The 57671-nt window shown below is 54.8% G+C and carries 49 protein-coding genes and 4 tRNA genes (1 of these 53 running past the window's edge); 46 read left to right on the top strand and 7 right to left on the bottom strand.

Translation table 11 applies throughout. The features are described from left to right. The 14 genes from epsE to epsL all read left to right on the top strand — a co-directional run. Positions 1 to 178: the end of a polysaccharide export protein EpsE gene (epsE, locus tag HNQ59_RS14065; protein ID WP_246491005.1), read on the top strand. 617 nt of this gene lie to the left of the window's left edge; only the last 178 of its 795 coding nucleotides appear in the window; its start codon lies beyond the left edge, outside the window; the stop codon is at positions 176 to 178. 36 nt (positions 179 to 214) lie between these two features. Then, positions 215 to 1654, top strand: a complete 1440-nt coding sequence (gene epsF, locus HNQ59_RS14060) for a chain length determinant protein EpsF (protein WP_184040681.1) — start codon at positions 215 to 217, stop codon at positions 1652 to 1654. Between the two features lie 10 nt (positions 1655 to 1664). Beyond that, positions 1665 to 2558, top strand: a complete 894-nt coding sequence (locus tag HNQ59_RS14055; RefSeq protein ID WP_184040678.1) for a polysaccharide biosynthesis tyrosine autokinase — start codon at positions 1665 to 1667, stop codon at positions 2556 to 2558. A 16-nt stretch (positions 2559 to 2574) separates the two neighbouring features. Then, positions 2575 to 3435, top strand: coding sequence for an exosortase B (gene xrtB, locus HNQ59_RS14050; RefSeq protein ID WP_184040675.1), 861 nt, complete (start codon positions 2575 to 2577; stop codon positions 3433 to 3435). Continuing rightward, the gene (epsI, locus tag HNQ59_RS14045; RefSeq protein ID WP_184040672.1) at positions 3432 to 4097 is read left to right on the top strand and encodes an exosortase-associated protein EpsI, B-type; all 666 of its coding nucleotides are present in this window, start codon (positions 3432 to 3434) and stop codon (positions 4095 to 4097) included. Before xrtB ends, epsI begins: the two co-directional genes overlap by 4 nt. 36 nt (positions 4098 to 4133) lie before the next feature. Next, positions 4134 to 5321, top strand: coding sequence for a glycosyltransferase (locus HNQ59_RS14040; protein ID WP_184040669.1), 1188 nt, complete (start codon positions 4134 to 4136; stop codon positions 5319 to 5321). A gap of 105 nt (positions 5322 to 5426) precedes the next feature. Then, positions 5427 to 6908: a lipopolysaccharide biosynthesis protein gene (locus HNQ59_RS14035; protein ID WP_184040665.1), complete on the top strand. Its 1482-nt coding sequence runs from the start codon at positions 5427 to 5429 to the stop codon at positions 6906 to 6908. A gap of 90 nt (positions 6909 to 6998) precedes the next feature. Then, positions 6999 to 8489 carry a hypothetical protein gene (locus HNQ59_RS14030; protein WP_221320251.1) on the top strand — a complete coding sequence of 497 codons (1491 nt, stop codon included), beginning with the start codon at positions 6999 to 7001 and terminating at the stop codon, positions 8487 to 8489. Positions 8490 to 8631: 142 nt separating this feature from the next. After that, a complete protein-coding gene (locus HNQ59_RS14025) occupies positions 8632 to 9678 on the top strand; it encodes a glycosyltransferase family 4 protein (RefSeq protein WP_184040660.1) in 1047 nt (348 codons plus the stop codon). Positions 9679 to 9686: 8 nt separating this feature from the next. Beyond that, positions 9687 to 12008: a DUF4962 domain-containing protein gene (locus tag HNQ59_RS14020; protein WP_184040657.1), complete on the top strand. Its 2322-nt coding sequence runs from the start codon at positions 9687 to 9689 to the stop codon at positions 12006 to 12008. A 26-nt stretch (positions 12009 to 12034) separates the two neighbouring features. Then, positions 12035 to 12784 carry a WecB/TagA/CpsF family glycosyltransferase gene (locus HNQ59_RS14015; protein WP_221320250.1) on the top strand — a complete coding sequence of 250 codons (750 nt, stop codon included), beginning with the start codon at positions 12035 to 12037 and terminating at the stop codon, positions 12782 to 12784. Positions 12785 to 12807: 23 nt separating this feature from the next. Next, entirely contained in the window at positions 12808 to 14190 is a 1383-nt protein-coding gene (locus HNQ59_RS14010; RefSeq protein WP_184040827.1) for an undecaprenyl-phosphate glucose phosphotransferase, read from the top strand. Between the two features lie 18 nt (positions 14191 to 14208). Further along, complete coding sequence (locus tag HNQ59_RS14005) at positions 14209 to 14904, top strand: CAAX prenyl protease-related protein (RefSeq protein WP_184040824.1); 696 nt, start codon at positions 14209 to 14211, stop codon at positions 14902 to 14904. Positions 14905 to 14908: 4 nt separating this feature from the next. Next, positions 14909 to 16105 carry an XrtB/PEP-CTERM-associated polysaccharide biosynthesis outer membrane protein EpsL gene (epsL, locus tag HNQ59_RS14000; RefSeq protein ID WP_184040655.1) on the top strand — a complete coding sequence of 399 codons (1197 nt, stop codon included), beginning with the start codon at positions 14909 to 14911 and terminating at the stop codon, positions 16103 to 16105. A 71-nt stretch (positions 16106 to 16176) separates the two neighbouring features. On the opposite strand, the gene HNQ59_RS13995 is transcribed toward epsL, so the two are convergent. Continuing rightward, positions 16177 to 18753 (bottom strand): [protein-PII] uridylyltransferase, encoded by a 2577-nt coding sequence (locus HNQ59_RS13995; protein ID WP_221320249.1) that lies wholly within the window; start codon positions 18751 to 18753, stop codon positions 16177 to 16179. 16 nt (positions 18754 to 18769) lie between these two features. After that, a complete protein-coding gene (gene map, locus HNQ59_RS13990; protein ID WP_184040652.1) occupies positions 18770 to 19561 on the bottom strand; it encodes a type I methionyl aminopeptidase in 792 nt (263 codons plus the stop codon). A gap of 261 nt (positions 19562 to 19822) precedes the next feature. On the opposite strand from map, the gene rpsB reads away from it, so the two are divergent. The 24 genes from rpsB to pstS (HNQ59_RS13870) all read left to right on the top strand — a co-directional run bounded on the left by rpsB (position 19823) and on the right by pstS (HNQ59_RS13870) (position 44925). Beyond that, positions 19823 to 20572 (top strand): 30S ribosomal protein S2, encoded by a 750-nt coding sequence (rpsB, locus tag HNQ59_RS13985; protein ID WP_184040649.1) that lies wholly within the window; start codon positions 19823 to 19825, stop codon positions 20570 to 20572. 87 nt (positions 20573 to 20659) lie between these two features. Further along, positions 20660 to 21538, top strand: coding sequence for a translation elongation factor Ts (gene tsf, locus HNQ59_RS13980; RefSeq protein ID WP_184040646.1), 879 nt, complete (start codon positions 20660 to 20662; stop codon positions 21536 to 21538). A 3-nt stretch (positions 21539 to 21541) separates the two neighbouring features. Continuing rightward, positions 21542 to 22261 (top strand): UMP kinase, encoded by a 720-nt coding sequence (gene pyrH / locus HNQ59_RS13975; RefSeq protein ID WP_184040643.1) that lies wholly within the window; start codon positions 21542 to 21544, stop codon positions 22259 to 22261. 36 nt (positions 22262 to 22297) lie between these two features. Then, the gene (frr, locus tag HNQ59_RS13970; protein WP_184040639.1) at positions 22298 to 22855 is read left to right on the top strand and encodes a ribosome recycling factor; all 558 of its coding nucleotides are present in this window, start codon (positions 22298 to 22300) and stop codon (positions 22853 to 22855) included. A 5-nt stretch (positions 22856 to 22860) separates the two neighbouring features. Next, the gene (uppS, locus tag HNQ59_RS13965; RefSeq protein WP_184040635.1) at positions 22861 to 23610 is read left to right on the top strand and encodes an undecaprenyl pyrophosphate synthase; all 750 of its coding nucleotides are present in this window, start codon (positions 22861 to 22863) and stop codon (positions 23608 to 23610) included. Beyond that, positions 23603 to 24415 carry a phosphatidate cytidylyltransferase gene (locus tag HNQ59_RS13960; RefSeq protein WP_184040632.1) on the top strand — a complete coding sequence of 271 codons (813 nt, stop codon included), beginning with the start codon at positions 23603 to 23605 and terminating at the stop codon, positions 24413 to 24415. Before uppS ends, HNQ59_RS13960 begins: the two co-directional genes overlap by 8 nt. Before the next feature lie 21 nt (positions 24416 to 24436). Beyond that, positions 24437 to 25615, top strand: a complete 1179-nt coding sequence (gene ispC, locus HNQ59_RS13955) for a 1-deoxy-D-xylulose-5-phosphate reductoisomerase (RefSeq protein WP_184040817.1) — start codon at positions 24437 to 24439, stop codon at positions 25613 to 25615. A 65-nt stretch (positions 25616 to 25680) separates the two neighbouring features. After that, positions 25681 to 27039, top strand: coding sequence for an RIP metalloprotease RseP (rseP, locus tag HNQ59_RS13950; RefSeq protein ID WP_184040629.1), 1359 nt, complete (start codon positions 25681 to 25683; stop codon positions 27037 to 27039). 4 nt (positions 27040 to 27043) lie between these two features. After that, positions 27044 to 29350, top strand: coding sequence for an outer membrane protein assembly factor BamA (gene bamA, locus HNQ59_RS13945; protein WP_184040626.1), 2307 nt, complete (start codon positions 27044 to 27046; stop codon positions 29348 to 29350). 20 nt (positions 29351 to 29370) lie between these two features. After that, positions 29371 to 29871 carry an OmpH/Skp family outer membrane protein gene (locus HNQ59_RS13940; protein WP_184040623.1) on the top strand — a complete coding sequence of 167 codons (501 nt, stop codon included), beginning with the start codon at positions 29371 to 29373 and terminating at the stop codon, positions 29869 to 29871. Between the two features lie 119 nt (positions 29872 to 29990). Continuing rightward, a complete protein-coding gene (gene lpxD / locus HNQ59_RS13935) occupies positions 29991 to 31025 on the top strand; it encodes a UDP-3-O-(3-hydroxymyristoyl)glucosamine N-acyltransferase (RefSeq protein ID WP_184040620.1) in 1035 nt (344 codons plus the stop codon). A 5-nt stretch (positions 31026 to 31030) separates the two neighbouring features. After that, complete coding sequence (gene fabZ, locus HNQ59_RS13930) at positions 31031 to 31477, top strand: 3-hydroxyacyl-ACP dehydratase FabZ (protein ID WP_184040617.1); 447 nt, start codon at positions 31031 to 31033, stop codon at positions 31475 to 31477. Further along, on the top strand, positions 31478 to 32257 hold the full coding sequence (gene lpxA, locus HNQ59_RS13925) for an acyl-ACP--UDP-N-acetylglucosamine O-acyltransferase (RefSeq protein WP_184040613.1): 780 nt from the start codon (positions 31478 to 31480) through the stop codon (positions 32255 to 32257). Further along, a complete protein-coding gene (gene lpxB, locus HNQ59_RS13920; RefSeq protein WP_184040610.1) occupies positions 32258 to 33433 on the top strand; it encodes a lipid-A-disaccharide synthase in 1176 nt (391 codons plus the stop codon). Positions 33434 to 33442: 9 nt separating this feature from the next. Beyond that, a complete protein-coding gene (rnhB, locus tag HNQ59_RS13915) occupies positions 33443 to 34030 on the top strand; it encodes a ribonuclease HII (RefSeq protein ID WP_184040607.1) in 588 nt (195 codons plus the stop codon). A gap of 237 nt (positions 34031 to 34267) precedes the next feature. Then, positions 34268 to 35128, top strand: a complete 861-nt coding sequence (gene motA, locus HNQ59_RS13910; protein ID WP_184040604.1) for a flagellar motor stator protein MotA — start codon at positions 34268 to 34270, stop codon at positions 35126 to 35128. 30 nt (positions 35129 to 35158) lie between these two features. Then, positions 35159 to 36127: a flagellar motor protein MotB gene (motB, locus tag HNQ59_RS13905; RefSeq protein WP_184040601.1), complete on the top strand. Its 969-nt coding sequence runs from the start codon at positions 35159 to 35161 to the stop codon at positions 36125 to 36127. Positions 36128 to 36134: 7 nt separating this feature from the next. Continuing rightward, positions 36135 to 36920 (top strand): class I SAM-dependent methyltransferase, encoded by a 786-nt coding sequence (locus HNQ59_RS13900; RefSeq protein ID WP_184040598.1) that lies wholly within the window; start codon positions 36135 to 36137, stop codon positions 36918 to 36920. 3 nt (positions 36921 to 36923) lie between these two features. Continuing rightward, positions 36924 to 38423, top strand: coding sequence for an HDOD domain-containing protein (locus tag HNQ59_RS13895; RefSeq protein WP_184040595.1), 1500 nt, complete (start codon positions 36924 to 36926; stop codon positions 38421 to 38423). A 349-nt stretch (positions 38424 to 38772) separates the two neighbouring features. Next, complete coding sequence (locus HNQ59_RS13890) at positions 38773 to 40476, top strand: CocE/NonD family hydrolase (RefSeq protein ID WP_184040592.1); 1704 nt, start codon at positions 38773 to 38775, stop codon at positions 40474 to 40476. 229 nt (positions 40477 to 40705) lie between these two features. Continuing rightward, positions 40706 to 41479: a TrmH family RNA methyltransferase gene (locus tag HNQ59_RS13885; protein ID WP_184040589.1), complete on the top strand. Its 774-nt coding sequence runs from the start codon at positions 40706 to 40708 to the stop codon at positions 41477 to 41479. Between the two features lie 55 nt (positions 41480 to 41534). Beyond that, on the top strand, positions 41535 to 41948 hold the full coding sequence (locus HNQ59_RS13880; RefSeq protein WP_184040586.1) for a hypothetical protein: 414 nt from the start codon (positions 41535 to 41537) through the stop codon (positions 41946 to 41948). Between the two features lie 572 nt (positions 41949 to 42520). Continuing rightward, positions 42521 to 43522, top strand: a complete 1002-nt coding sequence (pstS, locus tag HNQ59_RS13875; protein ID WP_184040583.1) for a phosphate ABC transporter substrate-binding protein PstS — start codon at positions 42521 to 42523, stop codon at positions 43520 to 43522. 359 nt (positions 43523 to 43881) lie between these two features. Continuing rightward, positions 43882 to 44925 (top strand): phosphate ABC transporter substrate-binding protein PstS, encoded by a 1044-nt coding sequence (gene pstS / locus HNQ59_RS13870; protein ID WP_184040580.1) that lies wholly within the window; start codon positions 43882 to 43884, stop codon positions 44923 to 44925. Between the two features lie 203 nt (positions 44926 to 45128). Here the strand turns inward: pstS (HNQ59_RS13870) and HNQ59_RS13865 are convergent, their stop codons facing one another. After that, positions 45129 to 45686, bottom strand: a complete 558-nt coding sequence (locus HNQ59_RS13865) for an arylesterase (RefSeq protein ID WP_184040814.1) — start codon at positions 45684 to 45686, stop codon at positions 45129 to 45131. A gap of 172 nt (positions 45687 to 45858) precedes the next feature. Here HNQ59_RS13865 and HNQ59_RS13860 point away from each other — a divergent pair, with 172 nt between their 5' ends. The 4 genes from HNQ59_RS13860 (at position 45859) to HNQ59_RS13845 (ending at position 51584) form a co-directional block, all read left to right on the top strand. After that, the gene (locus HNQ59_RS13860) at positions 45859 to 46575 is read left to right on the top strand and encodes an ABC transporter ATP-binding protein (protein ID WP_246491001.1); all 717 of its coding nucleotides are present in this window, start codon (positions 45859 to 45861) and stop codon (positions 46573 to 46575) included. Further along, complete coding sequence (locus HNQ59_RS13855) at positions 46572 to 49061, top strand: ABC transporter permease (RefSeq protein WP_184040577.1); 2490 nt, start codon at positions 46572 to 46574, stop codon at positions 49059 to 49061. Before HNQ59_RS13860 ends, HNQ59_RS13855 begins: the two co-directional genes overlap by 4 nt. A gap of 12 nt (positions 49062 to 49073) precedes the next feature. Beyond that, positions 49074 to 49652, top strand: coding sequence for a DUF2946 family protein (locus HNQ59_RS13850; protein WP_184040574.1), 579 nt, complete (start codon positions 49074 to 49076; stop codon positions 49650 to 49652). Between the two features lie 111 nt (positions 49653 to 49763). After that, positions 49764 to 51584: an alkaline phosphatase D family protein gene (locus tag HNQ59_RS13845; RefSeq protein WP_184040572.1), complete on the top strand. Its 1821-nt coding sequence runs from the start codon at positions 49764 to 49766 to the stop codon at positions 51582 to 51584. Between the two features lie 197 nt (positions 51585 to 51781). Here the strand turns inward: HNQ59_RS13845 and HNQ59_RS13840 are convergent. The 4 genes from HNQ59_RS13840 to HNQ59_RS13825 all read right to left on the bottom strand — a co-directional run bounded on the left by HNQ59_RS13840 (position 51782) and on the right by HNQ59_RS13825 (position 52186). Next, positions 51782 to 51858 (bottom strand) — tRNA-Asp (locus tag HNQ59_RS13840). 25 nt (positions 51859 to 51883) lie between these two features. Beyond that, positions 51884 to 51959 (bottom strand) — tRNA-Val (locus HNQ59_RS13835). Positions 51960 to 52010: 51 nt separating this feature from the next. Then, positions 52011 to 52087, bottom strand: a tRNA-Asp gene (locus tag HNQ59_RS13830). Positions 52088 to 52110: 23 nt separating this feature from the next. Next, positions 52111 to 52186: transfer RNA gene (locus tag HNQ59_RS13825), tRNA-Val, on the bottom strand. A 197-nt stretch (positions 52187 to 52383) separates the two neighbouring features. Here HNQ59_RS13825 and HNQ59_RS13820 point away from each other — a divergent pair. The 4 genes from HNQ59_RS13820 to gspE are packed head-to-tail and all read left to right on the top strand — an operon-like array spanning position 52384 to position 57222. Further along, on the top strand, positions 52384 to 52707 hold the full coding sequence (locus HNQ59_RS13820; RefSeq protein WP_184040570.1) for a hypothetical protein: 324 nt from the start codon (positions 52384 to 52386) through the stop codon (positions 52705 to 52707). A gap of 55 nt (positions 52708 to 52762) precedes the next feature. Continuing rightward, positions 52763 to 53629, top strand: coding sequence for a type II secretion system protein N (locus HNQ59_RS13815; protein WP_184040568.1), 867 nt, complete (start codon positions 52763 to 52765; stop codon positions 53627 to 53629). An 8-nt stretch (positions 53630 to 53637) separates the two neighbouring features. Continuing rightward, the gene (gspD, locus tag HNQ59_RS13810; RefSeq protein WP_184040567.1) at positions 53638 to 55761 is read left to right on the top strand and encodes a type II secretion system secretin GspD; all 2124 of its coding nucleotides are present in this window, start codon (positions 53638 to 53640) and stop codon (positions 55759 to 55761) included. Between the two features lie 3 nt (positions 55762 to 55764). Further along, positions 55765 to 57222, top strand: coding sequence for a type II secretion system ATPase GspE (gene gspE / locus HNQ59_RS13805; RefSeq protein ID WP_184040566.1), 1458 nt, complete (start codon positions 55765 to 55767; stop codon positions 57220 to 57222). Positions 57223 to 57671 lie beyond the last annotated feature (449 nt).

Here is a 57671-nt window from a genome sequence, read left to right as displayed (position 1 = left end):
CAAGATGAGCGTGGCGCAAGCCTTGTCACTTGGCGGTGGGATCACGCCACGTGGTACGGAGGGACGAATTGTGGTCAAGCGTCGCGATGGCAAAGGTGTGCTGCAGACCACGTCAATCAGCGTGGATGATGCGATCCAGGCTGATGACGTGCTGCAGATCAAAGAGCGTGTTTTCTAACGTCAGCGCCGCGTTTCAAATTCTCAGGAAAACACCATGACATTTGGACAGTTTGTCACTGCTTTGCGTGCGCGATACTGGGTGATTGCACTTTGCTTGGCGGTCACGGTCGGGGTGGTCACCGTGATCAGCTTGATCATGCCCAAGACCTATACATCCACCGCCACGGTGTTGGTGGACACCAAAGCGGCTGATCCGCTGACTGGCATGACTACGCCCGCGCTCATCATGCCCGGCTATATGTCCACCCAGCTGGATGTGCTCACCAGCCGCACGGTGGCGGTGAAAGTGGTGGATAAACTGCATCTCGCTGACAGTCCCGAGGTGCGTATCCAGTTTCAGGATGACACGCGTGGTCGGGGCGAGATCCGTTATTGGTTGGCTGATCTTTTGCTCAAGAAATTGGATGCGCGCCCCTCACGTGATAGTAATGTCATGGAAGTCTCGTTTTCCAATGAAAACCCTCAATTTGCCACTTTGCTGGCCAATGCTTTTGCTGAGGCCTTCATTGAGACCAGCCTGGATCTGAAAGTGGCTCCTGCCAGACAGACAGCGGCATGGTTCGATCAGCAGCTCAAAGGCTTGCGAAACAACCTGGAGAAAGCACAGCGACAGCTCTCCGCCTACCAGCAGGAAAAAGGCATTGTTGCCATTGATGAACGGCTGGATGTCGAAAATGCCAAGTTGATTGAGTTGAGCAGCCTGGTCACCAGCGCACAAGGGCAGCGCGTGGAAGGGCAATCGCGTCAGCGTCAACTGGGTGAAGTGTCCGGGGCGGGGCGAGAGGGATTGCCTGAGATCATGTCCAGCCCGATGGTACAGAATTTGAAAGCCGAGCTTGCCCGGGCTGAGACTAAATTGGCGGAAGCCAATGAGCGTCTTGGTAGAAATCACCCGCAGTTCAAACAAGCGCAATCTGAAGTCGATAGCATACGTCGGAAGCTGGATCAGGAAATCCGCACAGCAAGCAGTGGCATTGTCAATACCGCCCAAATGCAGCAAAAGCGTGAAACCGAATTGCGTGCGGCTTTAGCCACCCAGAAATCGAGGGTGTTGGAGCTCAAGAAACTACGTGATGAGATGGGTGTGCTGACGCGCGAAGTCGAGAATGCGCAACGTGCCTATGATGCGGCATTGCAGCGTGCCAGCCAGACCCGCATGGAAAGCGAAGCCAATCAATCCAATGTGGTATTGCTTGCCCGTGCAGTGGAGCCCATCAATCCTTCCAAACCTCGTGTATTGCTCAACATTGCCTTATCGGTCTTTTTGGGTGGGGTGTTGGGTTTGTTGTGCGCGTTTTTGATGGAATTGTTTGACCGACGGGTGCGTAGCGTGGATGAGCTGGCAGAAGCATTGGATGTTCGCACGCTCGCTGCATTACCCAAGTACGATCAGAAAAATCCAACGCGCCGTTGGCGTTGGCGTCGTCGAAAGTCAGCATCTCACCCCATTGTGACCACAACAGTGCAGTACTGAGGATGCATGTATGGATTTAGCGACTGCCCGAAATATCGAGATTCCTAAAAAGACGGTGTCAGCCGAGCCAAGGCCACCTCGCGTGGCCATTGGGAAGCTGCTGGTTGAGGCCGGATGTATCCGCAAAGAAGACGTTGAGCGTATCGACAGTGTTCGACGGGAGAAGTGCATCCGCTTTGGTGAAGCCGCTGTCTTGATGGGCTTGGCCAAGGAGGAGGACGTACTACGTGCACTGTCTCGCCAATTTGCGTTTGATTGGGTTTCACCTACCGAAAGCAGGCTGAGCAAAGAGCTCAGCGTGCTATTTGATCCATTTTGTCGTGAAGCGGAGGCACTGCGTACCATCCGTGGGCAGCTGCTGTTGAGATGGTTCGATAGTGGCCGAAAGCAGTTGGCAGTGTGCTCTCCGCATCGTAGATCCGGCTGTTCTCATGTCTCGGCCAATCTGGCAGTGCTGTTTGCTCAATTAGGTATGCGTACCTTGTTGATTGATGCCAACTTCCGTCAACCACGTCTGGATGAGCTTTTTGCATTGGCCCATCGCAGCGGGTTGGCTGATGTGCTCGCTGGACGGGCAAAGGTTGATGTGTTTCAACGTGTCAGTCAGGTGGCCAATCTCTGGGTGGTTCCCGCTGGACCGATTCCGCCCAATCCGCAGGAGCTGCTTGCCCGTCAATTGTTTTTCAAGGTGCTCCAATATTACCAGCGGCACTTTGACATCATTCTGATCGATACCCCTTCTTATGACATGGGAGCTGATCTGGAGTTGGTGGCGAGTCGCGTTGGTGGGGCCTTGGTGGTAGCTCGGAATAGTCATACGAAATTGAAGGTCGTCAAAAGCCTTCAGTCTGATTTGGTGCGCAGTGGCGTCACGTTGTGTGGTGGCGTACTGAACGAATATTGAATCCAGGTTGAGGATCATGTTGGCAACACAAGTTTTTCGGCCCATCGATAGTCTTCCATTGCTGGTTGGGCTATTGGTGCTGTTCATCCCAACGTATTACACATTATTCAACGGCCTGTGGCTGGCGGATGAACAAGCACATGGCCCCATCGTAATGGTCATGTCATATTGGTTGTTGTGGTCAAAGCGAGATGTATTGCTTGCATTGCCTCCTAAGCCAGCCAATGTTAGTGCCTGGGCTTTGCTGCTGCTTGGCTGTTGTTGTTATGTGGTTGGGCGTTCGCAGGATATCGTCATTCTTGAGCTTGGCGCACAGATCCCCATTCTTGCCACTTTGCTACTGTTTCACTGGGGGTGGCGCGCGGTCAGGGTATGTCTGTTTCCGTTGTTTTTCCTGATATTCATGCTGCCGTTGCCAGGCGCATTTGTTGATGCGGCAACGGCAGCCTTGAAGTTGCATGTATCAGCCATTGCTGAGTCACTGCTCTATGGATTTGGTTATCCCGTCGCCAGAAATGGTGTGATGTTGAATATTGGTCAATATCAATTATTGGTTGCAGATGCATGTTCTGGTTTGCATTCAATGTTTTCGCTGAGTGCAATGGGGCTTTTATACCTCTATCTGATGGAATATCGTGCCATTTGGCGAAACATTCTGCTTGCGGGCCTTATTTTGCCAATTGCATTTATTGCCAACGTAGTTCGTGTAATCGTGCTGGTATTAATCACTTTTTATCAGGGGAATGAAGCAGCACAAGGTTTTGTTCATGGCTTCGCCGGTATCTTTCTATTCATTGTGGCATTGCTGGGCTTATTGTCGATCGACGCGCTCCTGGGATTGTTTGGTGGTAAAGACAGCCATGAGGTTTCGCAATGAATCTACGTGGTCTATTGGCCGGAATGGTCATGTTGGCCAGCGCTTTTGCTGCACTGGCAATGAAGCCGACCCAGTACATGGCAAAACAGCACCCCATCGATTTGCAGGCGCTGATTCCTGAGCATCTAGGCGACTGGGCAATTGAAAAAGCACCGACAATCGCCCAGATCAACCCTGAGATTCAGGAAAAGATCAACCGTATATATAGCCAACTGGTTCAACGTACCTATGTCAACAAGACAGGCCAGCGGATCATGTTGTCGATAGCATACGGTGGTGACCAAAGTGATGCATTGCGTGTGCACAGGCCCGAAGTCTGTTATGGCGCACAAGGCTTTTCGATCGGCCAGCAGTCGATGGACCATCTAAAGATCGGGCAAACCAACCTACCCGTCAAGCGCATGATTGCGGTCATGGGAGAGCGGGTAGAGCCGATCACCTATTGGATGACGGTCGGGGAGAAAGTTGCCCTGACTGGTTGGCAGCATAAAATGATGCAACTCAGTTATGGGGCAAATCGTGTGGTGCCGGATGGTATGGTATTTCGGGTGTCCGCTATTGGTCGAGATGCCGAAGCCAGCTTCAAATATCAAGAAGATTTCTTGAGCCAGCTTTACACATCACTACCATCCGTTAGTCGCAGTCGGATATTTGGATCTTGACGGTACTCATTTGATGTCCGTTTGTATGAGGTTTTTATGCGTTTGCTATATGTGGTTCGCGAGGAATGTGATACCAAAAGACCGGATGTCTATACCTTGTTTGGGAAATTACTGCCGGCACTTGGAGTTGAAAGCGATCTGCTGGCCTGCCCTGTAGTCGATCAGCTGCCCTGCGACTGGCCTGGTGGCGAGATGGTTCTATCTCCCCGATTGGCTGATGGTTTAAAAACAAAATTCTGGCGGATTTTTTTTCCGTTGGCTTTGTTTAAAGCCAAGAAGAATTTCGATGCAATCGTGGTGCGAGATAAAGCATTGAGTGGCGTCTTCTTTTTATTCTGCGCCCGTTTATTTCGAGTGCCAATGATTTACTGGGCCTCATATCCGGTTGGGGCGGCATATGAGTCATTGTCTTTGTTGACAAAACATCCAGTAAAAAAACATTTTTATCGAATTCGCGGCATGCTAAGTCGATATGTTGTAGATAAATTATTGATCCCAAAATCCAGACTCTCTTTTTTACAAAGTAAGGAGATGGTAGATCAATATATAACGAATGGTGTGCCAGCCCGGAATCTAGTTCCCGTTCCAATGTGCGTAGAGTGGAATAAGGTCAGTTCTTTTCAAGACAAGATCAATTGGGCCGTCAAGCAAGATGCAGATTGCAAATTGGTCTATCTTGGTACGCTGGATTTAAGGCGGGAGCCATTGTTCATGTTGCGCGTCCTGGGGCACTTGAGGTCAGACTACCCTGATTTGAAGATGGTCTTTGTCGGAGATTTTCCAACGGAGTGGGAGCGCAAGGAAGTTCTGAGAAATATTGATGAAATGGCATTGCAGGATGCGGTTGAGATTACCGGGTGGCTGCCTCAGGAAAAGGCTTGGCAGCATTTATGCGGCAATGTGATCGGCTTGTCTGCCATACCGGTAAATGATCTGTATCAGGTTTCATCTCCAACCAAAACCATCGAATACTTGGCATTGGGTGTGCCAGCAGTGGTCACCCCCATTCCTGATCAGCTCGTGGTGATCGAGGAAAGTGGTGCAGGTGTGTGCGCTGACATGCAGGTTGAAGCTTTCGCTGCGGCGGTGGCTACATTGCTGGATGACCCCGTCAGACGAGCAGCGATGGCCAAGAGGGGAGTGGAATACGTTCGGGAGAAAAGAACGTATGAGGTTTCTTCTCAGCAGATCTATCAGCACTTGCAAGCAATCCGGGCGGACTGAATTTGCCACCTTTGGCACAAGGTTTTTTGGAATATTGGCTTTTTTAAGATGAGGGGAGTTGTTTTGCCAGTGGATCAGTATTCAATGGGCCGACTAAGACGCGGGATGGTGAATTTCCTGTTTGGGAAAGTCGGTACGGCATTGTTGAATATGCTGGCATTTTTCATGTTGGCGCACCTGCTGAATATTGCAGACTATGGCGCTTACATGACTTTCATCGCCTTGATCGAAATGGTTTCCTTACTGACAGTAGGCTCCTTTGATCAGGTTGCCGTACAGTTGATCCCTGACTATCGGTTGCATGCCGGTGATCTACGAACAAGCAGGATGATTCAACGTTTGTTTGTTATTCGCACCGTGGTGTCAGTATTGGGCATGATGCCTTTGATTTTGCTTGGTGATTGGGTATTGAGCTTCTTCAATCAATCCCATAATCATGGTGCATACCCGCTATTCCTCTTATCCATGTCCATCGAATTCGCGTCACGCTTTCTTCGAGATGGCGTGCTGGGTTCATTGCTGATGCAAGGGCGATCCCAGATGGCATTGCTCTTGCGGAATCTGACCATTGTTACCGGTTTGTTCATCATGAGCGCCACTCAAGGTTCACTGAGTCTGACACAAGCCGCCTGGATTGAATTGATCGGTTCATCTATTGGGTTGTTGATCGTGCTCCCGATAACCTTCAGGGCAGCATCTGTTGGGGCTGGTTATTGCAAGGACTGGGTGGCACCAGACTGGAAGAGGACATTCTGGATGGTTTGGCATAACTATGTCTGTTTGGTGCTGAGCTTTATCTTCAGTGCTCAAACCGTGACTGTGTTGGCCAGTAAATTCTACGGTGTAGAGGCTGCGGCCTTATTTGGATTTGCACGTGGTCTGGTCGACCAGATCAGAAGATATTTGCCAGCGGAGCTTTTCTTGGGGGTGGTTCGTCCCGTGATGGTGGCTGGATTTGCCAGGGAAAAAGACTTCTCAAAATTAAACTGGCAGGCCAATCTTGTTTATAAAATTGGCATGTTCTCCTTGTTTCCAATCATTGCTGTCTTTTTTTCCCATGGTGATATGATTTTGAATCTGCTCCATGGTGGAAAATATCCGGACTCTCAGTATTATGTCCTGCTGCTACTGATTACGCTGATCCCGATAAGCTATAAGCGTGCCATCGAAATGGTGGTGAATATTGTCCGGGAAACAGACTTGTGGCTATCTGCCGCCGTCTCCTCCATTCTGGTGTTGCCTTTTCTGGTGTGCATCTATGTGTTCGATCTGCGCCTGACGGGCCTCGTTTTGACTGTCATGGCTGTGGAATGGTTGACCAATCTTGTGCTCGCCCTAGGGCTGCGGCGTCGTGGTTATCCTTATCAGATCGATTGGTTGGGTTTTGCAAAATTACTGTTGCTGACCGTGCTGACCGTTGCGATCGTTTCCAATATCTCCTTTGGCAATACATTGTTTGACCTGGCGCTGATGGTTGCCATCACTGTGGTGGTGTACCTTGTGATCGGTCGTTTGCTCAGGCCGTTTTCCGATCATGAGCGAAATCGGGTCAATGCATTGCTCAAACGAAATCTGTTTGTTTGGTAATAGGCGCTGACCATGTTGCGTACTACCCCATACACTTTCAATATGACGTTTGGAAATTTTGATCTCAAGGTCTGGCTATGGCGGACGCTATTGGCCTTGGGATTGATTTCCATCAGTGTCGTAGCGGGTTTGGCAGTGGTGGCTGAGCTTTTGCCATTGCTGCTGGCTGCGGTCGGCGGAATGTGTTTCGCGGTCTGGGCTGTGTATGTCATATTTTCAGGATCAGCCAAACAAATCGGGTCTTGGCCATTTTTCACCATTGCCGCGCTGGTACTGGTTTTGCCATTGGGGTCCTTGGTCACTCGGCTTCCCTTGCAAAGCCTGATCGATGTCCTTTTGTTTGCAATTGCGCCTGTCGCGATCAGATACCTTTTCAGCGCAACCAAGCAGCTGTTCTGGGTGCGGATGTCTATTGCCTTTCTGCTGCTTTTCTTTGCGTTGGCCTGCCTTTCGACGGTATTTGGCCGATCAGGCACTTATGCAGCGGTGTATCAGACGATTTTCAACTTGAAGTTGTATCTGATGCTTGGCGCAGGATTGGCGGTAGCCTGGAATGCTCGATCTGATCAGGTGTTATGGCGTTGGGTCAGATGGATTTGGCTATTGTTTGTACCCTTCATCCTGTTGCAGTGGTTTGCTCCCTCAATCGATTGGGCGCTGTTCCCCCTGCATGCCGAGCGCATGCATGACTTGAATCCATTCCTCGCAAATAAATTTCCTAAACTACCAGGCCCGTTTCTTCATGCCAGTATGTTGGCTACATTCACAGCCTTGTTACTGGGTTTCTGTCTGTTGAGGCTATTGTTTGTCGGTGGTCAGGATTGCTGGCTGCCCATCTTTGGCTATGGTTTTGTATTGGTTGCGTCTGGGCAGCGTGGCGAGACATTTTCCTTGCTGATGTCGCTCTTGATCGTCGTCGTTTATTTCATGCGAAATACAAGGTGGATGATATTTTCCATTTTTGCGATCTTCGCATTGCTGGGTGCAGGGTATTTGATTATGAATTTCAAACATACCCCACTTTATGATCTGGCCATCGAGTGGGGATTGGCGGGTAATATTCCCTTGAAGGACATTCAAGCACGCGCAGCTTTCTACAAATATTCTTTTCAGATTGCCTCCACCTATTTTCCGCTGGGTAGCGGATTGGGTACTTTCGGTGGGGTGGGGGCACAGAAATTTGATTTGTCCATGTTTGAGCAGCTTGGATTTCAGCGCTACTACTGGTATGTGGCAAGAGAGTTTCTGGTGGACACCTATTGGCCAAATTTCATCGCAGAGGCTGGTTGGTTTGGTGCTGTCTTCATGCTGTTTTCCGTGATGTGTCTATGGATACAGTCCTTATTGGGTATTCATGGCCATAGAGATCGGCGTGTCTGCTTTTATTGGGCGATGGCAAATGTATCGGCTACTTTCATTTTGATCAATTCACTGACGTCTCCTCTGGCAGCTGATCCAAAATATGTATGGATCTGTTGGATGTTTTTTGGATTGGCGAATTCACTAGGTCGTCAATTGGATTTGGAATCATCAAATGAGCGAAATAAAGCGATCATGAGGCGAAAGGTATTGAAGGTATAGCAGGTGGAACGACGTGTTGGCATATTAGGTTGAATATTAAAATGGTCAGAACATTGTTCTGGATGGCCTGGTGAGTCGAGCAGTTTTCAATTCGTTTCATTAAATTGTTGGTTTGGGTTTCAGCTGATTGATTGAATCTGATATGAGAAAAGTTGTGGTCATTGGCCCTCACTTCAGTGCCCAAGGCGGCATGGCGACTGTATTGGGTGTTTACCGGGAGGCGGGATTGTTCACATCGGGAGAGGCAGTGTTCTTGCCGACTCATATCGAAGGTGGAAAAGCCGGAAAGTTGCGGCAGGCGTGCTCGACATTCACCACTTTTGTCTGGATGTTGGTGACGAGACGGGTGTCGATGCTACATGCCCATGTCGCCACCAGGGCCAGTTTATGGCGGAAAGCCACCTTCATGTTGGTGGCCACCTCGTTTGGTGTGCCTTACATCTTTCATCTGCATAGCGGTTTGTTTGCGGGTTTCTATCAACAAGGATGTGGTGCATTGGGGCGTCGGTTGATTCGCTTTTTATTGTCGCGAGCGGCACAGGTCTTTGTGTTGTCGTCGGAGGCTGAGCGCTGGGTTTTGGAGGTGGTGCCACAGGCCAAAACGGTGATCTTTCCAAACCCGATCCAACTATTGCCCTACATCAGAGCAGACCGGGATGCTTGCCATGTCCTGTTCATGGGCAAGCTGGACGCCAACAAAGGTATTTACGATCTTTTACGTGCAATTGCTGAATTGATTAAGCGTTTCCCTGATTTGCGTTTGTCCGTGGCCGGGGAGGGCGAGCGTGAGCAGGTGGTTGCCCTCATCCGACAATTGAAGCTGGAGGCTCATGTCGATCTGCTGGGTTGGGTCGTAGGGCAGCAGAAAAGCCAGTTACTGGCTTCTGCAACGGTTTTCGTGCTTCCTTCGTATAAAGAAGGAATGCCGATGGGGATTCTGGAGGCTATGTCTGCTGGGTTGCCAGTGGTGGCAAGCCGCGTTGGCGCGGTGCCTGACATGCTCAGGTGTGGTACAGAAGGTGAGACAGTCAGGGCTGGCGATGTGGTGTCGTTGACTCAGGCATTGGATAGGCTTTTATCGGATACGGCCCATCGGGAGTCGTGTGCAAAACGCGCCAGATTGCGTGTGGAACGTGATTTCGCAGCGGATGTGGTCTTGCAAAGACTCAAGCTTGGCTATTACTTGTGAGAAAAACAATGATGATCTCGATTCGTTTTCCGTTGGTCAAAACGGCGTTGTTGGGCCTGGTTGCCTTGCCTGTGGCGTTTGCTGCAGATTTTTCGCCATCAGTGACAACGAGTTGGATCAAGCCCAACCGTGCCCCATCCACCGACTGGCTTGGTAGAGCGGGTGTATTGGATATGCCGATCATTCCAGCTGATGGCGCATTGGTTAAGCAAAACCCGGTGTATCTGAGTTGGCCTGCCGCACCGGGTGCTGCTGGGTACAACTTGGTGGTGCAGCCCTTATCTGGGGCCGAGCAGGCACATGACGCAGCCTACAACTGGTTTCCGCTGCCAAAGGAACTGGCAAGGGGCACATATCAATGGCGGATCAGAGCTAAAAAGGCCAATGGACAGTTTGATGTATGGAGTGATTGGCGTACTTTCACCGTCACAGGTGGGGGGGGCAATGCGGACGTGTCGAATATTGATGGTGTTTACAACCAATTGAAGGCGTCTCCTCATCCTCGTACCTTTCCCAAAGGTGCGGAGCTGACTGCAATCAAGAACGCTCTGACGGGTATTCGTAAAGATGCCTACAACAAACTGAAAGCACGTACCAAGGTTTTTGCAGCCAGGGCGCAGGTGGATGAAGTGAAGTCGGTAGCAGCGTCCGCCGACATGTCTCAGCGTGATGCCGCAGTTGAAATGCTCGCGATCATGCGCGATCTCAAGCCTGAGCTTGACCATATCATGGAGCAGGCACTGATCTGGCGTATCGATCGGAATGAGGCTGCATTGAACGATGCCAAGGCGCGGGCACTGAAATTGGCATCTTGGGACCCGGATGGGCCAAGTGCCTACGAGCCTAGCCACCATATGCCAAGAAACATCCTGTGGTCGTTGGCCATTGCCTATGATTGGCTTTACGATGGCTTGACTACCGATGAGCGCGCCAAGTTAAGGGATGTGATCAGCAAGCGGTTGACGCAGATTGAATTGTCGCTGATGGGTTCATCCAAGCGGATGATGGTACGCCCATTTGATTCGCACGGGTGGTTGGGTTTGAATGCAATGGCGGCGATTGTGTCCATCATTGGCGGCGAGGTGCCCAATTCCGAAGCATTGTTCAAGCTCTATGTCCCTTGGGCAATGGCGGTCATGTCCCCTTGGGGCGGAGAGGATGGCGGGTTTTCCCAGGGTACCGGTTATGGGTCCTGGCACTTTGATCCAAATCTCCACTATTGGGATGCCATTCGTCGCGCCACTGGAATCGACCCATACCAAAAAGTATGGCTGAAAAACACCGGTAATTTCCTGCTGTACTTCGCGCCACCGGGTAGCCCAAGCGGTGGGTTTGGGGAGGGGGCGGATGCTGTGCCCGATGCTTCTTTCATCGTCCCCTATACCATGCGGGTTCCATCCCAGCTTTATCGCTGGCATGGCGCCAATCAGAAATCGACCGATCCTTCTAGTCTGTTGCAATTGTTGGCCCCTGTTGATACGGGAGATGTCACCTTTCCCAAGGGTATCCCTGATGCAGCGGTGTTTCCGTCAATTGGCTGGGCAGCTGTCCACAGTTCGTTATCGGATCCGAAACGTTTTTCGCTGTATTTCAAATCCAGCGCGTTTGGCTCCTTCAATCACAGTCATGCAGATCAGAATTCCTTCATCATCAACTATGAAGGCAAAAAAATGGCGTTAGATAGTGGTTTCTATGACTGGTATGGCTCGCCGCATCATAGCAAGTGGTATCAACAGACCTTGGCCCACAATGCGATCACCTTTGATGGCGGGAAGGGGCAGCTGACCGGCCAGATGGATGCCCGCGGCGAAATCACCCGATTCAGCCATATGACGGGCTACACCGTCATGACCGGTGACGCCACACGGGCATACGGCGGCGCATTGCTGCTGGCTCAGCGTTCAATGACCTACCTGAAGCCGGGTTTTGTGCTGGTCTATGACGCCTTGTCATCAGATACCCCCCGTCAGTGGGAGTGGAATTTGCACACCATGAAGACCATGGAGGTGATATCCCCCAAGCAGATCAAAGTGGCTGAAGGCAGCACAGTGATGTGTGTGGATCAACTATCGGATGATGAGTTGACGTTCTCTCAGACAGACCGGTTCACCGTGGATCCGGATCCGAGCAAGCGGTTTTGGTCCAATCAGTGGCATGGCCGGTTCAGCAGTAAGGAAAAGTCAAAGAAATCCCAGATTCTGATGTTGTTGCGCATGGGCTGCGCCGAGGCGGCAGACATGACAGTGAACAGGCTGGATGAAGGGTATGTTGTCAATATTGCGGGCAAGCGCATTGCAATGCAGCCGGGGCGCCCGGTTGATGTGAAATAGCCCGCACGGTGAATGGAAAGGCAGACATGAGAATTGAAGTGTTGGGTTGCCAGGTGGATAACCTATCGATGGGTGAGACGCTGGATCGCGTCGAAGAATATGTAAAGAGCGGGACGCCACATCAACATGGCTGTGTCAATGTTGACAAGGTGGTTAAGGCTGCTCGCGACGACTCATTACGGCAGATCATCAATGATTGCGAATTGATCAGTGTGGACGGCATGCCGGTGGTCTGGGCTTCCAGACTCTTGGGCGTCCCGCTCAAAGAGCGGGTGGCGGGGGTTGATCTGTTTGAGAATCTGATCAAGCACTCGGCAGTGAAGGGATGGCGGGTTTTCTTCCTGGGGGCCAAGGAAGAAGTTGTCTCAGGGATGAGCAGGCAATTCATCGCCAAATATCCCACGCTGCAGATTGCTGGGTATCGCAATGGCTATTGGAAGCCGGAGGACGAAGCGCAGGTCGCACAGATGATTGCGGATGCCAAGCCAGATCTTTTGTTTGTTGCGATCAGCTCGCCCAAGAAAGAACAATTTCTCGGCAAATACCAACCCTTGATGAAGGTGCCTTTCGCCATGGGCGTTGGTGGCACGTTTGATGTCATGGTCGGTAAGGTTTCACGTGCGCCCAGGTGGATGCAGAAGTGTGGCCTGGAGTGGTTCCATCGCTTTTTGCAGGAACCTCGGCGCATGTTCCGTCGTTATTTCATCGAGGACATGTATTTCTTCTGGTTGTTGTTGAAAGAAATGGTTGCTCGTAAATTTGCTGTACGCAGCTAGCGAAGATCAAGGCTGGAAGCATGATGAACAGTAATTCCAAAGTCCTGTTCCGGGCAGACCCGACAGGTGTAGAGCTGATTCAATGGCTGATTGATCCGATCATCGCGATGGTGATGTGGTATGTATCCGTTCGCGTGGTAGGAGGGCACTTCCGTGAGGACGATTTTGTCCTGTGCGTTCTGCTCTTTCTATTGACCTTTCCGGGCCAGCGCTACGAGCGTATTGATGGTGGCACCCTGACCGATCTGGTTGCTCATTGGGCGATGGTCGCGGGTTTGTTGGTATTGCTGGGGTATGCCACGGAATACATCTATCGTTTCTATCCCAAAGGCATCATGTTGTGGCTTGCTGCCACACCCGTGGCCCAATTGATGGCACATGGGCTGATGAACGGGTTGTTTGCATCGTTTTTCCGTCATCATTCAGAGCAGGAAAAGGCTGTTGTGATCGGCTTGAATGAAACGGGTAGGCGCTTGGTTGAATCACTGAAGCATTCAGACCAACATGGCATGTCGCTGGCGGGGATCTTCGATGATCGTGGGTTGGATCGCCTGGGTGAGGATCTGCCCTGCAAACACCTGGGGAGCCTCAAGCATGTTGCCGAGTACGTCAAGGCGCAGCAGGTATCACGGATCTATATCGCGCTACCTATGGCTTCGCAGCCGCGAATCTTGAAATTGCTGGATGATCTGCGGGATACCACGACTTCCATCTATTTCGTGCCGGATCTGTTCACCTTCGATTTGATTCAGGCGCGTCTGGACCGGGTTGGTGACTTACCCGTTGTCGCGGTTTGTGAAACCCCGTTCTATGGCATGAACATGATATTGAAAAGGGTTTCCGATATCATCTTCTCGATTGTCATCCTCGTGTTGATCGCACCGATCATGGCGGCGGTGGCACTTGCCGTCAAGATGGACTCCAAAGGCCCAGTGCTATTCAAACAGCGACGTTACGGCCTGGATGGCAAGGAGATTCTGGTTTATAAGTTCCGCTCCATGACTGTATGTGAAGACGGCGCTGCCGTGGTTCAGGCGCAGAAGAATGACCAGCGCGTGACTAAGGTGGGGGCATTCATCCGCAAAACATCGCTGGATGAATTGCCACAATTCATCAATGTGCTGGAAGGGAAGATGAGCATTGTCGGCCCCAGGCCACACGCCGTGGCGCACAATGAGCAATACCGGAAGCTGATCAAAGGCTATATGGTGCGCCACAAGGTCAAACCTGGCATCACCGGCTGGGCACAAGTGAACGGCTATCGCGGTGAGACGGAAACCTTGGACAAGATGGAAAAGCGTATTGAGTATGATCTGGATTACTTGCGAAACTGGAGCTTGCGGCTGGATGTATCCATCATTCTCCGGACAGCATTGCTGGTGATTCGGGATCGCAATGCTTTCTGATCGAACAACCTATTTGTGATGAATTCGACTGCATTGATCTTTGGGTGGCCACGTCCCATCGTGGCCAGGTGTCTGCCGATCGGTCTGTATTTCCTGTTTTTGGCGATATCGCCTTACTTGGCTACATGGCTCCAATTGACGCCTTATCAGACAAGCTGGCTATATGGCATCAAAGTGGGTAGTGTGCTCATTGCACTGGCTTGGTTCTCCCGTGATTACCGCGAGCTGCGCACCCCTGGCTCCTTGACGTGGGCGCAGTGGCTGCTGGGGATCACGGTCGGTCTTCTGGTGTTCGTGGTCTGGATTCACCTGGATCAGGGCTGGATGTTGATGGGTGAAATGAAGGGATACAGGCCAGTTGATGCTACAGGGCAGCTGGACATCTGGTTGATAGCCACCCGTTGGCTGGGGGCAGCCCTGATCGTGCCGGTCATGGAGGAATTGTTCTGGCGATCATTCCTGATGCGCTGGCTTTCGCAAGAAGCCTTTCTGGAGTCTCCACCCCAAAGGCCGGATGGACGGGCTTTCTGGATCACTGCGGTGTTGTTTGGTCTGGAACACCAACAGTGGTTGGCAGGCATCATCGCCGGGGTGGCATATGGCTGGCTGTATCGTCAGACGGGGCGTATATCGGTACCCATCGTTGCACACGCCGTCACAAACGGGGTGCTAGGTGTTTGGGTTGTTTCCACAGGGCAGTGGCAGTTTTGGTAAGCTAATGAAAAATATAATTTTTTATTCCATTTTAAGCGGGCTGGCCACGATGGCCGTTTCAGCGGTGGCCGCGCCAGAAGATGAGGGTGATCGTTTTGTGGCCTATGGCCAGGCAGGTTACACCCATGATTCGAATATCACACGGAGTGCACAGCGCGTGCAGGCTGACAGCATGCGGGCATTGGCTGCGGGGGTGAAGTGGTGGATGCCCGTCAGTCTGCAGCGTTTCGATGCCAAATTGGATGCACAAGATGTCCGCTACCATAGCCTGACTGGTCTTAACTATCGGAGCCATCAGGGGGAGGTGGGTTGGGATTGGCGCATCACCCCCAATGCCGGGGGGCGTCTATCCTGGGCCAACAGCCGGCGGCCAGTTGAATTGAGATATCTGGATCTGGCGGAGCGGGATGTGACCAATGTGAATCGGATCAGCGGCACTGGTTTCTATCGATTCATGCCGGAATGGCAGGTAGAAGCAGGCGCAAACCGGAGCAAGACCGAGCACACCTTGAATTCGCGCCGTGTGCTCAACTACGACGTGGATCAGTACTCGGCGGGTTTTCGCTATCTGCCAGCAACGGGCAGCAGTGTTGGCCTGACCTACAGCCGGCTGAATGCCAAGTATCCGAATCAGCAAGCCATCGTATTTCCGGGATCTGCACAAGGTATCGACGCAGGATACCGACAGGATGAAGTGGGCGTTTCCGTCGACTGGCAGGTTACCGGGTTGACCAGCCTGCAAGGCAATGTAGGTCATGTGCGACGGACCCACCCCCAGGTGACAGCACGCGATTATGCAGGTTATACCGGGCGCTTGGGTTTGCGTCATCAGCTGACCGGCAAAATTCGCTTGCAGGGAACCATGTGGCGCGAAATCGGTGGGGACGAACAGTCCGCTTATTTCAACTATGCGCTTCGCAATGGTATTCGCATCGAGCCGTTCTGGGCCTTGTCACCCAAAGTGCAAGCGAGGATGTCCTGGCAATATGAGCGCCTGAGTTATGCAGCGGGCAACCAGGGCTTGTTCAATATCGACCCTCGGGTCAATCGAGAGAGCCAGTTCACCATCGGGCTCGATTACGAGTGGATGCGCAACTCGACCATTTCGTTATCTTTCAGTAAGGAGCATCGGGATTCAACCGTGGAGAACGGTGACTATGATGCGAATACGGCGGGCCTTACCATCCGTGCAAGTTACTGAGTGGGCAGCTGTAACAAACAGGCGGAGGAAGGTCTGATCTGGAAAGGTCAGACCGTACCGTCTTCTAATGATCAAGTGCTGAGTGCGCCCAATAGGTCTGCTTCAACCTGAACCAGGATCTTGCTGTCCGACAACCCGGGGCCGGTAATCAGGAAGGTATCTTCCGCGCGCTCTCCGAGCGTCGAGATCTTGGCGGAGTGGATGCTGATCTGCCAGTTGTTCAAAACATGGGTAATGCGGGATAACAGGCCTGGGCGATCGCCCGCGATGACCGACATCACATAATAATTCTGCTTGTCGTCACTGCGGATGCTGATCTGGGGCTGCAATGGAAAGTGTTTGAGCTGGCGACTGATCCGGCCCGCCGAAAGCATCTCGATAGGGGCCTGCATGCGCAGTTTCTCTGTCAGTTCATATTCGATCAGCGCGATCAGGTCTCGATAATGATCGGTACTGTTTTCCGGGATGAATACGTAAAAACTGTCAAGCGCGAAGCCGTGCCGTGTGGTGTAGATCTTTGCCTCACCAATGCTGAACCGGGCGCGCTCAAAGTAATTGCAAAGGCGTGCGAACAGCTGGGGCTGGTCAGGCACATATACCAGAACCTGCAACCCATCGCCATCATCTGACAGCTTGGCTTTGACAACGGGTGTCGGGTCTTGGGTGCGCCAATACAGCGCACGGGTGTGCCAGGCAATCTCGCGTGCGTCGTGTCGCATGAAATAGACGGTGTCCAGCTCCTTCCACAGCGCCTTGTGCGCATCGCTGGTCAGTCCGTAATAACGCAGCAGGGCCTGTGCCTCGTGCTGGCGCTCCTCTATGTAGGTCACCAAGTTGAAATTGCCCGCCGAGAGGCGTCTGGACGTCGCATGGAAAAGATCCTCCAGCAGCTTGGCTTTCCAGTTGTTCCACACTTTAGGGCTTGTGCCGCGAATATCGGCAACAGTCAGTAGATAGAGCGCCGTCAACCGGCGCTGGGTGCCAACTTCCGTGGCAAAATGGTCAATCACCTCCGGGTCGTATACATCCTGTTTCTGCGCCACTGATGACATATTGAGATGCTGTCCGACCAACCAGGCAACCAGCTCACTATCTTGAGGCGACAGGCCGTGCTGGTCAGCGAATTCCAATGCATCCACCTTGCCCAGACTGGAGTGGTCGCCGCCACGCCCCTTGGCGATATCATGAAACAGACCCGCCAGATAGAGTAATTCAGGTTTGTCAAAGTCAGCGATGAGCTTTGAACACAGCGGGTATTCATGGGCAAACTCTGGGACGGCAAAGCGCCGCAGATTGCGTACGACCATCAGGATATGCTCGTCTACGGTGTAGACATGGAAGAGATCGTGCTGCATCAGCCCGACAATCTTGCCAAATGCTGGGATATACCGCCCAAGAATGCCGTATAGATTCATGCGTCGCAGTACCCGGGTCTGCCCGCGGGGTGCACGCAAGATGTCCATGAACAGCTGCTGATGGCGTGGGTTGGCGCGAAAGTCGGCATTGATTTTGCCACGCGCGTTCCAGAGTGCCCGTAAGGTTTTGGCCCCCAATCCAGCCAGTGACGCGTGTTGCTGAAACAGTAAAAAGGCTTCAAAAATAGCAGCAGGCTGTTTCTCGAATAATTTGAGATCTCGTGCCAACAATAGGTTGTTCCGGGCAAAGAACCGTTCGTTCAGCACCTCCACCGGTGCCAGGATCGACACGATCCGGCCTTTCAGATTCTGTACCAGAATATCGTTCAGTTGCAGCACAGTTCGCGCGGCGCGGTAATAAGACTGCATCAGCCGCTCGCTGGCGCGTTGGGTCGCGCTATCGCTGAAAGCCGCAGCTTGGGCAAGCTGATTCTGCAAGTCGAACAACAGACGATCTTCCCGGCGATTGGCCAAATAGTGCAAGCCCACCCGCAGGTTCTTCAGTACCTTTTCTGCACGGTGAATCTGCCTGGCTTCCGCAGTCGAAATGATGCCTTTCGAGGCCAAATCGCTCCAGGTGCGACCCACATTCGCGCCCGTGGCAATCCAGATGATCACCTGAAGATCCCGCAAGCCACCCGGGCTTTCCTTGGTGTTGGGCTCCAGGTTGTAGGCCACCCCGTGAAAGCGCATATGGCGTTGCTGCTGTTCCAGCAGCTTGGCCTCGTAGAATTTGAGCGGATCAAGCTGGGCATGCAGTGCCTGCTTCAGCCTTTGGAATAGCATCGGCTCGCATGCCAGAGGCCGAGCCTCCAGCAAGGTGGTCTGAACCGTGAGATCTTTATCCGCCTCTTGTACGCACTCTTCCAGTGTGCGAACACTGTGTCCGACATCCAGCCCGATATCCCAAAACAGGCTGATCAGGTACTCGATCCGCTGATTCAGACCGACATCATCCCGATGTGGGATCAGAATCAACAGATCAATGTCGGAAAACGGATAGATCTCCTGCCTACCATAACCACCTACTGCAATCAGTCCGACATCCGGGGTAAAAGACAAGTCCGTCCATAGACGGGCCAATACCTCGTCGATGGCTTGGCTATGCGCGCGCAACAGCCATTCGACATCCTGACTGGCAAGGTAGTGCGCCCTGAGCCTGTCACGCGTCCGCTGAAGGTGTGTCCGCCAGTGGGCGGCATCGATCACCGGTATGGCCGGCGGGGTATTCAAGGCGCGATCCTTGCAGTTAGAAAGGCTTGGGTGGGGCACCCTCTGACACGGTCAATACCTCATATCCGGTATCCGTCACCAGCACGGTGTGCTCCCACTGAGCGGAGAGGCTGTGGTCCTTGGTGACAACTGTCCAGCCATCCCCCATCATACGTATGCCCGCTTTGCCAGCATTGATCATTGGCTCGATGGTGAAGATCATCCCTGGCTGGAGTTTGACGCCTGTGCCGGGTCGCCCATAATGCACCACCTGTGGATCTTCGTGAAATTGCTGGCCGATGCCGTGACCACAGAATTCGCGAACGATGCTATAACCGTTCCCTTCAGCAAATTTTTGAATCGCATGGCCAATGTCACCCAACGTCTTGCCGGGTGCGACTTGCTCGATTCCCAGCCACATGGACTCGAACGTGACCTTGCACAAGCGCTTCGCTTGAATGGATACTTCTCCCAACTCAAACATCCGGCTGGTGTCACCGTGATAACCGTCTTTGATCACCGTGATGTCGAGGTTGACCACATCGCCATTTTTCAATGCCCGATCCCCTGGGATGCCATGGCAAACCTGGTGATTGATAGACGTGCAAATGGACTTTGGATAAGGTGTATGGCCAGGTGGCGTGTAATTGAGTGGCGCAGGGATCGTGCCTTGTACATTGGTCATGTATTCATGGCATAACCGATCCAGCTCGCCGGTGGTGACACCGACCTGGACAAAGGGCGTGATGTAATCGAGTACTTCGCTTGCCAAGCGGCCTGCAACGCGCATCTTGGCAATGTCGTCCGCGTTTTTGATGATGATGGACATAAAATTGATTGACTAATGATCTTCCAGTGTAATTGTTAAGGATAAAAGATTAGCCATTCCCAGGCAATCGACAGTGAGTCAGCGGGTGAGGCCAAAACCAAGCGGAGCTTGAGCGGAATGCGCCTGGAATGTTACAATCTCCAATTAGCTTTTTCCTGAAGAAGCTGAAATCACACACCTGCCGCACTTAAGGGTGTGCACCGATGTCGGTGCAAGCTTCAAGGCGGGTGGCGGTAATAACCCTTAATATTGGAGTCATCCATGTCTGTTAGTATGCGTCAAATGTTGGAGGCTGGTGTTCACTTTGGCCACCAAACCCGTTACTGGAATCCGAAAATGGCACCGTTCATTTTCGGTCATCGTAACAAGATTCACATCATCAACCTGGAAAAAACCCTGCCCATGTATGAGCAGGCAATGAGCTTCATTCGCAAGCTCTCTGCCAACAAGGGTAGCATCCTGTTTGTTGGTACAAAGCGCCAAGCTCGCGACATCGTGAAAGAAGAAGCTTCCCGCGCAAATGCACCTTATGTTGATCAGCGCTGGTTGGGCGGCATGCTGACCAACTTCAAGACAGTCAAGCAATCCGTAAAGCGTCTGCATGAAATGCAAGCAATGTTGGCTGATCCTGCAACCAACGACAAGTTCACCAAGAAAGAGCTGCTGGATATGCAGCGCGAAGCAGACAAGCTGGAGCGTAGCTTGGGCGGCATCAAGGGTATGAATGGTCTGCCTGATGCACTGTTTGTGATCGATGTTGGCTACCAGAAAGGTGCCATCACCGAGGCCAAGAAACTGGGCATCCCTGTCATCGCCGTGGTTGATACCAACAACAGCCCTGAAGGCGTTGATTACATCATCCCTGGCAACGATGACTCCAGCCGTGCAATCCGTCTGTACGCTCGTGGCGTTGCTGATGCGATTCTGGAAGGTCGCAGCAATGTTGCAAAAGAAGTCGCCCCCAGCGATGAGTTTGTAGAAGTAAAATCGGCCGAACAAGCTGCCGAATAAAAAAAGGGGCGACAGCCCCTTTTTTATAGCATCAACTGGCCCGTTCCTCGTGCGAACGGGCGGTCAAAATCCTCAGGAGTGATCAAAATGGCTGAAATTACCGCAAAGATGGTGGCCGAGCTGCGCGAGGCAACTGGCCTCGGCATGATGGAGTGCAAAAAAGCACTGGTTGAAGCGGAAGGCGACATCAAGAAAGCAGAAGAAATTCTGCGTATCAAGAGTGGTGCCAAGGCTGGTAAGGTGGCAGGTCGTACTGCTGCTGAAGGTGCCATCGCCCAGTTCGTCAGTGCTGACGGTAAAGTCGGGGCGCTGGTTGAAGTCAACTGCGAGACAGATTTCGTTGCTAAGGATGAAGGTTTCGTTGGCTTGACCAAAGCGGTTGCACAGGCAATTGCCGAAGGTGATGTGGCTGACGTTGAAGCATTGGCCAATGTGAAGCTGGCTTCCGGAGAGACTGTGGAAGAGGCTCGCAAGGCGCTGATCTCCAAAGTGGGTGAGAACATCACGGTTCGCCGTTTTGTCCGTTTCCAGACGGCTGATTCGCTTGCTGTCTACCTTCATGGCTCCAAGATCGGCGTCATGGTTGAGTTCGCTGGTGGCGACGAGCAGCTTGGTAAAGATGTGGCGATGCATATTGCAGCGAGCAAACCCGTTTGCGTTTCCAAAGAGCAAGTTGCTGCTGACCTGCTCGACAAAGAGCGCGCAATTTACACCGCTCAAGCTGCTGAATCTGGCAAGCCTGCAGATATCGTTGCGAAAATGGTCGAAGGCCGTATCACCAAGTATCTGGCAGAAATCACCCTGTTGGGCCAGCCTTTCGTGAAGAATCCTGATCAGACAGTAGAGAAATTGCTGGCCGAGAAGAAGGCATCGGTCAAACGCTTCCAAATGTTCGTCGTTGGCGAAGGCATTGAGAAGAAAGTGGTTGATTTCGCTGCTGAAGTTGCAGCTGCTGCAAAGGTATAAAACATGGAAAAAGCCCCCGTCTTTAAACGCATCCTGTTGAAACTGTCCGGTGAAGCCTTGATGGGCGACGACAGCTACGGCATCAATCGGGCAACGATTGAGCGCATTGTTTCGGAAGTCAAGGAAGTGGTAGATCTTGGAGTCCAAGTCGCGGTTGTGATCGGTGGGGGCAATATCTTCCGTGGTGTTGCGCCGGGCGCGGCCGGGATGGATCGCGCCACGGCTGACTACATGGGGATGTTGGCAACAGTGATGAATGCGCTGGCATTGCAGGATGCATTCCGCCACATCAACGTGGTGAGCCGTGTTCAGTCAGCTTTGACCATCGAACAGGTCGCTGAGCCCTATATCCGTGGTAAGGCAATGCGTTACCTGGAAGAAGGCAAGGTTGTCATTTTCGCCGCAGGTACGGGCAATCCATTCTTCACCACTGATACTGCAGCTGCATTGCGTGGCATGGAAATGAATGTGGATATCGTGTTGAAAGCCACCAAGGTCGATGGTGTGTACACGGATGATCCGAAAAAGAACCCAGATGCGGTGCGTTATCAGAAGATCACCTTTGATGAGGCGATCCACAAGAATTTGAAGGTCATGGATGCAACAGCGCTGACGCTGTGCCGTGATCAGAAGTTATCGATCAATGTGTTCAGCATTTTCAAGACGGGTGGCCTGAAGCGAGTTGTCCTGGGTGATGACGAAGGTACCTTGGTTCATTGCTGAGCCCCATTCCGATAACGATAGAACAAGGAGATAGGCATGATTGCCGATGTCAAGAAAAATGCTGAACAGAAAATGCAGAAGTCGATCGAGGCGTTGAAGACCAACCTCGGGAAAGTACGTACGGGCCGCGCGCATACCGGTCTGTTGGATCACATCACCATCGACTACTATGGCGCCCCCACGCCGATCAATCAGCTGGCCAATATGTCATTGCTGGATGCGCGCACTATCGGCGTTACTCCTTTTGAGAAGAAGTTGGTGTCGCAAATCGAAAAAGCCATCCGCGATTCCGACTTGGGTTTGAATCCTTCCTCTATGGGTGATGTCGTCCGTGTACCGATGCCGGCGCTGACCGAAGAGCGTCGTAAGGATCTGATCAAGGTGGTGCGTTCCGAAGCAGAAGATGCCCGGGTTGCCGTCCGCAATGTACGTCGCGATGCCAATGATCAACTGAAGCGTGCACTCAAGGACAAAGCCATTTCCGAAGATGACGAGCGTCGGGCCCAGGATGATGTGCAGAAGTTGACGGATAAGTACATCGTAGAAGTTGATAAGCTATTGGCGGCCAAAGAAGCTGACCTGATGGCGGTGTAAGCGACGTGCCTAGTTTTATCAGCTCAACAGCGGCCATTCCCGAGGCTGTACAAGTTCCGCGCCACATTGCCATGATCATGGATGGCAATGGGCGCTGGGCGAAGAAGCGCTTTCTGCCGCGTGTGGCCGGCCACAAGAAAGGGCTCGAAACCGTTCGCGAAATGGTTCGGGCCTGTATCGAGCTGAAGGTCGACTACCTGACCTTGTTTGCTTTCTCTAGCGAGAACTGGCGTCGGCCAGCAGATGAAGTCTCGTTTTTGATGCAACTGTTCATCAAGGCCATGGAGCGTGAGGTAGAGCGGATGTCTGACAATAACATCCGTTTGAAAATCATTGGGCGGCTGGATCGATTTGAGCCGCAGCTTGCCGAGATGATCCAGGCTTCTCAGGACAAAACAGCGCATAACACGGGGCTCACGCTGACCATTGCGGCAGATTATGGTGGTCGGTGGGACATTCTACAGGCTACGAATGCCCTGCTTGCCACACGCGGCGGTCAATGTGAGGTGACCGAGGAGGCGTTGTCGCCTTATCTGGCCATGTCATATGCGCCGGAGCCGGACTTGTTCATCCGCACCGGTGGTGAGCAGCGGATCAGCAATTTCCTGCTTTGGCAGCTTGCCTATTCCGAGCTGTACTTCACGGATGTGCTCTGGCCAGATTTCAATCTGGATGTCTTGAAACAAGCCATTTCCTCCTACCAATCCCGAGAACGCCGGTTCGGTCGAACCAGCGAACAGCTTTCCAATGCTTAAAACACGTGTACTGACCGCATTGGTTTTACTGCCCATCGTGCTGGCCGCATTGTTTGGTTTGTCTGGCATGGCTTGGGGTTCATTTGCTCTGTTCATCTGCACACTGGGGGCGTGGGAGTGGGCGCGCCTATGCGGTTGGCACGCACCAAAGACTTGGTTGTATGCGGCAGTTACTGTACTGCTGGGTGGTGGTGTCATGCTCTTCTGGGGCGGGTTGACCCGCATCCATTTGGCGATCGCACTGCCGATTCTGTTGTTCTGGTGCATATTGGTGCCCGGCTGGCTGCATTGGAAATGGCCGCTTGCCAAGCTCAAATCTGCACCGACGGTTGGTTGGCTGCTGTTGCTGAGCAGTTGGTTGGCCATGGTGCAATGGCATGAGCAACAGAATGGCCCCTGGTTATTGCTGGCGGTATTGATGATTGCATGGGTTGCGGATACAGCGGCCTATTTCTCGGGTAAGGCCTTTGGCAAACACAAATTGGCGCCTACCATCAGCCCTGGCAAAAGCTGGGAGGGGGTCGTCGGTGCATTTGTCGGGGTCACGATCTATGGCGTGCTGTTGGTGCAGTCGCCCTTGGGTTCTCAGCTGGGTGGTTATGCCATGATTCCTGCCATCTGGTTGCTGACTGCGCTCTCCATCATGGGGGATTTGCTGGAGTCCTTGTTCAAGCGGCAGGCAGGCGTGAAGGATAGCAGCCAATTATTGCCTGGGCACGGCGGCATTCTGGATCGAATTGATAGTCAACTGGCGGTATTGCCAGTCAGTAGCGCGATATTTGTTTTATTGCCCTTATTGCGCTAAGTCGGGGGGCATATGTCTACAATGCAGCGGCTCGCGGTGCTGGGCTCTACGGGAACAATCGGCGTCAACACATTGGATGTGGTTGCTCGGCATCCCGACCGTTTTGAAGTGCTTGCGCTGACTGCCCATTCAAATGTCGATCGCATGGTCGAACAGTGTCTGGCCTTCAAGCCCAGTTTTGCCGCAATGGTCGATGCGCAATCGGCAGCTGTGCTGAAAAGCCGCTTGCGCGAAGCAGGTTGTTCAACAACGGTGCTGGCCGGCGAGAGTGCCCAGGAGACATTGGCAGCCTTACCTGAGGTCGACTCGGTGATGGCGGCGATCGTAGGTGCGGCTGGTCTTCGTCCAACATTGGCGGCGGCGCGTGCGGGTAAACGAATTCTGCTGGCCAACAAAGAGACGCTGGTCATGGCGGGCCAACTGTTCATGGATGCTGTTCATGAACATGGGGCCACCTTGCTGCCGATCGACAGTGAGCACAATGCCATTTTTCAGGCGATGCCAGCTCATTTCGATGGTCAGCTTGATCAATCCGGCGTGGACCGCATCCTCCTGACCGCATCTGGCGGGCCTTTTCGCTGCACACCTATCGCAGAGTTGATCCATGTAACACCAGAACAGGCCTGCGCCCACCCCAACTGGGTCATGGGGCGCAAGATCTCGGTAGATTCTGCGACCATGATGAATAAAGGGCTTGAGGTGATTGAGGCCCATTGGCTATTCAATGCGCCAGCCGAGCGTATTGACGTGGTCATCCACCCGCAGAGTGTGATCCATTCACTCGTTTCCTATGTTGATGGCTCGGTACTCGCGCAACTGGGCAATCCAGACATGCGCACGCCGATTGCTCATGCGCTGGCCTACCCTGATCGGATTCAGGCCGGGGTGCCTCGTCTGGATTTGGCAGCCATTGCAACCCTACAGTTCGAGCGCCCTGACTTCTCACGATTCCCTTGTCTCCGGTTGGCTTTCGATGCGCTGAAGCAAGGCGGCACGGCTGCTGCGGTCTTGAATGCAGCCAATGAGATAGCGGTGGCATCCTTTCTAGATCATGCGTTGCGTTTTGACCGGATCGCGGCAGTGGTGGAGACAACCCTGTGCCAAGTCGCCGCGCCAGAGGTCGATACCATTGAAGCCCTGCTTGAAATCGATGGGCAAGCGAGACTTGTTGCTGAACGAGTCGTTCGTCAGTTTGCTTGAGCAGTGAACAAAACTGCCGTAATCTGACCCAATCACCTTTACGCTGCTGAACAACGGGTCAACTCATGCAAATCTTGCACACACTGCTGGCATTCATCGTCGTGCTGGGCATTCTGATCACATTTCATGAATTGGGTCATTATTGGGTGGCCCGTCGCTGTGGCATCAAGGTGCTTCGATTTTCCATTGGATTTGGCAAACCAGTCTGGATCACCCGACGTGGAGTGGATCAGACAGAATGGGCGATTTCGGCCATTCCGCTGGGCGGCTATGTCAAGATGCTGGACGAAACAGAAGGTCCCGTTGACGCCGTCGATCTGCCAAGGGCATTCAACAGGCAGCCGGTCTGGAAGCGGATATTGGTAGTGGTGGCGGGGCCTGTAGCCAATCTATTGCTGGCCATCGTGCTCTTTTGGGTATTGCTGATGACAGGCGTGCCTGAAATGAAACCCATACTTGGCGATATTGCGCCCAGCTCACCAGCTGCCAGCGCAGGCTTCAAATCAGGTGAGGAAATCGTCACCATCAATGGAAAAGCAGTTGAAACCTGGCAGGATGTCCGCTTGGCGGTGATGAACATCGCTGTGGATCGTGAGGAGGCCACTTTCGAGGTGCGCACGGCTCAGCATGGACGGATGCTCCGGGTGCTGGATTTCTCGGGGCTCGATAAAGCGGATCTGGATAAGGATGTCATGCACACAACAGGTTTGACGTTGATCAGGCAAACCACCATCCTAGCCAATGTCTTGTCCACGGGAGCGGCTGCCAAAGCGGGCCTGCAGGTTGGGGATCGAATCGTGCGGCTTGCTGGGCAGTCGGTGACGAGTTGGAGCCAGCTGGTTGATAAAATTCGCCAGAGCCCTGCGGAACCGCTACAGATTTCCTATGTCCGAAAGGGCGAGGTGCGTGAGGCCACTATCCTGCCGGATGTTTCGAGGGAAAACGGGCGTGTGGTCGGCAAGATTGGCGTTGCTCCCGAGCCTGACCGCTTGGCAATGAAGGCACTTTCTGTTGAAGTCAGCTATGGCCCGGTGGAGGCATTGGCCCGTGCTGCAGGCAAGACAGGGCAGAATGTGATCATGAGCCTGCGCATGTTCTGGAAAATGCTGACTGGGGACCTCTCGGTCAAGAATCTGAGCGGGCCGGTCACCATTGCGGATTATGCAGGGCAGGCTGCCAAATTGGGCGTGAGTACTTTCATTGAGTTTCTGGCGTGGGTCAGTATCAGTTTGGGCGTGCTGAATCTCCTGCCAATTCCCTTATTGGACGGCGGGCATTTGATGTATTATACCGCCGAGCTTATCAGGGGCCGCCAGGTCTCGGACCGCGTGGTCGAAACTGGCCAGCGGGTTGGCTTGGCGCTATTGCTCAGCATGATGCTTCTCGCTTTTTATAACGACATCAACCGCTTGTTCGCGGGCTAATCTAATGAGAATAAAGACCGTTGCGCTGGCTGTTGCCGCGCTTTTCGCGGGCAGTGCCCACGCCATAGAGCCGTTTGTCATCAAAGAAATTCGGGTGGAGGGAGTGCAACGTACCGAGCCGGGTACGGTGTTCAACTATCTGCCAGTCAAGGTGGGTGACAAGCTGGACGATGAAAAAGCTGCTACGTCGATCAAAGCCTTATATGCCACCGGCTTTTTTCAGGATGTCCGGTTGGAAGCGGATAACGGCGTCCTGATTGTCGATGTCGATGAGCGACCGACCATTTTCCAGATCAATATCGAAGGTGCGAAGGATTTTGACAAGGATCAGCTCAAGAAGGCGTTGAAAGACAACGGCTTGGCTGAGTCCCGCATCTTTGATCGTTCCTTGCTTGATCAAGCCATTCAGGAATTGAAACGCCAGTATTTTGGCCGGGGTAAGTATTCGGTTGAGATCAAGCCCACGGTGACCCCGCTGGAGCGCAACCGGGTCGCTATCAATTTCGATATTTCTGAAGGGGTGGTGGCAACCATCAGCCAGATCAATATCGTTGGCAATCAGGCGTTCAAAGAGGGCGAGCTGCTGGACTTGTTCTCACAATCCACTGGGGGATGGCTGTCCTGGTTCACCAAAGACAATCAGTATTCCAAGCAGAAATTATCTGGCGACCTGGAAAACCTACGTAGCTTCTATCTAAACCGTGGTTATCTGGAATTCAATGTCGATTCGACGGTGGTTTCCATCAGCCCGGACAAGAAGAAGATCTATTTGACCATCAACCTCACTGAGGGCCGTAAATATACGGTCAGTGATATCCGGGTTGGTGGGGAATTGCTGGTGGCAGAGGAGGATATCCGTAAGCTGATTCGCGTCAAGTCTGGTGATGTCTTCTCGCGTGAGTTGGTCAATGAAAGCACGACGGCCATCAGCGAACGGCTTGGTAATGATGGCTATGCATTCGCCAATGTGAATGCGGTGCCCGAGTTGGATCGTGAAAAGCAGACAGTCGCGTTCACCTTCTTTGTGGATCCGGGGCGCCGAGTCTATGTCCGCAATATCAATATCACCGGCAACACCAAGACCCGCGATGAGGTGGTGAGGCGTGAGATGCGGCAGATCGAAGGGGCTTGGTATAACGGCGCGAAGATCCGCCGTTCCAAGGAGCGGATTGACCTACTGGGTTATTTCGAAGACGCCAATATCGAAACGCCGCAGGTGGCTGATAGTCCAGACCAAGTGGACGTGAATGTGACGGTGAAAGAGAAGCCGACCGGGAACGTCATGGCGGGCGTGGGCTTTGCCAAGGGGTCGGGTGTCACATTCCAGGCTTCGATCTCGCAATCCAACATATTTGGCAGTGGCAAATACCTGGCGTTGGGCTTCAATACCAACAAGGCCAGCAAACTGTATTCACTGTCCTATGCCGATCCCTACTACACCCCAGATGGCGTGAGCCGTGGTTTTGACCTGTATTATCGCAAGACCGACCCGAATCAACTGTCGCTTGGCCAATACAATACAGCCGGCATGGGCGGCAGCATGCGTTTTGGTCTGCCGTTGACAGAGTATGATGCGCTGAATTTCAGCGTGGGCGTGGATCGCAGTGAATTGACCTTGTTGAGCGGTGCTTCGCAGCGGTACATCGACTTCGTCAATCAATTTGGCAGCCGATACGTCACACTGCCTGCGACAGTGGGTTGGGTGCGGGACGGACGCGACAGTGCGCTGTACCCGACACGTGGCTCATTGCGCCGTATCGATGGGCTGTATGCCATGCCTGGCGGCGATTTGAAGTATTACACGCTGAATGCTCAGAACCAATGGTTCTACCCAATCAGCAAGACCTTTACCTTCATGTTGAATACAGAATTGGGTTATGCGAATGGCTATGGTGGTAAGCCATTGCCATTCTTCAAAAATCTGTATGCCGGGGGGATTGGCTCGGTGCGGGGCTATGCAAACGGTACGCTGGGTACGAAAATCTGTCTGGCTGGCGAGAGCCAGGCAACGGGTTGTACTGGTGACCCAGAAGGGGGAAACCGCAAGGCGTTGGCGAATGCTGAGCTGTTGTTCCCGATTCCAGGCATGAAGGGTGACAAATCAGCCCGCCTCAGCCTGTTTGCCGATGCAGGCTCGGTATGGACAGCAGGTCAAAAGATGTCATTGGGCGACCTGCGTTATTCTGCTGGGGTAGGCTTGGCCTGGGTATCACCAGTCGGTCCGTTGAAACTGAGTATGGCGAAACCCTTCAATCCCAAGGATAATGATAAGGTTGAGCGCTTCCAGATTCAGCTTGGTACACTATTCTGATCTATCGAATTGCAGGGAGAATGAAATTGAAGAAACGTGTTGTGTTGGCCGGTGCGGTGGCGTTGATGCTGGCGGGTGTGGCCGCGGCTGATACCAAAATCGGTTTTGTGAACACCGAACGGATTTTCCGCGAAGCAGCGCCAGCTCAGCGTGCTCAGAAGCAGCTTGAAAAGGAATTCCAACCCAGGCTGCAAGAGCTGCAGGATTTGAACAAGAAAGCGCGTGATATGCAGGTTGCGCTGGAAAAAGATGGGCTGACGATGAAGGAATCGGATCGCCGTAATAAAGAGCGTGATCTGGAAAACCTGAATCGTGACCTGCAGCGTAAGCAGCGTGAATTCCGCGAAGATCAGAACATGCGCTCCAGCCAGGAGATGGCGGCGATTCAAGAGCGGGCGAATCGCGTGATCCAGCAACTGGCGGAGAGTGAGAAATTCGATCTGATCCTGCAGGAAGCGGTGTACATGAGCCCACGGATCGATATCACCGATAAGGTGTTGAAGGCGCTGAGCGACAAGTAAGTCGGCGTGTGTCCTTCTGCTGATGGCACCAGGCTGGTTTTCCCTGACGGTTTCCATCGGCATCCTTCAGCTTTTCAAACGCCGGTTCTACCGGCGTTTGACATCTCAGAGTATCGAACATGCCTACTCAATCCTTCCGCCTGAGTGAATTGGTTGCCCTGTTCGGTGGCGAGCTGGTCGGTGACGATATCGTCATCTCCCAGGTTGCTCCCCTGGATCAGGCCGACCCTACCTCGCTGGCCTTCATGGCCAGCCCCAAGTACCGACAACAATTGGCTGAGACGCAAGCCGCTGCGGTGATCGTACCGATCTCTGCTGCCGATGCGACCGACAAGCCTCGTATCGTGGCGAAAGACCCTTACCTCTACTTTGCGCAGGTGTCGTCACGCCTGAACCCGCCCAAGCGCCTGCCTGCTGGCATCCACCCCAGCGCATCCGTGTCGACCAGTGCCAGGCTGGGAGCCAATGTGGCGATTGGGCCCAATGCCGTGATCGGCGATGATGTGGTATTGGGGGATGAGGTGGAGATCATGGCTGGTGCGGTGATTGGCGATGGCGTTGCCATTGGCGCTGAAAGCCGTATTTACGCCAATGTGACCATCTATCATGGGTGTGTGATCGGGCAACGTTGCGGCATTCATAGCGGAGCGGTCATCGGTGCGGATGGTTTCGGGTTGGCCTGGACAGGGCAGGATTGGTTCAAGATTCCCCAGATCGGGCGTGTCGTGATTGGTGATGATGTCGAGATTGGCGCCAACACCACGATCGACCGTGGTGCGATGGCGGATACCGTCATCGAGGAGGGGGCCAAGCTCGACAACCAGATCCAGATCGCCCACAACTGCGTGATCGGCAAACATACTGCTATTGCCGCTTGTGTGGGGATCGCCGGATCGACCCGCATCGGGGCCTATTGCACGGTGGGTGGCGCGGCCATGTTCGTCGGTCATATCGAGGTCTGCGACAAGACACATATTGCGGGTGGGGCATTGGTCAGCAAATCCATCACCAAGCCCGGTGCCTATGCGGGTAGCTACCCTATTGCAGCCCGTGACGAGTGGTTGAAGAATGCGGCCCATATCCGCCATCTGGATACTCTGGCGACCCGTATCAAGGCGCTGGAGCGTCAGCTGAAACATAAAAATGAGGAATGACAGCAATGAGCAGCATGGATATCAACCAGATCATGAAAGCCTTGCCGCACCGTTACCCGTTTTTGCTGGTGGATCGGGTGCTGGAATGTGAGCCGGGCAAAAAAGTCATCGCACTGAAAAACGTCACCATCAATGAGCCATTTTTTACCGGGCACTTTCCCGAGTTGCCCGTGATGCCCGGCGTGCTGATCATCGAGGCCATGGCACAGGCAGCGGGTTTGCTGGCCTATCAGACAGTTGGTGAGGAGCGCCAGCGGAATACGATCTATTACTTCGCGGGTATCGACAATGCCCGTTTCAAAGTGCCTGTGTCCGCAGGGGATCAGCTGATATTCGAAGTCGAGTTGGTGCGGCAGGCGCGTGGTATCTGGAAATTCACAGCCAAAGCCAAAGTGGGCGACCAATTGGCTGCTGAGGCCGACATCATGGTTGCAGGCAGGGAAGTTTGCTAAATGAGTACATTGATTCATCCAACCGCAATTGTCGAACACGGTGCGCAGATTGGCGAGGGCGTCAAGATCGGCGCGTATAGCGTGATCGGCCCGCATGTCTCGATCGGTGAGGGTACTGAAATCGGCCCCCATGTGGTCATCGAAGGCCATACCAGCATTGGGTGTGACAACCATATCTTCCAATTTGCCTCGCTGGGAGCGGCTCCGCAGGACAAAAAATACGCAGGCGAGCCCACGCGCCTGGAGATCGGTGATCGCAATACCATTCGTGAATTCTGCACCTTCAATCTGGGCACGGTGCAAGATGGTGGCGTCACTCGTATCGGGTCGGATAACTGGATCATGGCCTATGTCCACATTGCACATGATTGCCAGATCGGTGACAGAACCATTCTTGCCAATAACACCACCCTGGCAGGGCATGTGCACGTGGGGGACTGGGTGTTTCTCGGTGGGTTCACCAGCGTGCATCAGTTCTGCAAGATCGGGGCGCATGCCATGACTGCGTTCACTGCTGCTGTCACGCAGGATGTTCCACCCTATATCACTGCAGCGGGCAACCGAGCAGGGCCGCACGGTATCAACTCTGAGGGCCTGAAGCGTCGTGGCTTCAGCGCGGAATCGATCATGGCCATCAAGCGCGCCTATAAGGTGTTGTATCGCCAGGGGTTATCGCTGGATGAGGCCAAGATGCAGCTTGCAGAGATGGCCCGGGGCGAGCCGGCGGTTCAATTGTTTCTGGATTTCATCATGGGCTCCGAGCGGGGCATCATCCGATAAATGGCTGACCAATTGTTTGCCGCGCAGTCGCGCATCAAAATCGCCATGGTGGCGGGCGAGGCGTCGGGTGATTTGCTGGGTTCCCACCTCATCCGTGCGTTGAAAGCCCGTTTCCCCGATGCGGAATTTGTTGGCATCGGCGGGCCGAAAATGCAGGGGGTCGGGCTCAAGAGTGTGTTTCCGATGGAAACGCTGGCCGTCAATGGCTATGTCGAGGTCTTGAAAAACCTGCGTGCCATCCTGCGGATTCGGCGTGACCTGACTGATCAGCTGCTGGCGGATCGCCCCCATGTATTCATCGGCATCGATGCGCCGGATTTCAATCTTGGCTTGGAGCGCACGCTGAAAGCCAAGGGTGTGACTACTATCCACTACGTCAGCCCATCGATCTGGGCTTGGCGGGGTGAGCGTATCAAAAAGATCAAGGCCTGCGTATCGCACATGCTGGCGCTGTTTCCGATGGAGCCGCCGCTGTATCAACAAGCGGGCATCCCGGTGACCTATGTGGGGCACCCGTTGGCGGATGAAATGCCCCTGGTGCCCGACCTGGCCGCCATGCGCGAGCAGCTGGATATCCCGCTGGCCTGCCGTGTGATTGCCCTGCTGCCGGGCAGCCGGCAGAGCGAAGTGGCTGCGCTGGCGGAAACCTACATCAACACTGCCAAATTGCTTTCGGAGCAGGTGCCAAATGTGTTGTTCCTGGTGCCATTGGTCAGCCGTGAAACCCGCGCTTTGTTCGAGGCAACCCTTTATCGCCTACAGGCGCAGGCATTGCCATTGCGCATCATGTTCGGCCATGCGCACGATGCATTGATTGCTGCTGATGTTGCCCTGGTGGCCTCTGGCACAGCCACGCTGGAAACCGCGTTGCTGAAGCGGCCCATGGTCATCACCTACAAGGTGTCACCGCTGACCTACCGGTTGATGTGGCATCGCAAGTACCTCCCTTACATTGGTCTGCCCAATGTGTTGGCGGGTGATTTCGTGGTGCCGGAGATTCTGCAGGATGATGCCACGCCAGCCAATCTGGCCCAGGCCCTGACCAATATGCTGGACCACAATCGGGTCGTTGATGGCTTGCAGGCCAAGTTCATGGATATCCACCTGACCTTGCGACAGGGGACGGCGGAGCGCGCCGCCGAGGCGATTGCCGCCTACCTGCCGCATGCGCATTGAGGCCTGATCATGTTGATTTGTGGTGTGGACGAGGCAGGCCGCGGGCCACTGGCTGGTGCGGTGTATGCTGCGGCAGTCATCTTGGGGCCGGATCATGGCATCGTTGGTCTGGCGGATTCCAAAAAACTGACTGAAGCCAAACGTGATGCGCTGGCGATACAGATCAAATCCCAGGCACTGGCTTGGGCGATCGCCAAGGCCGATGTGGCTGAGATCGATCAGCTCAATATCCTACAGGCCACTATGCTGGCCATGCAACGGGCGGTGATGCAGGTGGCGGCCAATGTGACGCCTGACGAGGTGCAAGTGGATGGCAACCGGACACCCAAGTTGTCCTGGCCTGCTCGGGCCATCATCAAAGGCGATGCCTTGGTGGCTGAGATCTCGGCAGCATCCATACTGGCCAAGACAGCCCGCGATGCGGAATGCCTGGCTCTGCACGCGTCTTATCCGCAATATGGTTTCGACCAGCACAAGGGCTACCCCACCCCGGCCCATATGGCGGCCTTGCAGCTGCATGGTGCCAGCCCCGTCCACCGTCGCAGCTATGCGCCGGTCAAAGCCGTGCTGGGTCAGGCGCAAGGCAGTCTGTTCTGATCACATGGAGATCAGCCGGCCATCTAGGCACCTGACATCGGGTGGCAATGGGTGACTCGGCTGCCCCATTTCCGCCGTCCCAACAGCCCGCCGATGGCTGTCTCAAAAGACCTGATGCGGCTACAGGTAATGATTTCCGGCTGGACAAGCTGCGGCTGATGGTTTAATCATAGAAGCTGATGCGGCTTGTTCGTGGCCCGCTTGAGGCCGGCCCGACATCAAGAGGAATTCACTCACATGTTTGTCATCATCGGTTATGTGGTGGCGTGCGCCATGATTTTTGGTGGTTATGCGGCCGCAGGTGGTCATTTGGCTGGTTTGTGGCAGCCACTGGAGGTCGTCATGATCTTTGGTGGCGCGATTGGCGCATTCATCGTGGCTTACGGTGGAAAACCGCTGAAATTGACAATGAAAGCGCTACCCAAGATTTTCAAAGGGTCACCATTCAACAAAGCCTTCTATATGGATCTGTTTGCGCTGCATTTCGAGCTGTTGTCAAAAGTGCGCAAAGAGGGGCTGATGTCGATCGAAGGTGATGTGGAGAACCCAGAGGGTAGCCCGATATTCTCGAAATACCCGTCGATCGTGCATGATCACCATGTCACCGATTTCATCGCAGATTATTTACGGTTGATGGTGGGGGGCAATCTGAATGCCTTTGAGATCGAAAACCTGATGGATATCGAAATCGAGGGCCATCACCATGAAGAGCTGGAGCCTTCCCACGCAATCACCACCTTGGCGGATGGTTTGCCCGCATTCGGTATCGTGGCGGCGGTGATGGGTGTGGTACACACCATGGAGAACGTGGGCCTGCCTCCGGCGGAGTTGGGCATTCTGATCGCCCATGCACTGGTCGGAACGTTTCTGGGTATTTTGCTGGCCTATGGTTTTGTGGGGCCCTTGGCCAAGGTGCTCGAAATCAAGGCGAACGAATCCACCCGGGTTTATGTGACCATCAAAACCATTCTGTTGGCCAGCCTGAATGGCTACGCACCACAGGTGGCGGTGGAGTTTGGCCGCAAAGCCATGGATGCAGTCGATCGCCCAAGCTTCAAAGAGCTGGAAGAGCACGTGAAAAATGCCAAAGGAAAATAAGCCAGCTGGCCATGCAACCGGGGGTAACGCATGAGCGATGATTCGCAACGGCCCATTATCGTCAAGAAGATCAAAAAGGGTGGCGGGGGCCACCATGGCGGGGCTTGGAAAATCGCCTACGCTGACTTCGTGACAGCGATGATGGCGTTCTTTCTGTTGATGTGGCTGTTGGGCTCCACGGCCAAGGGTGACTTGAAAGGCATTGCCGACTATTTCAAGAACCCGCTGAAAGTTGCCTTGTCTGGCGGCTCGGGCTCGGGGGACGCCACCAGCCTGGTGCCGGGTGGGGGCGAAGACCTGAGCCGGACATCAGGTCAAGTCAAACGCGGCGACCTGCCCCGGCAGCGCGCAATGAACGTGAATACCGATCGCGCCAAGCGCGAGGCCCAGATGCTGCAGGATTTAAAGCAGCGGGTTGAGAAGCTGGTCGAGAAAAAAGATTCGTTGAAGCAATTCAAAAATCAGTTATTGATCGACATGACTGCCGAAGGGTTGCGGATTCAGATTGTCGATGAGAAAAACAGGCCGATGTTCGATTCTGGCTCGGCGGATATGAAATCCTACGCTGCAGAGATCATCCACGAGATTGCAGCGTTGTTGAACGAGGTGCCCAATCGTATCAGCCTGTCTGGCCACACCGATGCCACACCGTTCTCGGGCGGGGATCGTGGCTACAGTAACTGGGAGTTGTCTGCTGACCGGGCCAATGCTTCCCGTCGCGAGCTGATTGCCGGGGGCATCAAGGACGACAAGATCATCCGGGTGGTAGGTTTGGCGGCGGCCACACCGTTTGATACGGCGGACATCTACAACCCCATCAATCGCCGTATCAGCATCACTGTGCTGAATGCTGAGACAGAACAGAATATCGTGCGGGAAAGCGGCAAGGTGATGGAGGCCAAGGCATTTGTCGATGCCAACAAGCCCGGTGCGGAGGGCGAGACACCGGCTGCCAAATTCGCCAACGAACCGGCTGATAAGCAGCCACCTGGGCATTAAGGCGGCCATGTCATTGAGTCTGTCACGCATGCATTGGTGGGGGAGGGTGCCGGTCAGTATCCAGGCGCTTGTGCTGCAGGTGTTGGTTTTTCCGCTGACCTGGATATCCATCTGGCTGATGGCGTGGCTGGGAGGCGCACCGTCGTGGCTGAGCATGGCGCTTTTTCAAGGCGGCTGGTCCGCCCTGGCCAGCCATCGTGTGGGCCTGCCCAGCTGGTGGTGGGGGATTCAGGCCGCTTTCTGGCCGCTGCTGTGGCTCATGCTGTCTTGGCAATGGCCTGCCTGGCTACCTGCCTTGATCTTTGCTGTATTGGTATTGGTCTATGGGGGCGGGGTAGGGAGCCGGGTGCCCTTGTTTCTCAGCAGCCAGACCACCTGCCAGCAGCTGTTGACGGTTTTACCCACACAGCCCGCTTTGCAGTTCCTGGATGTCGGTGCGGGCCTGGGCGGTGTGTTGAATCAAGTGCAGCAGGCCCGACCTGATTGGCGGTGTGCGGGTGTTGAGCGTGCCTGGCTGCCCTGGCTGATCGGGCGCTGCCGGTTGAGATGGCTGGCCAGCCCAGCGCAATGGTTGCAGCAGGATTTCAATCAGCTGGACTGGTCGCGCTATGACATTGTGTATGCATACCTGTCGCCCGCGCCAATGGCGCAGGTGTGGCAAAAGGTGGAGGCCGAGATGCGCCCCGGCAGCATGTTCATCAGTAACAGCTTTGATGTGCCCGACGTGACGCCGGATCAGGTCATCGAAACCGGTGACTGGCATCGTTCCCGCTTGTTGATCTGGTACCGGTGAGCCATGACGGGAACCTTGGATGCAGCAGGATGGGTCGCTCGCTGGCACACGGTCTCCACGCCGATCATGGGGGCGACCGCGCAAACCATACAACGCCTGAAGGATCAGATCGACCGGGTATCGCCCAATCAGCTGGCCAAGCTCGCGGCGCAAGACCCGATGCTGGCTGCGCATCTGCTGCGGGCAGTCAATAATCGACGTAAAAGCGGCGTGGCTGCCGAGGTGGTCAGCCTGGAGGCTGCCGTGGCCCTGCTTGGCACACGCCGGTTTGTCGAGCAGATGGGGCAGCTGCCGACGATTGAACAGCGCTATGGGCAGCAGCCAGCGGCCATGGCACAGGTATTGCAGCAGATCTTGCGCTGCCGCATGGCTGCGGAGTTGGCATTTGACTGGTCGGTTGCACGTGTCGATGTGAAACCTGACGAGGTCGAAGTGGCTGCTTTGTTGCACAACCTTGCTGGCTGCCTGATGTTGCACCATGAGCCAGCCGTCCAGAAGGGATGGCAGCCCTGGTTCGATGCGCCACTCGATGACCCGAAGCTGCAACAGGAAAAACTCGGCTGTACGCTGACAGCATTGAATCAAGCATTGTTTGCCAAATGGTCGTTGCCCGCCTTGTTGACGGAGCTGAATGATGTCAAGCAGCGCGCCAACCTGCGGGCAAGTGTCGTGCAATGCGCCTGCCTGCTTGTCAGACACATTGAAGCAGGCTGGCAGCACCCAGCCTTGCCTGATGATCTGGCCATGGTGGCGGGCATGCTGAAAATCGAGCCCGATCAGGTGCTGGCCCGAATCCAGCGGGTCTTGCTGGCCTTGGCCCGCACTTGGCCTTATCCACAGTGCCCAACGCCCGCCAATTGGCTGCCGATGCTCCCCGGTGCGTGGCCACGCCCGCAGCCTGCAAGGGGTGTTCCACCCACACCGGCTGCTGCGCCAATACCACCACCCAACGTTCCCTCCCAGGCGGTTGCCGAGCCGATCAAACCATCCAAGGCCATTTATGAAGAGGTGGTGAAGCAGATCCGCAGCCATCTGGATGGGACGCTGACCTTCAATGAAATGATGGGGTTGGTGATTCGAGGCATGCACGATGGTATCGGCCTGGCGCGCGTGGTATTTGCGCTGATGGCGGGGGGGCAGCGGCAAGTCAAGGCGCGATACGTGATCGGTGCTACCAACCAAGAGCCGCTCGCACGTTTTGCATTCGATCTGGATCAGCCACATCTGCTGTACAAGCTGATGCAGAAGACATCCGGTGTGTGGCTTTCCTCTGCCAATCAAGCCCAGCTTGAGCCAATGCTGCCTGCTGCCATGCGGCAATGTATTGGCAATGGTGATTTCTTCGTGATGTCCATCTTTGTCCACAACAAGCCGGTTGGTTTGCTCTATGCCGATCGGCGTTCAACCACCAATCAACTCGATGAAGCCAGTTATCAAGCCTTCAAACAACTGGCCATGCTGGCAGGTGAAGGCCTGGGGCACTTGGCGGGTAAGTCGATGTGAGTTGCCTACGACTTTGCTTCCACAGCGCTTGGTCAGCAGGTGGATTGAGTCGCAGTGTTTCTGATTTTTAATATTTGATTTTTGGCATGTATTTTCTCGTTGTGGAATTCCCTCCATATCAATCAATTGGCCGCTGTCGAGGCGTGTGCTGATTGGTCATCCCGTTGCTCGGTGTTTTTTGCGCATTAAATATCTCAAAAATCGAATTTAATGCCTGGGTTTGACACTCGCCATGGGGGCGATTATTGTAGTGCAATAGCTCTATTTTCAGAGCGGGAAGGCGGTGAGGTATTCAGCCGTACTTCATCCAACACCACAAAAACAGTCAACTCAACAGAGGAGAGGGAATATGCAATGGTCCGCGCTGCTGGCGGGGCTTGGCCTCGTCTTGTCACTTACGCCTGCTCAGGCGATGATCAGTTGCCAGCCTGTGAAACCCGGCGAGAAATTCGTCAGCCCTATCGTCAACCCAGGCAAGATTTCACCGATCGACGGCACATGTTGGGTCAATAAGCTGACCCTGACAGCGTTTGATGACGCAAAGCTGACCGCGAATGTGTTTCTGCCGCGCATCACCCGTGTGGACCAACGCTTTCCGGCCATCATCATGGTCAACAGCTGGGCATTGGCCGATTTTGAATACCTAGGGCAGGCCGCCCGCCTGGCCAGGGATGGCTATGTAGTCTACAGCTACTCGACACGTGGTTTCTGGCAATCGGAGGGTCAGGTCGAAGTGGCTGGGCCGCAGGATATCCGTGACGTGTCCTCGGCCTTGGATTGGTTGCAGGCCCACGCGCCGGTGGATATGAAAAATGTCGGTATCAGCGGGATTTCCTATGGTTCTGGCATCTCGCTGATTGCATTGGCGCAGGAGCCGCGCCTGAAGACGGCTGCGGCGCTGTCAACTTGGGGCAATCTGGAAGATGAGCTGTACGGCGCCGACACCGCCAACCAGACCTGGTCCGATCTGCTGGTGAATTCAGGCAAGTTGTTTGGTCGCCTGAATCCTATCGTGCCCGCTTATGCCGCTGCGCTGAAGGAGCCGCGCACGCCCAAGTCGAAGATCGATGAAATCCGCGTATGGGCGAGAATCCGTTCGCCCTTGCAATATGTGCCGATGCTGAATGCCCGACAGGCGCCGGTTTTCATCAGCAAGAATTTTCAGGATGACCTGTTCACCCCCAATTCCTCCCTGGAGATGTTCCGCCGCCTGACCGGCCCGAAGAAATTATTGGTCAATCAAGGCATCCACGCGGTGACCGAGGTGCCAGGGGCATTGCTGGGGGCAGACAATTACATCTATGACCAGGCTCATCGATGGTTCGACTACTGGCTGAAGGGCGAGCCCAACGGGATCGTGGATGAGCCCAAGGTGACGATGGAGGTCAAATTCAGCCGGGCGCGTGACTCGTTCGACGACTACCCCGCCAGCAATGTGCTCGATCATACCTACTACCTGCATCCCCGTGGGGCGGTGCGCTGGGATCTGAGCTGCTGGTGTTGGAAGGGCGGCGTGGGCGAGCTGGCCAGCACAGCGAATCAGCAGACGGCGGATGACTGGATCGACAATGCCGCCGACACCACCGCCACCAGCGGGCCGATCCCGATCTTCTCGACACTGGCCGAGTCCGCCAATATTCCTATCGTCAATTGGCTGCCCTCGGTGCATCGTGGCCAGGGAGTGCGTTATGAGGGGCCATGGTTGCGTGATGCCTTGCGGCTGAGAGGCATACCCAAGCTGACCTTGAAGTTGAAGCCATCCCAGCCGCAAGCCCAGTTGGTTGCCTATCTGTATGATGTCGATGGCCTGGGCTTTGGCAAGCTGATCACCCATGGCGTGCGCACCGTGGTGGATGCCCGGCCTGGTGCGGTGCTGGATTTCCCCATCGAGTTCTCCGCCACGGCCTATGATGTGCCCGCGGGCCACCGGGTGGCGGTGGTGCTGGATACCCGTGACAGCCTGTATGCTCACCCGTCTGATGGCTATCTTGACAAGCGGCTGGTGTTCAATGGCCATACCCAATCCACGCTGATCCTGCCCAGCATCCGCTGAGGTACAAGGCCCTGTTGGTAAGGTTTCATCTGTCGTCAGCAGTGTTTGGTGTGGTCGGCAAAACACGCCTCGGTGCTGGCCGGAGAAGCATGCTGACAGGGCCTCGGGCTTGATTTCACACTGTAAATGAAAACGATGCCAGTGGAACCCGGCCCACAGGTGGCAACGGAGGTTGCCGTCCTGGCGGCCAACAGGGACAATAGCGGCCTTGCTTGTGGTATTGGTCATCATGGACGCTATTGCTTCCCGTCAGAATTCCCAAATCAAACAATTGGTCAAATGGCATGAATCCGCCCGAGAGCGCCGGAAAAGCGGCGTTGCGGTGCTGGAGGGCATCCATCTGGTGCAAAGCTGGTGTGACACCGGGCGGACGCCCGCCTGGCTGGTCGCTGCGGAGTCCGCACTGGGACACCCGGAGGTGGCTGCACTGTGGGCGCAGCGGGTGGATAAACACCTGCTGGTGTCGGATGCGTTGTTCAGTCAGTTGTTCGATATCCAGCCTGGCGTGGGCCTGGTGGCGGTGATTGCCGTGCCGGTGCCTCAGCCAGCGCATTACCAGACCATTCTGTTGTTGGATGACATTCAAGACCCATTGAATGTGGGGGGCATATTGCGGACGGCAGCGGCTGCAGGGGTGGAGGCAGTCTATCTGTCCAATCACTGCGCGGATGCCTGGTCGCCCAAGGTGTTGCGTGGCGCCATGGGTGGGCACTGGGTACTGGCCATCCACGAGCAGGCAGCGCTGGCGGAGGTCATCCGCCAGTTTGATGGTCAGGTTGTCGCCACGTCACTGGCGGAAAGCCGATCATTGTATGCGGTTGACTTGACCGGCCCAGTTGCCTGGATCATGGGGAACGAGGGCGCAGGTGTATCGCAAGCATTGATGGCGCTGACGACGACTCGGGTGCGTATTCCGATGCCCGGTCGGATCGAGTCGCTGAATGTGGCCGCTGCCACAGCGGTGTGTCTGTTTGAGCAGGTCAGACAACGACAGATGAAATAAAACAGAGAGAAGGATTGTGAAAATCTTGAATGCAAGACCAAAGGGACAATGGCTGATGATGATGACAGCGCTGCTTTCGGTGGCATCGGCATGGGCAGGCAGTGATTACCAGCGCGGCTATGACGAAGGCTATCGCCGTGGGTACGATCGCGGTTACGAAGAAGGCCGTCGTCGCGGCATGCAGATGAATGAGGGTAGTCGCTGGCAGGACGATCGCCGTCCGACCTACCTGATCAGCGTGATGCAAGCGGAGTATGGCGACGGCAACCGCCAGTGTGATGCAACCGATGTATTGGCGGAAAGAGCCAATGGCCAGCTGTCCGTCAGCATCAAGGTGAGTAACGACCTGTGTGGTGATCCGGCGCCCGGCATACGCAAAGTCCTGAATGTCATTTATCTGTGCGGAAATGAGCGAAGAAGCGCAACTGCACACGAAAATCGCAGTGTCTTGCTGTACTGTGGGCGGTAACCACAGCTGATCCGGTGTGCCGTTGACAGGGCTTCATCCATGCAGACACCGTGTCAACGGTATTCCGGATTTACCGACGACCCCACCTACCGCGCAGGCATCGAGGCCGCAGCCCCACCGCCAGTACCCTGAGGCGTTGATCGCCGCCCGCTCCCCCATCCTCTCCTCGTCTGATCATTCACGCGCCACCTTTCCCATGCATCATCAATGTGGTGTCAATTCCTTGTTGGTAAATCATTTTCCTTTTCGGTACATGTGCGTATTTTGTAGGTAGAATTACGCATAAATTTAACGCTGTTAATATGTATTATTGGTGTTTAAGATTGTTAGTTAAGTATTTGTTATATATTGATTATTGATTGAGTTTTGTTTGATTTCATGAATTTAATAGGTAGGAAAAATTTGATGATCATGCTTTTTTGATGATGTGTGTTTTGCTACGATTCATGCAAATGTAATGCATGTGCTGTCATGCTGAATCGACAGCGGAATCGTGATTGATCGAATTGAGGTTTAAAGTGTCTATTGTTCGTCGTTTAGTGCCTGTTGCGGCAGTTTTGGTTTCACTGAGCATGGCTCAGCCAGTGGCAGCTGTGGAAGTGATGGGAGCTGGCGCCTCCGCTGCCGGAACCATTTACAACAAATGGGCGGACGGTTGGCAGAAAAATGGTGGCCATAGTCTGCGGTACGAGACCATGGGGCCGGTCAAGATGGTTGAGGCAGTCCGGGGCGGTAAGATTGATTTCGGCGTGACCGACGCACCACCCAGTAGCGCAGAGCTGAACAAGATCGGCCTGGTGGCATTTCCGACCGTGATTTCAGGCTTGGTGCCGGTCGTCAACCTGCCAGGGGTAAAGGGCGGTCAGCTGCGCCTGAATGCAGATGTGCTGGCGCGCATCATGAGTGGTAAGGTCACCGACTGGGCAGACCCCGCCATCCTGGCTTTGAACGAAAACAGCCACTTGACCTCCAGAGCGATCAAAGTCATTGTGCGGGGCGACAATTCTGGCTCTACTCAGCATCTGACCCACTATCTGTCGGCAACCTCGCCAGAGTGGAAGTCTAATTTCGGCACGGGTTATACCGTCAAGTGGATGGCTGGCGCCACGGCTGTCAAGGGCTCGGCGGAGATGGCCGCAGCGGTGAAAAGCACGGAAGGTGCAATCGGCTATGTCGACTTCGGTATTGCTCTTGAGCAGGGCCTGACCGATGTTCGCATGGAAAATGCAGCGGGCAAGTTTGTACGCGCCACCCCGAATGCATTCGTTGAGGCGATGCAGAATAGCACCTGGCCAAGCCGGGGCGATTTTGATGAGAAACTGACCAATATGCGTGGTTCAGGCAGCTGGCCGATCGCCATGGCGATGTTTGCCGTCATGCCCAAAGTGGCGGAAAACGTACCGCGCACTTCTGCTGCTGTGCAACTGTTCATCCGTGGCTTTGTGTCGGGTGATCGTGCGGCGAATTCTTCTTCCTATGCCTCGTTGCCGGTGGCCGTGCAAGGTAAGGCTACCAACACCATGGCCTCCATCCGCGACAAGAGCGGCCAGCCATTGCCTGTGTCATTCTTCTGATCATCAGGTTCCCCTCACCATCCAACAATTGGGCCGGGTCATGTGACCCGGTTTTTTTTTGCCCCGATCAAGCCAATGCAGATATGTCTGCGAGCACCTGTCACTACGCTCGATCCGGCTCAGTCAACAGCTGTCCGGCTGGTCGGCTCTCATTGCGCAATGCCGCAATCTATTTGCAATCGTGTCAACAAAACCTAGTATGAAAAAGTATTTCAGTGTTGGTGGGGTTCATTTCGACTTGCACCAAGAGCAAGTCGGTGGCGGCTCTCGCCTGTCTGGCATGATCAATTCGTATGTATGATTGGCTGGATGTGGTGTCTGGGATAGGCTGCCGCACAACAAAGTGATGAGGAGGCGTCATGCGGGGTTGGTTGCTGGGTGGGTATATCGGTTTGATGGGGTGCCTGGGTGGGCCGGTCATGGCCTTGGAGCTGTCAGCGGTGGGGTCATCTGCCGCTGCGCCGCTGTACTCGAAATGGGCAGCATCCATCCAGAAAAATGGTGGACATACATTGAAATTCGATCCTGCCGGCTCAGCCAAAGGCATCGAGTCGGCAAAAGGTGGAAAAGTGGATTTTGGCGCGACAGATGCGCTGCCTCCCGCTGCAGAGCTTACCAAGGCAGGAGTGATTGCCTTCCCGACGGCTTTGACGGCGGTGGTGCCGGTGGTCAACCTGCCAGGGGTCAAGCCTGGCCAGATCAAGTTGAATGGTGAGGTGTTGGCCAAAATCTTCAGTGGCAAGATTGTCGAATGGGCAGACCCAGCCATCTTGGCGCTCAATGAAAATGAAAAGGTGCCCTCTCGTCCCATCAAATTGGTGGTGCGCGCCGATGGCTCGGGCTCGACCTTTGTGCTGACTGAGTACCTGTCTCGTATGTCCGCCGATTGGAAAGGTAATTTCGGGGCTGGCTTCAGTGTCAAATGGCCGAGCTGGGCGGTGCAGGTGAAGGGCACGGCTGGCGTGGCGGCATCGGTGAAGGCGACGGAGGGCGCAATCGGCTATGTCGATTTCGGTGCGGTGGTCGAGTCTGGGCTGGTGGATGTGCGGCTCGTCAACGCCGCAGGCAAGGCAGCCAAGGCGTCGGTAAGCAGTATCACAGATGCGGTGCTCAGTAGCGCTTGGCAAACCAAAGGGGATTTCGACGAGCTGTTGATCAACCGGCAGGGCAACAACGCTTGGCCGATCGTGACCGGTACATTTGTCCTGGTGCCCAAGGTGTTGGACAAGGCCAGAGGCGATGTGCTGGCCGAGTTCTTTGTGCGTGGCTTTATGAATGGCGACGCCGCGGTCAGCAGTGCATCCTTTGTCAAATTGCCTGATCAGGTCAAGGGCAAGGCGACTGGTGCGTTGTCGCAGCTTCGTGACAAGTCAGGCAATCCATTCAATATGTCATTTTTCTAGAATGCTGCCGGCGGGCCTTGTGGTGGGTGTGGTTGGCGCGGGTTGTTTGTATCGGCCTCGATGGGGGGCGGGTTGGTCGATCCAGTCCGCTACGCCAGCGGTGCAGGGCCAGCCTGGGAGTAGGCAGCTGTGCCGGCGGCCCAGCAAGGGCCTGCCGTAGCCTGCTCTTTCCTGCCTCGCCGCCTATTTGGCACCCAGATGGTCTATTTCACCTGTTTCAGTGCCCGCTCGACAGTGTTGGCAATGTGCGGTTGGGCGGCGGCGGTGGGGTGGATCATATCGTTTTGAAACCATTCCGGCTTGTCTGCAAATCCATCCAATAGAAAGGGCAGCAGTGGAACTTTATGGCTTTGGGCCAGTTCCGAGTACATGCCTGCAAACTGCTGGGAATAGGATTTGCCGAAATTGGGGGGCAGCTGCATGCCAACCAGCAGCACCTTGGCCTTGGCCTGGCGGGCTTTATCGATCATGCTGCCGAGGTTGCGTTTGCTGAGCTTCAGCGGCAAGCCGCGCAAGCCGTCATTGGCGCCCAGCTCCAATACCACGATGGCAGGTTTGTGCTGCGCCAGTGCCGCATCCAGCCTGGAGAGTCCACCCGCCGTCGTTTCGCCGCTGACGCTGGCATTGATGACCTGATATGCTGGTGCCAGTTTTTGGCCCAGCAGCGCGACCCAGCTTTGTTGTTGTGTCAGCCCATAACCTGCGGACAGGCTATCGCCGAACACCAAGATCACGGGTGCGGCGTGGGCTGCCAATGGCATCAGCCAGCAGGCAATCAGCCAGCGCAGCTTGAAAGAGTGGCGCCTGGTGAGCAGGCGAGCAAGGGATGACCATCCGCTTAGGGCGATTTGACGCATGGACGGCATGAGGTGGCCTGATGATGCGGGACTGGGATGAGTGTCCTTGATGATTGGTATAGGTATGAAACGTGACATGAATGTTGCATCCTCTGTGGAATCCGCAATCCGGAATCAGTTGATTGTGAGGGCCGATCAGCTGGTCAAGCAAGTGCCGATGGCTGATGAGCAGTTGACAATACTGCATGGCATTGACCTGAGCATTGCACAGGGTGAGTCGTTGGCGATTATAGGGGCGTCTGGCTCGGGTAAGTCGACCTTGCTCGGTTTGTTGGCCGGGCTGGATGTGCCGACATCTGGCGATGTCTGGTTGGGTGATGCCCAGTTGTCCGCCTTGGATGAAGATGGCCGGGCGCGTTTGCGAGGGGAGCTGGTCGGGTTTGTATTTCAGTCATTCCAGCTGTTACCGGCTTTGACCGCGTTGGAAAACGTCATGTTGCCCTTGGAGCTGGCGGCCAAGCCAGACGCCGAGAAAACCGCCAGGGAGTGGCTGGGTAGAGTGGGGTTGGGGGGGCGATTGACGCATTATCCCAAGCAGCTGTCAGGGGGGGAGCAGCAGCGTGTGGCATTGGCGCGAGCCTTTGCTGGCAACCCACGGCTGTTGTTTGCCGATGAGCCGACTGGCAATCTGGACACCGCAACCGGCCAGCAGATTGTCGAACTGCTGTTTTCGCTGAATCGCGAACAGGGCACCACGCTGGTGCTGGTGACGCATGACCCGCAATTGGCCGAGCGGTGCCATCGCCATGTGCGCATCGCGGCAGGGCGCGTGGTCGAGGATGACGCGTCATGACTTGGCTCCAAACTGGACGGTTGGCGTGGCGGATGCTGCGGCGCGACCTGCGCGCGGGCGAATTGAATGTGCTGATGTTGGCGCTGGTGATTGCCGTGGCAGCCATGACCAGCGTTGGTTTTTTCACCGACCGGATGCAGCGCGCCCTGACCGAGCAGGCCAATGATCTGTTGGGTGCAGATCTGGTTGTCAGTGCCGATAAGCCGATCCCGCCCGCCTGGCAAGCGCTGGCGACCGGGTCAGGGCTGAAGCTGGCGCATACCACCATCTTTCCTAGTATGGTGTTGTCAGGCGAGGGCACGCAGATTGCATCGATCAAAGCAGTCTCCGCAGGCTACCCCTTGCGTGGGCGCTTTCTGCTGGGTACTGCATCCCAGGTGCACCAAGCCGGGCAGATCCCAGCAGCAGGCACGCTCTGGGCTGATGAGCGCCTCCTGTTGCGGCTCAATGCCAAGATAGGTGACCAGGTGCAGCTGGGCGAGGCCTCCTTCCGTATTGCCGAGCGTATCGAGCGGGAGCCTGACGCGGCTATCGATATATTCAATTTCATGCCACGAGTGATCATCAATCAGGCTGATCTTGCTGCGACACAGTTGATCCAGACGGGCAGCCGTGTGCGCTATCGCCTGTTGGTGGCGGGTACGGGCAAGCAGGTTGCCGCTTTTCGAGATGCAATCAAACCGCAGATCGGTCGCGGCCAGCGCCTGGAAACCGTGCAGGATGCTCGCCCGGAGGTGCGCAATGCGCTGGAGCGGGCGCAGCGCTTTCTGGGGCTGGCGGCATTATCCAGCGTGGCCTTGGCTGGTGTGGCCATTGGTTTGGCGACCCGGCGTTATATCGAGCGGCATTTGAACCCGGTGGCGATGATGCGATGCCTTGGTGCCAGTCAGGCAACCATCTTCAGATTGTTCGTCGGGCAGTTTGCCTGCCTGGCTGCCTTGGCTGGCGTGGCTGGTGTAGCCATCGGCTTTGCTGCACAGCATGTGTTGGTCGATATGCTGGCGGGGATGGTTGATCGTGCATTACCTGCGGCGCATTGGTTGCCAGGGGTGCAAGGTTGGTTGGTCGGGGCGTTATTGCTGTTTGGCTTTGCTGTGCCACCTCTGTTGCAGTTGAAAAAGACACCGACACTACGCGTGTTACGACGGGAGGTGTCTGGCGGTACCCGGACGCGTGCCATGTATCTTGCAGGCGGTGGGTTGTTGATTGCCTTGCTGTGGTGGCAGGTCGGTGAGCCCAAGCTGGCCGCCTATGTATTGTCTGGATTCGTCGGCGGGATCGCATTGGCTGCGGCTGCGGGCTGGGGATTGATGCGCCTGCTGCGGCGTTTCAACCGTCGGGCAGGTATCACCTGGCGTTTTGGGGTGGCCAATCTGTATCGTCGCCAGGGCTTGGCAGTGGTGCAGATCGTCGCTTTGTCATTGGGCTTGATGGCGTTGTTGACTTTGACGCTGGTGCGGGGTGACCTATTGCAGTCCTGGCAGCGATCCGTGCCGCCTGACGCGCCCAATCGATTCATCATCAATATCCAACCGGAACAGCGCACGACACTGGCGCAATTCCTGCAACATAACCAGCTGGCCGCACCGATCCAGTACCCCATGATCCGTGGACGCTGGGTCGGTCGGAACGATCAGCCGATCAAGGGCGATCAATATCAGGACGAAAAGACCAAAAACCTGGCTGAGCGCGAATTCAATTTGTCCTGGGCGGATCGACCTCAGGTTGACAATCAGGTGGTGGCGGGTCGGTTCTGGCAGCCTACAGATCAAACACCGCAGTTCAGTGTGGAGGAGGGCTTGGCCGAGCAGCTGGGCATCAAACTAGGCGATCGATTGACATTTGATATCGCAGGGGTTCGCTATACCGCACCGGTCACCAGCCTGCGCAAAGTCAACTGGGACTCCTTCAATGTCAATTTCTTTGTGGTGGCGCCCCCCACCATGCTGGCCAATCAGCCCACCAGCTACATCACCAGTTTTCGTCTGCCCGCAGACCGGGAAGCAGTGGTGCGCGATCTGGTGCGGGCTTTTCCCAATATGACTGTCATCGATGTGGGCAATGTGCTCCGAGAGGTGCGTGACATCATCGGAAAAGTTGCAGGAGCGGTCCAGTTCGTGTTCCTGTTCACCTTGGTGGCCGGGCTGGTGGTGCTGTATGCCGCGTTGGCAGCCACCCAGGACGAGCGCCGATTCGACAATGCCATGTTGCGCACTCTGGGGGGCAGTCGCCGCCAGTTGCTGCACACCGCATTGGCGGAGTTTGCCAGCGTCGGCGCACTGGCTGGTGCGGTGGCTGTCTTGGCGAGTGGGGCATTGGGTTGGGTGGTGTGCGTCAAGTTGTTGAACCTGCCATATCAGCTCAACCCACTGTTGCCGGTGCTAGGGGTGGGTGGGGGGGCGCTGGCGGTCATGCTGGCCGGCTTGCCTGGTGTGATACGCCTGCTGCGGACCCCACCGTTGCATGTGCTGAATCAATCTGCATGAGTTGAAACTGCAATGGATGACATCGTTGTACAGGCGATGGCCAAGTGGCCCAATGTGCCTGCGGTCTACGGCTGGTTGCGTTTGGATCACCGCGGCCAGTGGTGGGTTCGTCAGGAGCGGGTCAACCATGTGGCGCTGGTGGACTTCATCGGTCGAAACTATGCCTGTTCGCCCAATGGTGACTATTATTTCCAGAATGGGCCGCAACAGGTGTATGTCGCACTTGATATCGCACCGTGGGTGGTTCGCCTGCTGGATGATAGCCAATGCAATGACTGGCGGACGCACACCGGGCAAGTGGTGAAGGCTGGCTCGGTGGTGTTGGATGAGGAGGGGAGTGTGTATCTTGATACCCCGCTCGGCTTGGCATTGGTGGACGAACGTGATCTCTTGGCGGTTTCCACTTGGCTTTGCACCAGTCAGCACACGGTCGTGGGCGAGGCCCGGCTATTGGCGTGGTTGGCATCGCAAGGCGAGTCGGACCGATTGTTCATGCGCCTGGGCGGTGAAATGTTGTCTGTCGATTATCTGAGCCGACAGGCGCTGCCCAGTCGGTATCGTTTCCGTCGTAACCCGCAACCATCCGAATGATTCGGTTACGAATTTTTTTGATCAAAATGTAACAAAACTGACGTAGATTGCATGTCTTTTTTGGTAAGATGTGTCAGTTAACGACGTTTACCAACAGGAGGAGTCAATAAAATGGATCGTCGCTCGTTCTTGAAATTCGGTGGGTTTCTCACTGTATCGGCGGCTACGACCGGCCTGACAGGGTGTGGCAGCGATGGCGGCAGCTCGCCAGCGCCAGGTGCAGGTAAGGTGTACAGTTTCCCGCAAGGTGTGGCATCGGGCGACCCGAAAGAAGGCAGCATCATTCTCTGGACGCGTGTCACGCGCAATGATGGCTCGGCAGCCGATATCAATTTCAAAGTGCAGGTCTCGAAAACCGCAGATTTTGCCAATCTGATTGTCGATTTCGCACTAGTGGCCAAGGCAGACTGGGACTTCACCATCCGCCACAAGGTAACGGGGCTGGAGCCCGCCACCACCTATTACTACCGCTTCGTGGCAGGTGATGATGCCTCCACAACTGGTCGCACCAAGACTGCGCCCAAGGCTGACGCCGATCTGTCCAGCCTGAAATTCGCCTATGTCTCCTGTCAGGATTGGTCAGTGAACCATTGGGCGGCATTCGACGAGTTGGTGAATGAAGACATCGACTTCATCGTGCATCTTGGCGACTACATCTATGAAACAGTGGGTGAATCGTTCCAGACCGGCGCGGTGGAAGGGGCACACAGCACATTGACACTGCCCAATGGCACGGTGAGCAAGTCTGGCAAGGGCAAGTATGCAACCACGCTGGCCGACTACCGCTATTTGTATAAACAGTACCGCACCGACCCGCGCCTGCAGGCTCTGCATGCCAAGTTCCCATTCGTGGCAATCTGGGACGACCATGAATTCAGTGATGATTGCTGGGGGGATCACCAGACCTACACCACTGACAATCCTCAGCAGACCGATCGCCGCAAATCCGCCACGCAAGCCTGGTATGAATTCATGCCTGCGGATGTGACCTTCGACGCCACGCAGCCTGATTTCTCAAAACAGATCAGCAATTTCCGCGATCTGCAGTTCGGTAAGCTGATGCATCTGATCGTGACGGATCAGCGCCTGTTCCGTACCGATCACGTGATTCCAGAAACCCTGTCCCCGCTGGGTGAGGTGGGTAGCCGCTACTTTGTGAAACAGTCTGATCTGGCGGGGGCTGAGGCAAAAAAAATGGCCGCTGCAACTGCGCAGACCGGCAGCCTGCCAGGCGGCCCCTTCCCGCTGGCCGCCACATCCATCTTGGGTGAAGTGCAGCGTGGGTGGTGGAAGCAAAAGATGGCGACCTCTACCGCAGCCTGGAAGGTGTGGGTCAATGAGGTATCGCTGTTGCGTATGCAGGTGAATCTCGCGACGCTGGCCCAGCTGGGTGTGCAAGTGCCAGACGCATTCAAATCCAATTTCATCTTGAATGCCGACCAGTGGGATGGTTTCAATGCTGAGCGGAAGGACATGATGGGCTTCCTGAAGACGAATGGCGTCAAGAATGTCGTGGCCATCACGGGCGATATCCATGCCTTCTTTGCCGGGAGCGTAATGGACGACTTCGATGCCGCGACACCCACGCCCGTAATGGTGGATTTGGTGACAGCCGGGATCTCCAGCAACTCCTTCCAGTCATATTTCAAATCAGTGGTGAGTGATAACCCGACCTTTGCTCCCTTGGCGGATTTGGTTTACAAGGGGGATGTCAATACCTTCGATTTCAATGTGAAAGCCTTCAACCCCTGGATTGTGCATGCAGATACCGATGCGCAAGGATATGCGGTGGTGACATTGACTCCGGAAAAGATGGTCACGGTCTTCAAGAAGGTAGGCAAGCTCAGTAACGGTCGTCTGCCGGTGCAGACAATTGCCTATAGCACCAGGTTGACAGTCAATCGAGATGTGCCTGCCGTAGTAGTCGGCTGATCGGCTCGGCCCATGGTTCAAAGCCCGCGCAAGCGGGCTTTTTCATATGAGGCAAGTGGCCTCAAGTATGGTGGATTTGCCATCCGATAGCCGTGCTGGAGAATTGGAATGCATTGCTGGCGCCGCTGGAGCAGCGTGCGTGGATGCTCTAAAGTAGCTGAGTTCGATATGGATCTGAAAGTGAAATAGGAGGGATTTGGCGGAGCGGACGGGGCTCGAACCCGCGACCCCCGGCGTGACAGGCCGGTATTCTAACCAACTGAACTACCGCTCCGCAGCGGTGTCAACAAGAAGCTGTCTGGTGGGCGCTGACGGAGTCGAACCGCCGACATTCTGCTTGTAAGGCAGACGCTCTACCAACTGAGCTAAGCGCCCGTTGCAAATGTCACAATGCAACGGCTTCATGCTGAGAGACATGAGTGTTGCTGGCGGAGCGGACGGGGCTCGAACCCGCGACCCCCGGCGTGACAGGCCGGTATTCTAACCAACTGAACTACCGCTCCGCAGCGGTTCTTGACGCAAGGCTTGGTGGGCGCTGACGGAGTCGAACCGCCGACATTCTGCTTGTAAGGCAGACGCTCTACCAACTGAGCTAAGCGCCCGTTGCGTCGAAGAGGGGCGCATTTAATCATGCTTTGTCGGAGGGGTCAACACTCTTTTGCAAAAAAATTTCATCTCGTGTTGGGCGTGGTAGGGGGCTGCGAAGCCGCATGGTTGCTAGGTTTTTAAAAATCAATTGCTTGGGTGGGGTGGCTGTGTCGGTGGTGAATTCCTGTGTTTCTGCTTGTTGGTGATGGCCATGGCAGCAGAAGTTGGTCAAGCTGATTGGATGGGCCGTCAGTCAGGCGTATTGAACGTGTTTTCATTTGTATGGTCTCGACCACTTAACAGCATTATTCGATATACTGCCTTGGTGCCGGATTTGTCGTCGCTGTGGTGGCGATCTGCTCTGCTCGTGGATCGTCGGCTCGGATCGCTTGATCAGCAAGGTGGCTGGCAGGTGTTGAATGCAATGCGGGATGACATGGGATGTTCAACATATGATGTGGCGTATCCAGTGCACATATTGAAGCGGGTTTCGTATAATCCGGTGCCAAACCCATTTTTGCCTGAGCCGGTTTGATTCAGTTCAAAGCGGCGGGCTTCACATACTCGACTGGCTCAGCCAGCATACCCTGATGCGACAAACGCAGATTCCTTTCAAACTGATCAATATCCTGCTGATTGCCCTGATAGCTTGGTTGGGCGCCAGTATCACATGGCGTTTCATCACGCCTCAATCTGCTGCGCCCGTGAAACCTGCTACACCGGTGGTGGTCACACAGCCCAGGCCGACGTTGGATCTCAGCATGGTCGCGGGTATGTTTGGCCGCCCGCTGGGCAATGTCGATGACGGTCAGATCGTGCCTAGCAGCCTACCTTATAAGTTGCGTGGCGTGATCACCGGAACGGCAACCCAGGCACCTGCGGCGACGTTTTCTGGCGTGGGTACCAAAGAGGTGGCAGTGACGATCGATGATGAGATCCAACCCGGTGTGACATTGATCGAGGTGGCGTCGGATCATGTCATTGTGCGGAACAATGGCCGTCGTGAGCGCATCGAGCTGGATGCCAAGCCCGCCCTGGTGATTGACGGTGCTGCATCGCCAGCCGGGGCAGGGCAGGGGATGCCGATGGGGGTGCGCGAACCTGGCATGCCAGATGAGGTGTTGCCATCCAATGGCGAGGGTGGTGCGTTGGTGTTGACCATACCACGGGCTGTGCTGGTGAATGCACTTCAATCTGGAAATGTGGCCGAGTGGGCAACCGGGCTGAAGCCCGAGCCCAAGGGTGGCATCCGGATCACTGGTGGCAGTGCGCAGGCCTTGGTGAGCGCGCTGGAGCTGCGGGATGGCGATGTCCTGCGCAAGATCAATGGCGCGCAGTTGAGCCGACCGGGTGATATTGCGCTGGTTTACAACGAATTTACTCAGAAAAACAAAGTGCAACTGGAAGTCTTGCGCGATGGTCGACCGGCCATGCTGGACTATACGCTGCAACCATAAGGTCGATCATGATCAGAAAAACACTTCCCATTCTGCTGGCCGCCACGCTGTTTGCTTCGTCTCTGTCTTTTGCGGCGGACGAAAACAAGGTGATGCTGAATTTTGTCAATGCCGATATCGAATCGACCGTCAAGGCCGTGGGCTTGATCTCGGGTAAGAATTTTGTACTGGACCCACGGGTGAAGGGCACCATCAATATCGTTTCATCCACACCGGTTGCGAAGGATCTGGTGTATCCGATCCTGCTTTCGTCATTGCGCTTGCAGGGTTTTTCGGCAGTGGAATCGACCGGTGTGATCAAGATCGTGCCCGAGGCTGATGCCAAGCAGCATTTCAGCGTTACCGCTGACAAAAATCTGAGCGTGACTGGTGACAAGATCGTCACGCAGGTCTTCCCGTTGAAATATGAGTCTGCCGCTCAGCTGGTGCCGATTCTACGGCCATTGATCACGCCCAATAACATGATTGCAGCGTATAACAATGCCAATACGCTGGTGATCACCGACTATGCTGAGAATATCAAGCGCATCAATCGGATCGTCGCTTCCATCGATCAGCCCTCATCGGCGGAGTTTTTTGCCATTCCGCTCAAACACAGCTCAGCACTGGATGTGGCGAGCACTCTGGCACGCTTGATGCCCGAGCTGGGCACCAGTGGCATTCCGGGCCAGCCGATGGTGCCAGGCATGGGGGCGGAAGGGGTCAAGCGAAGCTCGGTGATCGCCGATCCACGCTCCAACAGCCTGCTGATTCGTAGCGAAACCTCAGCCACTGCTCAAAATGTCCGGCGGCTGGTTGAGATGCTGGATCAGCCTGCGCAAAGTGGCAGTAATATCAATGTGGTGTATCTGAAGAATGCCAACGCCACCAAATTGGCGCAGACCTTGCGTTCGATCATCACGGGGGATACTTCATCGAGTGCGTCGTCTAGCAGCAGCTCAGGGCTGTCTCAAAACAGCGCGCCCATGCAGGGTGGCATGCCCAGCTCTCCCTTATCACCGGTTGCGACCAACAGCAGTGCCAGCAACAGCGCCTCTGGCGCACAAGGCGGGATGATCCAGGCGGATGTGGCCACCAACTCCTTGATCATCACCGCGCCTGACTATGTGTATCGCAATATCCGTGCGGTGATCGACAAGTTGGATGTGCGCCGTGCACAGGTCTATCTGGAGGCCTTGATTGCAGAGGTGAACGCCGGTGATACTTCAGAGTTCGGTTTCCAATGGTTGACCGCCGATGGTTTGAAGGATGGCGCTCCGTCGTACCGGGGCTTTGGTGGAACCAACTTTGGTGAGGGCGGCAAGAATATCCTCAATGTGCTGCAAAACCCTTTGGGTGCGGCTTCTGGCCTCAGTGTCGGCGTGGCACGTGGCAAGATTAGCCTGGGCGGTAAGGATTACCTGAATCTGGGCATGCTGGCGCGGGCATTGGAGGACAACAAGGCTGGCAATGTGCTCTCCACACCCAATCTGCTGACCCTGGACAATGAAGATGCCAAGATCCTGGTGGGGCAGAACGTGCCATTCAAAACCACCAGCCAGCCACAAAGCGGCAATACCACCAATCCTTTTACCACTTTCGAGCGTAAAGACATCGGTATCACGCTCAGTGTGACGCCGCAGATTTCGGAAGGTGGCGGCATCACCATGAAGATCTTCCAAGAGGTCTCCAGCATTGATGATAGCGCGATCAAGAGCGAAGACCTGATCACCAAAAAACGCACCATTGAGTCCAAGGTGCTGGTGGATGACGGCCAGATCATCGTATTGGGTGGGCTGATCGAGAACAAAGTCAACAGCGGTGTCAGCAAGGTGCCCCTGCTGGGTGATATTCCGATATTGGGCAATCTGTTCAAATATGAAAGCCGTACTTCAACCAAAACCAATCTGATGGTATTCCTGCGACCGGTGGTGCTCAAAGATGGCGCGGCAGCCACTGCATTGTCTGGGGATCGCTATGAATATATCCGCGAGCAGCAGCGGGATTTCAAGCTGCCGGATTCCTTTGTGCTGCATAATCCCCCCACCGTTGTGGCGCCCGAGTTGACGCCCATTCAGAAGACCAAGCCAGACTCCAAGACCGAAGCAGCCAGCCAGCCAGCTGTTGATCAACCCGCCAGCGAGAAGAAATAAGGCATGGAACATCGCATTCCTTATCATTTCGCCAAAAACAAGGGTGTGATCGATGCCGGTGAGCAAGATGGTAAGATCCAGATCTGGGCACGTGACGACATCGATCCCTTGACCTTGTCAGAGGTAAGGCGGGTTTTGCTGAAGCCATTGGCGATCAGCCTGTTTCCACCAGAAGACTTCGAGCAGCGCCTTGCAGCGGTCTATTCCCGTGGTGACAGCCAAGCCGCCAGCGTGGTGGAAGACGTCGAGCAGGACTACGACCTGTCTCGGCTGGCGCAAGAGCTGCCCGAAATCGAAGACCTGTTGGAAGCCGAGGATGACGCGCCGATCATCCGCCTTATCAACGCCGTGTTGACACAGGCCTTGCGTGAATATGCTTCTGATATCCACATCGAGCCATTCGAAACCCGCTCTGTCGTCCGATTTCGGATCGATGGCAAGCTGATCGACGTCATCGAGCCCAAGCGGGCCTTGCATGCCGCAGTGGTATCTCGCATCAAGGTAATGGCGAATCTGGACATCTCAGAAAAACGCCTGCCACAAGATGGCCGTATTACCCTGCGCATCGCGGGGCGTCCAGTCGATGTGCGCGTCTCAACGTTGCCCACTGGACACGGAGAGCGGGTGGTGCTGCGTCTGCTGGATAAATCCGCCGGCAAGATGGATCTGACCAGGCTCGGCATGAGCGGTGACACACTGGACCAGCTGCACGAGCTGATTGCCCAACCACATGGCATCATCCTCGTCACCGGCCCAACCGGCTCGGGCAAGACGACAACACTCTATGCCGCCTTGGCGCAGATGGACGCCAAGACCACCAACATCATGACGGTCGAAGATCCCATCGAATACGACCTCGATGGCGTCGGCCAGACCCAGGTCAACTCGCGTATCGAAATGAATTTTGCACGGGCGCTACGTTCGATTCTGCGGCAAGACCCGGATGTCATCATGATCGGTGAAATCCGCGACCTCGAAACCGCACAGATTGCCGTACAAGCCTCACTGACTGGCCACTTGGTGCTGGCTACCCTGCACACCAACGATGCGGCCAGCGCGGTCACGCGGTTGGTCGATATGGGGATCGAGCCTTTCTTGCTGGCATCCAGCTTGATTGGCGTACTCGCACAACGCCTGGCGCGTAACCTGTGCCCAGAATGCAAACTGGAGCATCGCCCAAGCGAAGCAGAGCACACCCTGCTCGGTCGAGATGCCCCCATCTACCGCCCAGTTGGCTGCCCGGTTTGTAATTTCAACGGATATAAAGGCCGAAGCGGTCTCTATGAATTGTTGGTAGTCGATGACCTCATGCGTCGCCATATTCATGACGGCACCGCCGAAGGCGCGATTCGCGACTACGCTGTCAGCAAAGGCATGTTGACCTTGCGCCAAGACGGCGTGCGTAAAGTCCTGCAGGGCGACACCTCACTGGAAGAAGTACTACGCGTCACGCGAGACTGATGGTTTTGACAGAGATGATGACCCGAAGCCAGTCTGATAAGACTGGCTTTTTATGAATTATCACAAATCTTTGAGGGTGTGTTCCTCCTTGGGCCTGCCGTGAGTATTGCTCTGGTGGTCATAGAACACGTACCTGCATCCCCTGGTGCAGTAATGCAAATCTCCACGCTGGTTTGATAAGTCTTGGTGGACTCGTCAGAGCAGAATGCCTCGCAATCTTGGAGTTACCAGATCGTAGGCGCACGGCCCAGAGCAACCTACCATCACAAAGCACGAGGGGTCTGCCGGCTGGCTGTGGGCAGTGTCTGCCGGCCCCTGGACGACGTACTGTCGTTTGGGGATGCACCATCCCCTCATATCGCACTTTCCTCTTCCCGACTTCTCAAGCCAAGCCCCCTGCATGGTGATCGCCATGACGTCACGGTCAGGCCTAAACATAGGGCTGGCTC

Source organism: Chitinivorax tropicus (genome assembly GCF_014202905.1).
Classification (GTDB): Bacteria; Pseudomonadota; Gammaproteobacteria; order Burkholderiales; family SCOH01; genus Chitinivorax; species Chitinivorax tropicus.
This window is presented reverse-complemented; position numbering and strand designations above follow the sequence as displayed.

Coding starts and splice junctions, on each gene's coding strand:
- epsF (WP_184040681.1), top strand. CDS start 215: ATGACATTTGGACAGTTTGTCACTGCTTTGCGTGCGCGATACTGGGTG.
- HNQ59_RS14055 (WP_184040678.1), top strand. CDS start 1,665: ATGGATTTAGCGACTGCCCGAAATATCGAGATTCCTAAAAAGACGGTG.
- xrtB (WP_184040675.1), top strand. CDS start 2,575: ATGTTGGCAACACAAGTTTTTCGGCCCATCGATAGTCTTCCATTGCTG.
- epsI (WP_184040672.1), top strand. CDS start 3,432: ATGAATCTACGTGGTCTATTGGCCGGAATGGTCATGTTGGCCAGCGCT.
- HNQ59_RS14040 (WP_184040669.1), top strand. CDS start 4,134: ATGCGTTTGCTATATGTGGTTCGCGAGGAATGTGATACCAAAAGACCG.
- HNQ59_RS14035 (WP_184040665.1), top strand. CDS start 5,427: ATGGTGAATTTCCTGTTTGGGAAAGTCGGTACGGCATTGTTGAATATG.
- HNQ59_RS14025 (WP_184040660.1), top strand. CDS start 8,632: ATGAGAAAAGTTGTGGTCATTGGCCCTCACTTCAGTGCCCAAGGCGGC.
- HNQ59_RS14020 (WP_184040657.1), top strand. CDS start 9,687: ATGATGATCTCGATTCGTTTTCCGTTGGTCAAAACGGCGTTGTTGGGC.
- HNQ59_RS14015 (WP_221320250.1), top strand. CDS start 12,035: ATGAGAATTGAAGTGTTGGGTTGCCAGGTGGATAACCTATCGATGGGT.
- HNQ59_RS14010 (WP_184040827.1), top strand. CDS start 12,808: ATGAACAGTAATTCCAAAGTCCTGTTCCGGGCAGACCCGACAGGTGTA.
- HNQ59_RS14005 (WP_184040824.1), top strand. CDS start 14,209: ATGAATTCGACTGCATTGATCTTTGGGTGGCCACGTCCCATCGTGGCC.
- epsL (WP_184040655.1), top strand. CDS start 14,909: ATGAAAAATATAATTTTTTATTCCATTTTAAGCGGGCTGGCCACGATG.
- map (WP_184040652.1), bottom strand. CDS start 19,561: ATGTCCATCATCATCAAAAACGCGGACGACATTGCCAAGATGCGCGTT.
- rpsB (WP_184040649.1), top strand. CDS start 19,823: ATGTCTGTTAGTATGCGTCAAATGTTGGAGGCTGGTGTTCACTTTGGC.
- tsf (WP_184040646.1), top strand. CDS start 20,660: ATGGCTGAAATTACCGCAAAGATGGTGGCCGAGCTGCGCGAGGCAACT.
- pyrH (WP_184040643.1), top strand. CDS start 21,542: ATGGAAAAAGCCCCCGTCTTTAAACGCATCCTGTTGAAACTGTCCGGT.
- frr (WP_184040639.1), top strand. CDS start 22,298: ATGATTGCCGATGTCAAGAAAAATGCTGAACAGAAAATGCAGAAGTCG.
- HNQ59_RS13960 (WP_184040632.1), top strand. CDS start 23,603: ATGCTTAAAACACGTGTACTGACCGCATTGGTTTTACTGCCCATCGTG.
- ispC (WP_184040817.1), top strand. CDS start 24,437: ATGCAGCGGCTCGCGGTGCTGGGCTCTACGGGAACAATCGGCGTCAAC.
- rseP (WP_184040629.1), top strand. CDS start 25,681: ATGCAAATCTTGCACACACTGCTGGCATTCATCGTCGTGCTGGGCATT.
- bamA (WP_184040626.1), top strand. CDS start 27,044: ATGAGAATAAAGACCGTTGCGCTGGCTGTTGCCGCGCTTTTCGCGGGC.
- HNQ59_RS13940 (WP_184040623.1), top strand. CDS start 29,371: ATGAAATTGAAGAAACGTGTTGTGTTGGCCGGTGCGGTGGCGTTGATG.
- lpxD (WP_184040620.1), top strand. CDS start 29,991: ATGCCTACTCAATCCTTCCGCCTGAGTGAATTGGTTGCCCTGTTCGGT.
- fabZ (WP_184040617.1), top strand. CDS start 31,031: ATGAGCAGCATGGATATCAACCAGATCATGAAAGCCTTGCCGCACCGT.
- lpxA (WP_184040613.1), top strand. CDS start 31,478: ATGAGTACATTGATTCATCCAACCGCAATTGTCGAACACGGTGCGCAG.
- lpxB (WP_184040610.1), top strand. CDS start 32,258: ATGGCTGACCAATTGTTTGCCGCGCAGTCGCGCATCAAAATCGCCATG.
- rnhB (WP_184040607.1), top strand. CDS start 33,443: ATGTTGATTTGTGGTGTGGACGAGGCAGGCCGCGGGCCACTGGCTGGT.
- motA (WP_184040604.1), top strand. CDS start 34,268: ATGTTTGTCATCATCGGTTATGTGGTGGCGTGCGCCATGATTTTTGGT.
- motB (WP_184040601.1), top strand. CDS start 35,159: ATGAGCGATGATTCGCAACGGCCCATTATCGTCAAGAAGATCAAAAAG.
- HNQ59_RS13900 (WP_184040598.1), top strand. CDS start 36,135: ATGTCATTGAGTCTGTCACGCATGCATTGGTGGGGGAGGGTGCCGGTC.
- HNQ59_RS13895 (WP_184040595.1), top strand. CDS start 36,924: ATGACGGGAACCTTGGATGCAGCAGGATGGGTCGCTCGCTGGCACACG.
- HNQ59_RS13890 (WP_184040592.1), top strand. CDS start 38,773: ATGCAATGGTCCGCGCTGCTGGCGGGGCTTGGCCTCGTCTTGTCACTT.
- HNQ59_RS13885 (WP_184040589.1), top strand. CDS start 40,706: ATGGACGCTATTGCTTCCCGTCAGAATTCCCAAATCAAACAATTGGTC.
- HNQ59_RS13880 (WP_184040586.1), top strand. CDS start 41,535: ATGATGATGACAGCGCTGCTTTCGGTGGCATCGGCATGGGCAGGCAGT.
- pstS (WP_184040583.1), top strand. CDS start 42,521: ATGGCTCAGCCAGTGGCAGCTGTGGAAGTGATGGGAGCTGGCGCCTCC.
- pstS (WP_184040580.1), top strand. CDS start 43,882: ATGCGGGGTTGGTTGCTGGGTGGGTATATCGGTTTGATGGGGTGCCTG.
- HNQ59_RS13865 (WP_184040814.1), bottom strand. CDS start 45,686: ATGCCATTGGCAGCCCACGCCGCACCCGTGATCTTGGTGTTCGGCGAT.
- HNQ59_RS13860 (WP_246491001.1), top strand. CDS start 45,859: ATGAATGTTGCATCCTCTGTGGAATCCGCAATCCGGAATCAGTTGATT.
- HNQ59_RS13855 (WP_184040577.1), top strand. CDS start 46,572: ATGACTTGGCTCCAAACTGGACGGTTGGCGTGGCGGATGCTGCGGCGC.
- HNQ59_RS13850 (WP_184040574.1), top strand. CDS start 49,074: ATGGATGACATCGTTGTACAGGCGATGGCCAAGTGGCCCAATGTGCCT.
- HNQ59_RS13845 (WP_184040572.1), top strand. CDS start 49,764: ATGGATCGTCGCTCGTTCTTGAAATTCGGTGGGTTTCTCACTGTATCG.
- HNQ59_RS13820 (WP_184040570.1), top strand. CDS start 52,384: ATGGCAGCAGAAGTTGGTCAAGCTGATTGGATGGGCCGTCAGTCAGGC.
- HNQ59_RS13815 (WP_184040568.1), top strand. CDS start 52,763: ATGCGACAAACGCAGATTCCTTTCAAACTGATCAATATCCTGCTGATT.
- gspD (WP_184040567.1), top strand. CDS start 53,638: ATGATCAGAAAAACACTTCCCATTCTGCTGGCCGCCACGCTGTTTGCT.
- gspE (WP_184040566.1), top strand. CDS start 55,765: ATGGAACATCGCATTCCTTATCATTTCGCCAAAAACAAGGGTGTGATC.